The organism is Microbacterium sp. EB106-03-03-XG65 (genome assembly GCF_058791955.1).
Map to the genome: position 1 here is coordinate 421,408 of NZ_JBYTEB010000001.1, position 57,057 is coordinate 478,464.

53 protein-coding genes and 2 tRNA genes (2 of these 55 cut by a window edge) are annotated in these 57,057 nt (G+C 66.1%); 33 read left to right on the forward strand and 22 right to left on the reverse strand.

Features of this window, described 5'->3' with window-relative positions:
* The 4 genes in view from AC3WS6_RS02020 to AC3WS6_RS02035 are tightly spaced (each overlapping or abutting the next) and all read left to right on the forward strand, a layout consistent with a single transcriptional unit that may run on beyond the window.
* Positions 1–312 carry the final stretch of an ABC transporter permease gene (locus AC3WS6_RS02020; RefSeq protein ID WP_492499406.1) on the forward strand. The gene continues 651 nt to the left of window position 1, outside the view, so the window shows 312 of its 963 coding nt (coding positions 652–963); its start codon lies beyond the left edge, outside the window; it ends in the stop codon at positions 310–312.
* On the forward strand, positions 309–1,169 hold the full coding sequence (locus tag AC3WS6_RS02025) for an ABC transporter permease (RefSeq protein ID WP_492499407.1): 861 nt from the start codon (positions 309–311) through the stop codon (positions 1,167–1,169). Before AC3WS6_RS02020 ends, AC3WS6_RS02025 begins: the two co-directional genes overlap by 4 nt.
* Positions 1,166–1,963 (forward strand): ABC transporter ATP-binding protein, encoded by a 798-nt coding sequence (locus tag AC3WS6_RS02030; protein ID WP_492499408.1) that lies wholly within the window; start codon positions 1,166–1,168, stop codon positions 1,961–1,963. Before AC3WS6_RS02025 ends, AC3WS6_RS02030 begins: the two co-directional genes overlap by 4 nt.
* Complete coding sequence (locus tag AC3WS6_RS02035; RefSeq protein WP_492499409.1) at positions 1,960–2,715, forward strand: ABC transporter ATP-binding protein; 756 nt, start codon at positions 1,960–1,962, stop codon at positions 2,713–2,715. Before AC3WS6_RS02030 ends, AC3WS6_RS02035 begins: the two co-directional genes overlap by 4 nt.
* A gap of 84 nt (positions 2,716–2,799) precedes the next feature.
* Here AC3WS6_RS02035 and AC3WS6_RS02040 read toward each other — a convergent pair whose 3' ends face one another.
* From AC3WS6_RS02040 to AC3WS6_RS02050, 3 genes are all read right to left on the reverse strand, one after another.
* Positions 2,800–3,216, reverse strand: coding sequence for a DUF779 domain-containing protein (locus AC3WS6_RS02040; protein ID WP_492501437.1), 417 nt, complete (start codon positions 3,214–3,216; stop codon positions 2,800–2,802).
* Positions 3,217–3,396: 180 nt separating this feature from the next.
* Complete coding sequence (gene exaC / locus AC3WS6_RS02045) at positions 3,397–4,962, reverse strand: acetaldehyde dehydrogenase ExaC (protein ID WP_492499410.1); 1,566 nt, start codon at positions 4,960–4,962, stop codon at positions 3,397–3,399.
* 107 nt (positions 4,963–5,069) lie between these two features.
* On the reverse strand, positions 5,070–6,407 hold the full coding sequence (locus AC3WS6_RS02050; RefSeq protein WP_492499411.1) for an AfsR/SARP family transcriptional regulator: 1,338 nt from the start codon (positions 6,405–6,407) through the stop codon (positions 5,070–5,072).
* 155 nt (positions 6,408–6,562) lie between these two features.
* On the opposite strand from AC3WS6_RS02050, the gene AC3WS6_RS02055 reads away from it, so the two are divergent.
* Together AC3WS6_RS02055 and AC3WS6_RS02060 are read left to right on the forward strand one after the other, a co-directional pair.
* Complete coding sequence (locus AC3WS6_RS02055) at positions 6,563–6,916, forward strand: PadR family transcriptional regulator (RefSeq protein WP_492499412.1); 354 nt, start codon at positions 6,563–6,565, stop codon at positions 6,914–6,916.
* A complete protein-coding gene (locus AC3WS6_RS02060) occupies positions 6,913–8,004 on the forward strand; it encodes a DUF1700 domain-containing protein (protein ID WP_492499413.1) in 1,092 nt (363 codons plus the stop codon). Before AC3WS6_RS02055 ends, AC3WS6_RS02060 begins: the two co-directional genes overlap by 4 nt.
* 61 nt (positions 8,005–8,065) lie before the next feature.
* Here AC3WS6_RS02060 and AC3WS6_RS02065 read toward each other — a convergent pair whose 3' ends face one another.
* The gene (locus AC3WS6_RS02065; protein WP_492499414.1) at positions 8,066–8,659 is read right to left on the reverse strand and encodes a TetR/AcrR family transcriptional regulator; all 594 of its coding nucleotides are present in this window, start codon (positions 8,657–8,659) and stop codon (positions 8,066–8,068) included.
* 67 nt (positions 8,660–8,726) lie between these two features.
* On the opposite strand from AC3WS6_RS02065, the gene AC3WS6_RS02070 reads away from it, so the two are divergent.
* On the forward strand, positions 8,727–9,296 hold the full coding sequence (locus tag AC3WS6_RS02070; RefSeq protein ID WP_492499415.1) for a dihydrofolate reductase family protein: 570 nt from the start codon (positions 8,727–8,729) through the stop codon (positions 9,294–9,296).
* Between the two features lie 145 nt (positions 9,297–9,441).
* Here the strand turns inward: AC3WS6_RS02070 and AC3WS6_RS02075 are convergent, their stop codons facing one another.
* Positions 9,442–10,869: a CCA tRNA nucleotidyltransferase gene (locus AC3WS6_RS02075; RefSeq protein ID WP_492499416.1), complete on the reverse strand. Its 1,428-nt coding sequence runs from the start codon at positions 10,867–10,869 to the stop codon at positions 9,442–9,444.
* 82 nt (positions 10,870–10,951) lie between these two features.
* Between AC3WS6_RS02075 and AC3WS6_RS02080 the strand changes: the two genes are divergently transcribed.
* Positions 10,952–12,694 carry an alkaline phosphatase family protein gene (locus AC3WS6_RS02080; RefSeq protein ID WP_492499417.1) on the forward strand — a complete coding sequence of 581 codons (1,743 nt, stop codon included), beginning with the start codon at positions 10,952–10,954 and terminating at the stop codon, positions 12,692–12,694.
* A 141-nt stretch (positions 12,695–12,835) separates the two neighbouring features.
* Here AC3WS6_RS02080 and AC3WS6_RS02085 read toward each other — a convergent pair whose 3' ends face one another.
* Both AC3WS6_RS02085 and AC3WS6_RS02090 read right to left on the reverse strand, forming a co-directional pair.
* Positions 12,836–14,818 (reverse strand): MSCRAMM family protein, encoded by a 1,983-nt coding sequence (locus AC3WS6_RS02085; RefSeq protein ID WP_492499418.1) that lies wholly within the window; start codon positions 14,816–14,818, stop codon positions 12,836–12,838.
* Positions 14,819–14,907: 89 nt separating this feature from the next.
* Complete coding sequence (locus tag AC3WS6_RS02090) at positions 14,908–15,903, reverse strand: hypothetical protein (protein WP_492499419.1); 996 nt, start codon at positions 15,901–15,903, stop codon at positions 14,908–14,910.
* 151 nt (positions 15,904–16,054) lie between these two features.
* Here AC3WS6_RS02090 and AC3WS6_RS02095 point away from each other — a divergent pair, with 151 nt between their 5' ends.
* The 3 genes from AC3WS6_RS02095 (at position 16,055) to AC3WS6_RS02105 (ending at position 19,486) form a co-directional block, all read left to right on the forward strand.
* Positions 16,055–17,065: a hypothetical protein gene (locus AC3WS6_RS02095; protein WP_492499420.1), complete on the forward strand. Its 1,011-nt coding sequence runs from the start codon at positions 16,055–16,057 to the stop codon at positions 17,063–17,065.
* Positions 17,066–17,285: 220 nt separating this feature from the next.
* Positions 17,286–18,437, forward strand: a complete 1,152-nt coding sequence (locus AC3WS6_RS02100) for a hypothetical protein (protein ID WP_492499421.1) — start codon at positions 17,286–17,288, stop codon at positions 18,435–18,437.
* A 29-nt stretch (positions 18,438–18,466) separates the two neighbouring features.
* A complete protein-coding gene (locus tag AC3WS6_RS02105; RefSeq protein WP_492499422.1) occupies positions 18,467–19,486 on the forward strand; it encodes a hypothetical protein in 1,020 nt (339 codons plus the stop codon).
* Between the two features lie 25 nt (positions 19,487–19,511).
* On the opposite strand, the gene AC3WS6_RS02110 is transcribed toward AC3WS6_RS02105, so the two are convergent.
* Both AC3WS6_RS02110 and AC3WS6_RS02115 read right to left on the reverse strand, forming a co-directional pair.
* A complete protein-coding gene (locus tag AC3WS6_RS02110) occupies positions 19,512–20,567 on the reverse strand; it encodes an LLM class flavin-dependent oxidoreductase (protein ID WP_492499423.1) in 1,056 nt (351 codons plus the stop codon).
* A 29-nt stretch (positions 20,568–20,596) separates the two neighbouring features.
* The gene (locus AC3WS6_RS02115; RefSeq protein ID WP_492499424.1) at positions 20,597–22,138 is read right to left on the reverse strand and encodes a class I SAM-dependent methyltransferase; all 1,542 of its coding nucleotides are present in this window, start codon (positions 22,136–22,138) and stop codon (positions 20,597–20,599) included.
* Positions 22,139–22,236: 98 nt separating this feature from the next.
* On the opposite strand from AC3WS6_RS02115, the gene AC3WS6_RS02120 reads away from it, so the two are divergent.
* From AC3WS6_RS02120 to trxA, 4 genes are all read left to right on the forward strand, one after another.
* Complete coding sequence (locus tag AC3WS6_RS02120; protein WP_492499425.1) at positions 22,237–24,384, forward strand: DUF6049 family protein; 2,148 nt, start codon at positions 22,237–22,239, stop codon at positions 24,382–24,384.
* The gene (gene murJ / locus AC3WS6_RS02125; RefSeq protein WP_492499426.1) at positions 24,377–25,996 is read left to right on the forward strand and encodes a murein biosynthesis integral membrane protein MurJ; all 1,620 of its coding nucleotides are present in this window, start codon (positions 24,377–24,379) and stop codon (positions 25,994–25,996) included. Before AC3WS6_RS02120 ends, murJ begins: the two co-directional genes overlap by 8 nt.
* Positions 25,997–26,089: 93 nt before the next feature.
* Entirely contained in the window at positions 26,090–27,064 is a 975-nt protein-coding gene (gene trxB / locus AC3WS6_RS02130) for a thioredoxin-disulfide reductase (protein ID WP_492499427.1), read from the forward strand.
* A 66-nt stretch (positions 27,065–27,130) separates the two neighbouring features.
* Positions 27,131–27,454, forward strand: a complete 324-nt coding sequence (trxA, locus tag AC3WS6_RS02135) for a thioredoxin (RefSeq protein WP_201470557.1) — start codon at positions 27,131–27,133, stop codon at positions 27,452–27,454.
* A gap of 88 nt (positions 27,455–27,542) precedes the next feature.
* On the opposite strand, the gene AC3WS6_RS02140 is transcribed toward trxA, so the two are convergent.
* From AC3WS6_RS02140 to rpmH, 12 genes are all read right to left on the reverse strand, one after another.
* The gene (locus tag AC3WS6_RS02140) at positions 27,543–28,064 is read right to left on the reverse strand and encodes a GrpB family protein (RefSeq protein ID WP_492499428.1); all 522 of its coding nucleotides are present in this window, start codon (positions 28,062–28,064) and stop codon (positions 27,543–27,545) included.
* Between the two features lie 14 nt (positions 28,065–28,078).
* Positions 28,079–28,414, reverse strand: coding sequence for a hypothetical protein (locus tag AC3WS6_RS02145; RefSeq protein ID WP_042541545.1), 336 nt, complete (start codon positions 28,412–28,414; stop codon positions 28,079–28,081).
* Positions 28,415–28,423: 9 nt separating this feature from the next.
* On the reverse strand, positions 28,424–29,872 hold the full coding sequence (locus AC3WS6_RS02150) for a sugar porter family MFS transporter (RefSeq protein ID WP_492499429.1): 1,449 nt from the start codon (positions 29,870–29,872) through the stop codon (positions 28,424–28,426).
* A gap of 61 nt (positions 29,873–29,933) precedes the next feature.
* The gene (locus AC3WS6_RS02155; RefSeq protein WP_492499430.1) at positions 29,934–30,902 is read right to left on the reverse strand and encodes a ParB/RepB/Spo0J family partition protein; all 969 of its coding nucleotides are present in this window, start codon (positions 30,900–30,902) and stop codon (positions 29,934–29,936) included.
* Entirely contained in the window at positions 30,902–31,777 is an 876-nt protein-coding gene (locus AC3WS6_RS02160) for a ParA family protein (protein ID WP_492499431.1), read from the reverse strand. The genes AC3WS6_RS02155 and AC3WS6_RS02160 overlap by 1 nt, the downstream gene beginning before the upstream one ends.
* A gap of 1,083 nt (positions 31,778–32,860) precedes the next feature.
* Positions 32,861–33,283: a hypothetical protein gene (locus AC3WS6_RS02165; RefSeq protein ID WP_492499432.1), complete on the reverse strand. Its 423-nt coding sequence runs from the start codon at positions 33,281–33,283 to the stop codon at positions 32,861–32,863.
* A 2,271-nt stretch (positions 33,284–35,554) separates the two neighbouring features.
* A complete protein-coding gene (gene rsmG / locus AC3WS6_RS02170; RefSeq protein WP_492499433.1) occupies positions 35,555–36,181 on the reverse strand; it encodes a 16S rRNA (guanine(527)-N(7))-methyltransferase RsmG in 627 nt (208 codons plus the stop codon).
* A 34-nt stretch (positions 36,182–36,215) separates the two neighbouring features.
* Positions 36,216–36,707 (reverse strand): Jag family protein, encoded by a 492-nt coding sequence (locus AC3WS6_RS02175; RefSeq protein ID WP_492499434.1) that lies wholly within the window; start codon positions 36,705–36,707, stop codon positions 36,216–36,218.
* Positions 36,704–37,774, reverse strand: a complete 1,071-nt coding sequence (gene yidC / locus AC3WS6_RS02180) for a membrane protein insertase YidC (RefSeq protein ID WP_492499435.1) — start codon at positions 37,772–37,774, stop codon at positions 36,704–36,706. Before yidC ends, AC3WS6_RS02175 begins: the two co-directional genes overlap by 4 nt.
* 3 nt (positions 37,775–37,777) lie before the next feature.
* Positions 37,778–38,128, reverse strand: coding sequence for a membrane protein insertion efficiency factor YidD (yidD, locus tag AC3WS6_RS02185; RefSeq protein WP_492499436.1), 351 nt, complete (start codon positions 38,126–38,128; stop codon positions 37,778–37,780).
* Positions 38,125–38,469, reverse strand: coding sequence for a ribonuclease P protein component (rnpA, locus tag AC3WS6_RS02190; RefSeq protein ID WP_492499437.1), 345 nt, complete (start codon positions 38,467–38,469; stop codon positions 38,125–38,127). Before rnpA ends, yidD begins: the two co-directional genes overlap by 4 nt.
* Positions 38,470–38,475: 6 nt before the next feature.
* A complete protein-coding gene (rpmH, locus tag AC3WS6_RS02195; protein ID WP_022889115.1) occupies positions 38,476–38,613 on the reverse strand; it encodes a 50S ribosomal protein L34 in 138 nt (45 codons plus the stop codon).
* Positions 38,614–38,929: 316 nt separating this feature from the next.
* Here rpmH and dnaA point away from each other — a divergent pair, with 316 nt between their 5' ends.
* The 17 genes from dnaA to AC3WS6_RS02280 all read left to right on the forward strand — a co-directional run bounded on the left by dnaA (position 38,930) and on the right by AC3WS6_RS02280 (position 55,255).
* Entirely contained in the window at positions 38,930–40,321 is a 1,392-nt protein-coding gene (gene dnaA / locus AC3WS6_RS02200) for a chromosomal replication initiator protein DnaA (RefSeq protein ID WP_492499438.1), read from the forward strand.
* Positions 40,322–40,816: 495 nt separating this feature from the next.
* Positions 40,817–41,959, forward strand: coding sequence for a DNA polymerase III subunit beta (dnaN, locus tag AC3WS6_RS02205; protein WP_492499439.1), 1,143 nt, complete (start codon positions 40,817–40,819; stop codon positions 41,957–41,959).
* Positions 41,960–42,021: 62 nt separating this feature from the next.
* On the forward strand, positions 42,022–43,272 hold the full coding sequence (gene recF / locus AC3WS6_RS02210) for a DNA replication/repair protein RecF (RefSeq protein ID WP_492499440.1): 1,251 nt from the start codon (positions 42,022–42,024) through the stop codon (positions 43,270–43,272).
* Positions 43,265–43,768: a DciA family protein gene (locus tag AC3WS6_RS02215; RefSeq protein WP_201470545.1), complete on the forward strand. Its 504-nt coding sequence runs from the start codon at positions 43,265–43,267 to the stop codon at positions 43,766–43,768. Before recF ends, AC3WS6_RS02215 begins: the two co-directional genes overlap by 8 nt.
* Positions 43,769–43,886: 118 nt before the next feature.
* Positions 43,887–45,968: a DNA topoisomerase (ATP-hydrolyzing) subunit B gene (gene gyrB / locus AC3WS6_RS02220; RefSeq protein WP_492499441.1), complete on the forward strand. Its 2,082-nt coding sequence runs from the start codon at positions 43,887–43,889 to the stop codon at positions 45,966–45,968.
* A gap of 95 nt (positions 45,969–46,063) precedes the next feature.
* Positions 46,064–48,625 (forward strand): DNA gyrase subunit A, encoded by a 2,562-nt coding sequence (gyrA, locus tag AC3WS6_RS02225; RefSeq protein ID WP_492499442.1) that lies wholly within the window; start codon positions 46,064–46,066, stop codon positions 48,623–48,625.
* Positions 48,622–49,026, forward strand: a complete 405-nt coding sequence (locus AC3WS6_RS02230) for a DUF3566 domain-containing protein (RefSeq protein WP_201470543.1) — start codon at positions 48,622–48,624, stop codon at positions 49,024–49,026. Before gyrA ends, AC3WS6_RS02230 begins: the two co-directional genes overlap by 4 nt.
* Before the next feature lie 140 nt (positions 49,027–49,166).
* Positions 49,167–50,435 (forward strand): sensor histidine kinase, encoded by a 1,269-nt coding sequence (locus AC3WS6_RS02235; RefSeq protein WP_492499443.1) that lies wholly within the window; start codon positions 49,167–49,169, stop codon positions 50,433–50,435.
* The gene (locus tag AC3WS6_RS02240; RefSeq protein ID WP_492499444.1) at positions 50,423–51,109 is read left to right on the forward strand and encodes a LuxR C-terminal-related transcriptional regulator; all 687 of its coding nucleotides are present in this window, start codon (positions 50,423–50,425) and stop codon (positions 51,107–51,109) included. The genes AC3WS6_RS02235 and AC3WS6_RS02240 overlap by 13 nt, the downstream gene beginning before the upstream one ends.
* The gene (locus tag AC3WS6_RS02245) at positions 51,106–52,044 is read left to right on the forward strand and encodes a DUF4097 family beta strand repeat-containing protein (RefSeq protein WP_492499445.1); all 939 of its coding nucleotides are present in this window, start codon (positions 51,106–51,108) and stop codon (positions 52,042–52,044) included. Before AC3WS6_RS02240 ends, AC3WS6_RS02245 begins: the two co-directional genes overlap by 4 nt.
* 85 nt (positions 52,045–52,129) lie before the next feature.
* A tRNA-Ile gene (locus tag AC3WS6_RS02250) sits at positions 52,130–52,203 on the forward strand.
* Between the two features lie 26 nt (positions 52,204–52,229).
* Positions 52,230–52,302, forward strand: a tRNA-Ala gene (locus tag AC3WS6_RS02255).
* A 283-nt stretch (positions 52,303–52,585) separates the two neighbouring features.
* The gene (locus tag AC3WS6_RS02260) at positions 52,586–53,110 is read left to right on the forward strand and encodes a hypothetical protein (protein WP_492499446.1); all 525 of its coding nucleotides are present in this window, start codon (positions 52,586–52,588) and stop codon (positions 53,108–53,110) included.
* An 86-nt stretch (positions 53,111–53,196) separates the two neighbouring features.
* Complete coding sequence (locus tag AC3WS6_RS02265) at positions 53,197–54,324, forward strand: hypothetical protein (protein WP_492499447.1); 1,128 nt, start codon at positions 53,197–53,199, stop codon at positions 54,322–54,324.
* Positions 54,321–54,623 carry a hypothetical protein gene (locus AC3WS6_RS02270; protein WP_492499448.1) on the forward strand — a complete coding sequence of 101 codons (303 nt, stop codon included), beginning with the start codon at positions 54,321–54,323 and terminating at the stop codon, positions 54,621–54,623. Before AC3WS6_RS02265 ends, AC3WS6_RS02270 begins: the two co-directional genes overlap by 4 nt.
* Positions 54,620–54,901 (forward strand): WXG100 family type VII secretion target, encoded by a 282-nt coding sequence (locus AC3WS6_RS02275; RefSeq protein WP_492499449.1) that lies wholly within the window; start codon positions 54,620–54,622, stop codon positions 54,899–54,901. Before AC3WS6_RS02270 ends, AC3WS6_RS02275 begins: the two co-directional genes overlap by 4 nt.
* 72 nt (positions 54,902–54,973) lie before the next feature.
* The gene (locus tag AC3WS6_RS02280; RefSeq protein WP_492499450.1) at positions 54,974–55,255 is read left to right on the forward strand and encodes a hypothetical protein; all 282 of its coding nucleotides are present in this window, start codon (positions 54,974–54,976) and stop codon (positions 55,253–55,255) included.
* Here AC3WS6_RS02280 and AC3WS6_RS02285 read toward each other — a convergent pair.
* The gene (locus AC3WS6_RS02285; protein ID WP_492499451.1) at positions 55,240–56,190 is read right to left on the reverse strand and encodes a LysR family transcriptional regulator; all 951 of its coding nucleotides are present in this window, start codon (positions 56,188–56,190) and stop codon (positions 55,240–55,242) included. The two genes, AC3WS6_RS02280 and AC3WS6_RS02285, sit on opposite strands and share 16 nt — an antisense overlap.
* Positions 56,191–56,406: 216 nt before the next feature.
* Between AC3WS6_RS02285 and AC3WS6_RS02290 the strand changes: the two genes are divergently transcribed.
* On the forward strand, positions 56,407–57,057 hold the 5' portion of the coding sequence (locus tag AC3WS6_RS02290; protein ID WP_492499452.1) for a gamma-glutamyl-gamma-aminobutyrate hydrolase family protein. The gene runs 90 nt beyond the window's last position; only the first 651 of its 741 coding nucleotides appear in the window; the start codon lies at positions 56,407–56,409; its stop codon lies off the right edge, out of view.

Genomic DNA, 57,057 nt, shown 5'->3' on the forward strand with positions numbered 1-57,057 from the left:
CGGGCCGGGGGTTCGGGCGTGGCCGAGGCGCTGCTGCGTCATGGTGTGCGCAACGGCTCGGTACCGGTCGTCGCGATCCTCGGCATCGAGCTGTCGACCACGCTGCTCGGCGCCGTCGTCGTCGAGAGCGTCTTCACTCTTCCCGGCCTCGGCAGCCTGCTGCTGTCGGCCATCGAGCAGCACGACTTCCAGGTCATCCAGGGGGTGCTCGTCGTCAGCACGCTTTTCGTGCTGCTCGTCGGGTTCGCCGCCGACATCGTGCAGCGCCTGATCGATCCGCGCCTGCGCACGAGCGTCTCGGGCAACCGATGAGCCGCGTCGCCGAGCAGCTGATCACCGGCTCCGTCCCCGTGCGGAGGCGGCCGAAGGCGACCCTGCTCATCGGGCTCGTGCTCACCGGCGTCATCGTGCTCATCGCGCTGGTGTCGCTGTTCTGGCTGCCCTATCCGCTCGCCGACACCAGCGGCAGCCGCCTCGAAGGACCGAGCGCCCTGCACCTGCTCGGCACCGACCGACTCGGTCGCGACCTGCTGTCGCAGCTCATGTGGGGTGCGCGCATCGCCCTGATCGTCGGCACCTGCTCGGTGGCGATCGCGGCGGTGCTCGGCACGATCATCGGTCTCATCGCCGCGTTCTCACGACCCTGGGTCGACGACACTCTCTCGGCGGGACTCGACGTCGTGATCGCCTTCCCCGTGCTGCTGCTCGCGATGCTGGTCGTCGCGGTACAGGGGGCGTCGCTGTGGTCGGCGGTGCTCGCGATCGGCCTGGCGATGTCGGCGGTCGTCGCGCGGCTCACCCGCATCCTGTCGCGTCGCGTGCTGCAGGAACAGTTCGTGACCGCCGCGCGCACCAGCGGCACGGGCGTGTTCGGCATCGTGTTCCAGCACGTGCTGCCCAACATCGCACCGACCCTCGCGGTCAGCCTCGCGCTGCAGTTCGGTGCAGCCGTGCTCGCGGAGGCGAGCCTGTCGTACCTCGGGCTCGGCGCTCCGCCGCCCAACGCGTCATGGGGTCGGATGCTGCAGGAGGCCCAGGGAACCGTGCTCACCGCTCCTGTCGGAGCGATCGCCCCCGGCATCGCCATCATCGCGCTCGTGCTCGGCGTCAACTTCCTCGCCGACGGCCTGCGCGACCTGGCGGACCCGACCCGCAGGAGGAGCCGATGAGCATTCTCGAGGTCGCAGGACTCACGGTGCGCTCGGCATCCGGCAACCTGGTGCGCGATGTCTCCTTCTCGCTGCAGGCCGGCCAGCGCCTGGGCCTGATCGGTGAGTCCGGGTCGGGCAAGTCGCTCACGTCGCTCGCGGTGACCGGCCTGCTGCCTGACTCACTCCTCGCGTCCGGGTCGGTGCTGCTCGACGGCCACCAGGTCGTCGGCGCGCGGGACGTCGACCTGCGCCCGCTCCGGGGACCCGTCGCCCAAATCGTGTTCCAGGAGCCGCTCACCGCACTCGATCCTCTGATGAGGGTCGGGCGCCAGATCGCCGAGCCGCTGCGTCGTCATCTCGGACTCCGCGGCGCCGAGCTGCGTTCGGCCGTGGCCGCGGCGCTCGACGAGGTCGCTCTCGCCGATCCGCGCATCGCCCGCGCCTACCCGCACGAGCTGTCGGGCGGTCAGCGCCAGCGCGTCGCGATCGCGATCGCACTCGCCGCCCGGCCGCAGCTGCTCATCGCGGATGAGCCGACCACTGCCCTCGACGTGACCGTGCAGGATGCCGTTCTCGGCCTGCTCGAGCGTCTCGTCGCCGAACGCGGCATGGCGCTGCTGTTCATCAGCCACGATCTGGCGGTCGTGTCACGCATGGTCGACCGCATCGTCGTGCTGCGCGACGGGCTGGTCGTCGAAGAGGGTGCGGTCGCAGAAGTGCTGCAGCATCCGACCGAGCCGTATACGCGGATGCTGGTCGACAGCGCTCGCGCGCTCGATGCGTTCCTCGATACGAAGGAGGCCGGTGCATGAGCCTCCTCGAACTCCGCGGCGCCGGCTTCGCCTATGGAACCCAGCGGGTGCTCGACGACGTGTCGCTGAGCCTCGACGAGGGCGACTCGCTCGGCCTCGTCGGCGAATCCGGTGCGGGCAAGTCGACGATTCTGCGCCTGATGCTCGGGCTGTCGGCACCGCGCGACGGTCAGGTGCTGTTCGACGGCGCCGTGCTGAACCTGCGCGATCGCGCGCAGATGCGACGCTTCCGCGCGAGCGTGCAGCCGGTGTTCCAGGATCCGTATTCGTCGCTCGATCCGCGTCAGCGCATCGACCGCATCATCGGCGAGCCGCTGCGTTCACTGCGCCTCGCTTCGGGATCAGATGCGCAGCGCCGCATCGCCGAGGCCCTCGAGTCGGTCGGACTCCCGGCCGACACCGCCGGCCGGTATCCGCACGAGTTCTCGGGCGGCCAGCGCCAGCGCATCGCGATCGCGCGGGCGGTGGTCTCCCGCCCGCGGGTGCTGCTCGCGGATGAGCCGGTGAGCGCTCTCGACGTCACCACTCGCGTGCAGGTGCTCGAACTGCTCGACCGCCTGCGACGAGAGAACGGACTGTCGCTGGTGATGGTGTCGCACGATCTCACCGCGATCGCCTCGGCCTGCGACCGCACCGTGGTGCTGCAGAACGGTCGCGTCGTCGAGCAGGGCACCACGGCATCCGTGCTGCACGCCCCGCAGGACCCCTACACCCGGGCGCTGGTCGACGCGGTTCCTCGCCTGCCCCGGTGAGTCGCACCGTCTCCACCGTCCCGGATGACTGACCGTTCCCCGGATGACTGACCGATCGACGGCGTGTCTTCCGCCACCCGGGCATCAGCCAGCCGAGTGGCCGCCCGACTCACCCGACAGCCCGAAGTACGCAAGCTCCGCATCGTTCAGCATCCGCGAGCGGATCAGGAACCGCATGCCCGTCGGCCCCTCGACCGAGAACCCCGCGCCGCGCCCCGGCACGACGTCGATGGTCAGGTGCGTGTACTTCCAGTACTCGAACTGCGATTCCGACATGAAGACCTCGACCGGGGCATCGAGCCCCACGTCGAGCGCGCCGAGCAGCACGTCGCTCGGGCCGGTGATGAACATCCCGACGGGGTAGCACATGGGCGAGGAGCCGTCGCAGCATCCGCCCGATTGATGGAACATCAGAGGTCCGTGCTGCGCGGTGAGATCGCGGATGAGGGATGCCGCGGCATCCGTCACGTCGACCCGCTGGTAGGTGCCGATGCTGACCATCATGGTGTCCTTTCTCCCGATACCCGGTCGTTGAGCCCCCCCGGTCGTTGAGCGGGGACGGCGGAGCCGACCGAGACGAAACGCAGTGAGGCTTCACGGGGCGTTTCGTCTCGGGGCTCCGCTCCTCGCTCGACGACCGGGGTGGGGCTCCGCTCCTCGCTCAACGTCCTGGGGTGGGGCTCAGAAGAAGCCCATCGGGCCTTCCGCGTACGAGACGAGCAGGTTCTTGGTCTGCTGGTAGTGGTCGAGCATCATCTTGTGGTTCTCGCGCCCCACACCCGACTGCTTGTATCCGCCGAACGCCGCGTGCGCGGGGTACTGGTGATACGTGTTGGTCCACACTCGCCCCGCCTCGATCGCCCGTCCTGCGCGATATGCCGTGTCGCCGCTGCGGCTCCACACTCCCGCGCCGAGTCCGTACAGCGTGTCGTTCGCGATCGAGATCGCGTCGTCGAAGCCGTCGAACGAGGTGACCGAGAGCACGGGGCCGAAGATCTCCTCCTGGAAGATCCGCATGTCGTTCGTGCCCTCGAACACGGTCGGCGCGACGTAGAACCCTTCGCTGAGGTCGCCGCCGAGGTCGACGCGCTCCCCACCCGTGAGCAGCCGCGCACCGCCCTGCTTTCCGATGTCGATGTAACTGAGGATCTTCTCGAGCTGATCGTTCGACGCCTGCGCGCCGATCATCGTGGCCGGGTCGAGCGGGTTGCCCTGCACGACCTTGCCGACACGCTCGAGGCCGTCGGCGAGGAAGCCGTCGTAGATGGACCGCTGGATGAGCGCGCGCGACGGGCAGGTGCAGACCTCTCCCTGGTTCAACGCGAACATCGTGAAGCCTTCGAGCGCCTTGTCATAGAACGGGTCGGCGGTGTCGCGGGCCACGTCCTCGAAGAACACGTTCGGGCTCTTGCCTCCGAGCTCCAGCGTCACCGGGATCAGGTTCTGCGAGGCGTACTGCATGATCAGACGACCCGTCGTCGTCTCACCCGTGAAGGCCACCTTGCGGATGCGCTTGTGCTGCGCGAGCGGTGCCCCCGCCTCGATGCCGAAGCCGTTCACGATGTTCACGACGCCCGCGGGCAGCAGATCACCGATGATGTCGAAGAGGAACAGCAGTGATGCCGGTGTCTGCTCGGCCGGCTTGATGACCACGCAGTTGCCCGCCGCGAGCGCCGGCGCGAGCTTCCACACGGCCATGAGGATCGGGAAGTTCCACGGGATGATCTGGCCGACCACTCCGAGCGGCTCATGGAAGTGATACGCCACGGTGTTCTCGTCGAGCTGGCTGATGCCGCCCTCCTGCGCCCGCAGAACCCCGGCGAAATAGCGGAAGTGATCGACCGCGAGAGGGATGTCGGCGGCGAGCGTCTCGCGCACCGGCTTGCCGTTCTCCCACGTCTCGGCGACGGCGATCTCTTCGAGATGCTGCTCGATGCGGTCGGCGATGCGGTTGAGGACGACCGAGCGCTCCGCCGGGCTGGTCTTGCCCCAGGTCGCGAACGCCTTCCACGCGACGTCGACCGCGCGGTCGATGTCTTCGACGGTGCCGCGGCCCACCTCGGTGAACGGCTTGCCGTTGACGGGGCTCACGTTCTCGAAGAACTGGCCCTTGACGGGATCCACGAACTCGCCGCCGATGTAGTGACCGTATCGGGGCCGATAGCTCGCGATCGCGCCCTGCTGGCCGGGTGCAGCGTACGCAGACGATGCGGATGCTGTGGAGACGTCTTCTTCGACGATGGTCATCGGTGACTCCTTCGACGGGCCGCGGCTCCGATGCCGTGCGGCTGTGCTCCGACGGTAGGTCGCCGCACGTTGCGTCCCGGTGCGCAACGTTGCGAGGAGTTGCGAGCTCAGCCGGCCTCGATGCGCTCGATCCGAGCGACCAGGCCGGCGCGCTTCGGCGAGCGCGCAGGCAGCATCTCGAGTGCGAGGCGCAGCGCCTCGGCATCCCCTTGTCCCTCCGGGATCTCTCCGTAGGCGAGCAGCACATCGAGACTGGCCTCCGACAGCATCGCCTCGCGCAGCGCCGCGCGCACGCCGTCGCGGAACTCCTCGACGCCGGGCGACACCGACTCGGGCAGCACCGGACCCCGGTATGACGTCAGCGCCACGCGATGCGCGCCGCGGTCGAGCAGGGACAGCACGTCGTGGGCATCGGTCTCGAGCGGCACCGGCAGGCGATACGGCCGCGAGTCGGGCACGAGGGTGGGAGCGTGCTTCTCGAGCACCTTGCGCAGACGCACCATCTCGGGCCGGAGCGTGTCGGGGGATCCTTCGTCTCCGTAGACCAGCTCGGCGAGGCGCTCGGCCGACAGGCCCTGCCTGTGCACGGCGAGCATCAGCAGGATCGCCGCGTGCCGAGCGCTGAGTTCGATCATCGACTCCTCGAGCTCCGTCTCGACCTCGAGTCGCGCCCGGTCGCGGCCCAGCACGTGCAGGGTCGCGCGGGTCGTGGGCTTGGCTCGCGAGGTGATCGTGGTCGTGCGTCGGGTGTCGCTGCGCGCGCGCAGCCGGGCGACGAGCATCTCGGATTCGACAGCGCGTGCGGTCGCGTCGACGAGAAGACGCGCCTGCGTCGAGACGGCGTCTTCGCCACCCGTGATATCGATCACGCCGAGCACTCGGCGGGTCTCGGGGTCGTGAACCGGAGCCGCCGTGCATGACCACGGATGCACGAGGCGGTTGTAATGCTCGGCTTCGCGGATCTGCACCGACTGCCCCAGGGTCAGCGCGGTTCCCGGAGCGGTGGTGCCGACGGCATCCTCCGCCCAGTTGGCGCCGGCGACGAAGCCCATCCCCTCCGTCAGCGAGCGCAGCTGACGGTCGCCTTCGATCCACAGCAGCCGCCCCGCGTGATCGCCCACGGCGATGACCACGCCCGAGTCGTCACTCTCGCCGGGCAGCAGAAGGGTGCGGATCATGTCCATCGCGGAGGCCAGCGGATGCGCGCGACGATAGGCCTCGAGCTCCTGGCTGTCGAGTTCGACCTGCGGCGCTCCCTCAGGACCCACGCGGCCACGCCACGAGCGCACCCAGGATTCGCGCACGAGGGGACGCACCTGCATCAGCCTCTGGTCATCGAGGTTGCCGGCGATGAGCTCTTCGTGCGCGCGCTCTATGAGCAACCGGGACACCCCGGGGGATCCTGCGCGCGACTCCTGCCACGACCCGACCACGGCCTCTCCCATCGTCGCCGGCGGAACGTGGTCTCAGCATACGAGCCGGATGCCGCGCATGACAGTCCCTCTGTGCGCGCCGTGGCAGGTGTCGACGCGCCGCAGATGAACACCACGCACACTACTGCGCACTGCGTGGTAGTGTGCAGTGCATCGAAGGAGGTCGGATGGACACCACCCAACTGCTCAAGGGCGTGCTCGACGTCGCCGTGCTCGCCGTGCTGCGTGCCGAAGACGGCTACGGGTACGACATCGTGCGCAGACTCCGCGATGCGGGGCTCGGCGATGTCGGCGATGCCTCGGTCTATGGAACCCTGCGTCGTCTGTATGCCGCAGGCAGTCTGTCGAGCTACGTGGTTCCGTCTGACGGCGGACCGCACCGCAAGTACTACGCGATCAACACCCAGGGCCGCGCGGCGCTGGAATCTCAGACCGTCACCTGGCTGGACTTCGCCGGCGCGATGTCTTCGCTGCTCACCACCGACGCCGCCGGGCCCACTCCGATCGGAGAGAACCGATGAACGACACCGCAGTCTCGATCGACGAGCAGATCCGCTCCTTCGCCCTCGCTGTGCGCGAGCATCTCGACGATCTGCCGGCCGATGAGCTCGACGAGATCGTCGGGGGCCTCACGGCAGACCTCGCCGATCAGGCCGCAGACAACGACGGCGTGCTCGACGTCGGAGACCCTGCGGTGTACGCGGAAGAGCTGCGATCGGCAGCGGGCCTTCCTCCGCGGTCCGAAGCGCGACGGCGCGTACGGCTCGGTGCGCGGCTGACTGCCTGGCGCACGCGCACGGCAGCGAGCATCCGTCGCAGTCCCTTCGGGGCGTGGCTTCTCGATCTGCTGCTCGTGCTGCGCCCGGTGTGGTGGGTGCTGCGCGGGTACGGACTCTACGTCGTCGTGCTGTTCTTCGTGCAGTTCGGCCAGGGTCGTCTCGATCACTGGATGGTGCCGGACACCCTGATCGAATGGGCCATCGTCGCGGTGTTCGCGATCGTGAGTGTGCAGTGGGGTCGCGGGCAGTGGCTGCCGCAGAACGCCCTGCGTCACATCCGCACGGTGGCGAGCATCGTGGCGCTCATCGCCCTCTTCGGGGCTCTGCCCGCCTCCTTCACGCCTCGCGTCGAATACGTCGGCGACGAGTACGGCCTGCAGAGCGGCCTGCGCCTCGACGGGGTGCAGATCAACAACATCTTCGCGTTCGACGCCGAGGGCAATCCGGTCGATCAGGTGCAGCTCTTCACCGGCAAAGGCACCCCGATCGATCTCTACGGTCAGAACGGCGCGCAGACAGTGCTGACATCCGACGGGCAGATCGTCGAGTCCGAGAACGGCGGCGACCAGCAGTTCGGGATGCAGGACGACGGTCTGCGGGCGACGATTCCTGGCGATGACTACCGCGGCCGCCCCGTCTGGAACGTGTATCCGCTCGACGAGGCCGATCTCGACCCCTTCTCGCTGATGCCGGAGCTCGAGACGATCAAGCGCCCCCAGCCTCCGTTCCAGAAGGCTCCGAGCGTCACCGCGGCTCCCCCGACGCCCTCGCCGACGCCGTCACCTGACGACGGAACCGCTCCGGCGCCGACCGAGACTCCCGCCCCGTGAGCACCAGGGAGGAGAGGATCATCTCGATCGACATCACACACCTCGTGCGAGAGGCTCTCGGTCAATCCGCAGAGCCAGACGCGTCGGTCGGTCGGAGCAGTCCCGCCACGAGTGCGTCGATAGCGTCATCCGTCGACGAATCCGGGTCGATCGGCGTGGTCAGGCGGTCGAGCAGCAGCCCGTCGATCGCGTAGTGGAACAGAGCGATCTCCCGTCGACCGCCGGGTAGCCCCGCCCCTGTGTTGAACGCGACGTCCGCCTCGAAACCGGCCCGCTGCCACGCCCCGAGCACGGCGGCCACCTCGGGGCGGCGCGCGGCCTCGAGGCGCAGTTCGAACAGGGCGATGGTGACGTCGCGATCGGTCGTCAGCCGTCGGACGATGTCACGCACATAGTCGGCGAACAGCGCCAGCCCGGGCTGCTCCCCCTCCCGTCGACGCAGATCCTCATCGGTGGGCGCCAGACGTTCGCCGATGCGCTCGACGAGACCCTCGATCAGGGCCTGCCTGCTGCGGAAGTAGTTCGACGTGGTGCCGGTCGGAACAGCGGCAGCGGCGTCGACCGCGCGATGCGTGAGTCCACGCGACCCTTCCTGTGCGAGCACGCTCAGGCCCGCATCCGCGATGTGCCGTCGCCGGGAGTCATTCTTCGCCATGGTCACACCCTAGCGCGATCACTACGCCTGTTGTATGTTAACTGCGACACATGTAGTGAATGGAGAGATGATGCGAGAACTCGTCTATTACGTCGCCGTCACGCTCGACGGGTACATCGCCGGTCCACACGGCGAGTACGACGGCTTCTTGATGGAAGGCGACCACATGGAGGCGATCAACCGGCGCTACGCCGCGACGATCCCGACCGACCTCGCGGCCTCCCTCGGTCTCGCGCAGGACACCTCGATGTTCGACACGGTGTTGATGGGCTGGAACACGTACGCGATCGGCGGACTGCCGAGTCCCTATCGGCACCTGCGCCAGTTCGTCTTCAGCCGCACGCACACGGCCGTCGGCGACAACCTCGAGGTCACCTCCGATGACCCGGTGGCGGTGGTGCGCGACCTGAAGCAGGAGGAGGGTCCCGCGATATGGCTGTGCGGCGGCGGAGCTCTCGCCGCGACGCTCGCCGACGAGATCGACCGGCTCGTGCTCAAGCGACAGCCAGTACTGTTCGGATCCGGCATCCCGCTGTTCGGCGATCGCGCCTATCGTCCGCAGCGCTTCGACCTCATCGAGGCGACGACCTATGAGTCAGGCGTCGCATTCGCGGAGTTCGCCCGCCCACCGAAGTGAACGACACGCGAATGTGGTCGATCTACGACCACATGCATGCCGAGATCACGGATGGATGCCCGGAAACCGTGTTCTGGGCAGCCATCCGTGATCCGAGCAGCCATCCGGACCGCGAGAGAGCACCGGGACGGGGCGGCGCCAAGGCTCAGCCCCGGGCGGCCCACCACTCGCGCAGGCGCTGCTCGGCGGCATCCGGGCCGATGACGCCCTCGTCGAGACGCAGCTCGAGCAGGAACCGGTACGCCTCGCCGACCTCGCGACCGGGCGCGATGCCGAGGATCGCCTGGATCTGGTTTCCGTCGAGCTCAGGGCGGATGCTGTCGAGCTCCTCCTGCTCGCGCAGCGTCGCGATGCGCGATTCGATGTCGTCGTAGGCCCCGGCGAGGCGGGAGGCCTTGCGCTTGTTGCGCGTGGTGACATCGGCGCGAGTGAGGATGTGCAGGCGCTCGAGCTGGTCGCCCGCGTCGCGCACGTAACGACGCACCGCTGCATCCGTCCACGCACCCTCGGCGTACCCGAAGAACCGCAGGTGCAGCTCGATGAGCTTCGACACAGAGTCCGTTGTCTCGGTGTCGAAGCGCAGAGCCTGCAGACGCTTGCGTGCCATGCGCGACCCGACCACGTCGTGGTGATGGAACGTCACCGCTCCACCGTCTTCGAGCTTGCGGGTACGGGGCTTGCCGATGTCGTGCAGCAGCGACGCGATGCGCAGCGCCACGTCAGGGGCTGCGCCGGGGTGACGCGCGTGCTCGAGCTCGATCGCCTGGCTGAGCACCGTGAGCGAGTGCTCGTAGACGTCTTTGTGGTGGTGATGCTCGTCGACCTCGAGACGGAGCGCGCTCACCTCGGGAAGGAACTCCTCGATCAGGCCCGTGTCCACCAGCACGCGGATGCCGCGCACGGGGTCGTCCGTCTGCATCAGTCGCACCAGCTCTGACTGGATGCGCTCGGGGCTCACGATCTCGAGCGTCCCGCGAAGCTGCGTGATCGCGTCGGTCGTCGCCTCATCGATGCGGAAACCGAGCTGGGCGCTGAAACGTGCGGCGCGCAGCATGCGCAGAGGGTCGTCACCGAACGACACCTGCGGATCCGCCGGTGTGCGCAGGACTCGGCCGACGAGGTCTTCGACTCCCCCGGTCGGATCGACCAGCTTCACGTCGGGCACGAGCAGCGCCATCGCGTTGACCGTGAAGTCACGGCGATGCAGGTCGGCGTCGATCGTGTCGCCGAACTCGACGGTCGGCTTGCGGGTCACGCCGTCGTAGCTGTCGGCGCGGTAGGTCGTGATCTCGACCTGCTCGCCCTGCACCCGCGCACCGATTGTGCCGAACGCGCGACCGATGTCCCACCGCGCGGTCGAGATCGGCGTGACGATGCGGAGGATGTCGTCGGGCCGCGCGTTCGTCGTGAAATCGAGGTCGTGGGTCGGGCGCCCGAGCAGCGCGTCGCGCACCGGACCGCCGACGACGGCGAGGTCGAACCCGGCGGCGGAGAACGCCTCACCGAGGGTGCGGACGACCGGATTCTCGGCGAGCGCGCCGAGGCGGGTGAGGCCGTCGGCCATGTTGAGCATGGGTTCCAGCGTACCGGGGTGAGCGTGATCCTCGGCTGGCCGGGGGTGCCGCCTCGGGCGTGCCGGTCCTAGGATCGGCTCCATGACCGACGACACGTCCTCCCCGAGAACCGACCGCAGGGGGTTCCTGAAGATGGGTGGGGCAGCCCTCGCAGGTGCCGTGGTCGGTGGCGCCGGTGGGGCGGCGATCGGTGCGAGCATCGCGAATCAGAGAAGCGGCTTCGCCTCCGAACCCGATCCGTTCGCCGCGCTGACTCCACGCAGCGAGCCCGGCTTCGACCACCTCGTCGTGGTGATGGGCGAGAACCGCTCATTCGACAACCTGCTCGGGTATCTGTACTCGAAAGCGACACTGCCTGCGGGCGAGAAGTTCGAGGGTCTCGCGTTCGGCACGCACAGCAACACCGCATCCGACGGCACGGTCGTCGACGCCCACGTCTACACGGGCGACACCGACCGCATCATGAGCCTGCCCGACCCGGATCCCGGCGAAGAGTACCCGCACGTCAACACGCAGATCTTCGGCACGGTCGACCCCAAGGACAACGCCGACCTGTTCGTCGATCAGATGACCGCACCCTTCAACGCCCCGACGCACGGCGAGAAGGCCACGATGTCAGGGTTCCTCGACGACTACATCATCAACTTCCGCCGCCTCCGCAAGGGCGTCGAGCCGAAGCCCGAAGAAGCCGCGCACATCATGGGCTCGTTCTCGCCCGAGATGCTGCCCGTGCTGTCGACGCTCGCCTCGGAATTCGCGGTGTTCGACCACTGGTACGCCGGTGTTCCCTCGCAGACCTTCTGCAATCGGTCGTTCTTCCACGCGTCCACGTCGCACGGCTTCGTCACGAATCAGGCGGGTGGCGGGTACCGCAAGTGGCTCGACGCTCCCGCAGCCCCGACGGTGTTCAACCGGCTGGAAGACGAGAAGGTCACCTGGAAGGTCTATATCGACAAGCTCCAGCTGGTGTCATTCACCGGGATGCTGCATGCAGCCGTGCTCGAGAAGTACTGGCGCACCGAGCACTTCGGCACGATGGAGGACTTCTACTCCGACGCCGCGAACGGCACCCTCCCGGCCTACGCGTTCATCGAGCCGCGCATGGTGTACGACCACAACGATTTCCACCCGCCGTTCGGATCACCGCGTGAGAGCGAGGTCGACGGTGAAGCGGTCTACGACAGCGCGATCTCCGACGTCCGTGCCGGCGACCGGCTCATCCACGACATCTATGAAGCGGTGCGCACGAGCGCATCGCCGAAGGGGTCGAATGCGGTCAACACCCTGCTGCTCATCACTTTCGACGAACACGGCGGATGCTACGACCACGTGCCGCCGCCCGCGGCGACGAAACCCACGAAAGGCACCGAGGCGGGAGAGATGGGTTTCACCTTCGACCGTCTCGGCTGCCGCGTGCCGGCGATCGCGGTCTCGGCGTACACGAAGCGCGGCACGATCGTGCACGACGAGATGCACCACGGATCGGTGACCGCGACGCTGTCGCGCCTGCACGGCCTGAAGCCGCTCAACGACCGCGATCAGTCGGCCAACACGCTGTTCACCGCCGTCAACCTCGATCAGCCGCGGCATCCCGCCGATTGGCCGGTCACCACCCCGGCGTACACGCCCCCGAACCCCGAGAGCGCCGAGCCGAAGCCCGGCGACCCCGCCGAGATGAAGCCGCTGACCCCGCCCGCCCGCGGATTGCTCGGTCTGCTGATCGCCAAGTACGGAAAGCCCGGCGAACCCGAACCGCAGACCTTCGCCGACGCCTACCGCCTGCTGCACGAGCACGGCGAGGAGCTGTTCGGCCCGCCCGGATGAGGCTGATCACCGGGGCTGTCAGAGGTCGAGGAAAGCAGTCGGTCACTCACCGTGATCGAGAACCCCCGCGGCTTCGCCCGGGACATGCCCGTGATGTGCGAGGGGTTCCGCGTCATCCACCCCCGCTGACGGGGCGCACGATCACTCGCGTTCCGACTCCCCGGTTCCGCGGTTCGTGCGGCGGCGCGAGAAGGCGAACAGTCCCGCTCCGAGAACCAGCACGCCGGCACCGATCGCGCCCCAGATGACGGTCTCGGGGCCGAGACCCGTCGCCGGCAACGCTCCGTTCCCGGCACCCGGAGGAGTCGCGGGGCCGGCCGACGGGTCGGTCGGAGGGACCGTCGGTGTCGGAGTCGCCACCGACTCTGCAGCCAACGTGAAGTCTTGATCGATGAACGCCTCACCGGCAGCCGTGATCACCACGGTGCGCGCGGATGAACCCACGACCACGCTTCCTGACGGCACGGTGATCGTGATCGTGTAGGTGCCCGGAGGCAGTCCACCGAGGCCGTAGTTGCCTTCGGCATCCGTCGTGAGCAGCAGGGATCCGTCCGGACCGTCGATCGCGATGCCGACCCCGCCGACCGGTGCGCCGCCATCGGTCTCGACGGTGCCGTCGATCGCGCCGGGCCGAGCGAGCGCGAAGTCGATGTCTGCCTCGACATCGCCCGTGACGTTCTGCACGACCGATGTCGGGCCTGTCGCGATGTATCCCTCAGGAACGGTGATCGAGATCGTGTACTCGCCCGTCGGGATGCGCGGGAACGTGTAGACACCGTCGGCGTCGGTCACGGCGGTGACGGGAGGAACGTCAGGATTCTCGGCCGTCACGATCACCCCGGGGAGTCCTTGACCACCGGTCTGCACCGACCCGGTCAGGGTCGGGTTCTCGATGAGCACGAAGTCGGGGACGACGATCGGCTCCTCGCTGTTCTCAGGCACCACCACCGGTGCCACCGGGAGGTCGATCGAGAAGCCGGGCGGCGGCGTGACGACGACCGTGCGCTCGCCCGCCGGCACCTCGTCGAACCCGTACGCGCCGTCTTCGTCTGTGGTCGTCTCGCCCACTCCGGCGATCTCGACCACCACACCCGGAACGGGCAGGCCCTCGTCGTCGACGACTCGGCCGGACACTTCAGCCGCGACGATGTCGCGCACGGTGAAGTCGGCGACACCGTCTGCCTCCGAGAGATCGACCTCGATCTCGGCGGCACCCACCGCCGCCTTGCCGTCGGGAGTGGTCACTCGCACCGTGTATCCAGCACTGGCCACGAAGCCCGGGAATCCGTACGAGCCATCGGCTGCGGTCGTGGTCGTCCCGACGACGATGCCGTTCGCGTCGACCAGGGTCAACTCCACCCCCTCGAGCGGGCCCGCGGTCTGATCGACGACCGATCCGGTGATGTCTCGCGCGATCGACGCGAACCACGTCTGGTACACCGGGAAGCCGCCCCGCCGGATGAAGACGAAAGAGAGGCTGCTGATCGGCGCCGCAGGCTCGAACCATGCGGCGGATCCGCTCGTGTCCAGTGCTCCCGCGTTGCCGGTAAGGGTCAAGGTGCTGGGGTCCCACCCCGGGAAGTCGCCCGCGTTTCCCGTGCACGAGGGCTTTCCGACGATTCCGGGAGCGCAGTAGTTGAACCCGCCACGGAATCCGATCTGCTCAGCGGTCAGGGCCTCCCCGTTCGGACCGATGGCCTCGATGCGCACGGCATCCGCGTCGATGTCGCCGAGCACGAAGGTCCATCCCGCTGTCGGTGTCGGCGTGTCGAACGAGTAGGTGGTCGTCGACGGGCTCGTGGCGTTATCGGCTTTGGGACGCAGGTTGACGTACGGCTGGTCACGACTGCTGCCGTACTTGGCGCCGACCGGGGTTCCCTCCGCGAGCCAGGTGCTGGCACCCGAGATCACACCGACACCGCCTGCGCGCGAATCGCTCGATACGGATGCCGTGATGGCCGGGTTCGCGGCGATCTGCACACTCCCGGAGTAGGCGCCGGCGCCGCCTGTGAACGGCTGCCAGCTCGCCCATGCCGTCGTTGTGGCCGCCGCCGCGGGTATGGCACCCACCAACACTGCGAACACGATGACTGCTGTCAGAACTCCGGTTCTCTGCACACGCACGCGGTCAGAGTATCGGCATACTGCGTTGGAGGCGAGGGTGGGTTGCCGAAAGCACGTCGCCGAGGTGTGGTCCTCTCGAAGCGCGGTGCTTACTCGGTCTCGGCCTCGAACCAGCTCCTGAAGACCTCCGCCGTGATCGCCGCAAGCTCGTCCAGCTCGCCGATCGGCACCGCGGTGGTCTTCGGCCCGATGGCCCACCCGTCGGTGTACCCCTTGGCCAGGTGCACGGCTGCACCCAGGTGCTTCAGCGCGAGGGCCGTCTTCCATCTGCCCAGTTCGCGCCCGCTGACACCGGGCACGCGCGTGCTGATCCGGTACTTCGACTCCTCGCCGCTGAGCACCGCTCGGTGCAGGGTTCGCAAGTGCTCTATCCACCCGGGCACCGCGTCCGTCGATTCCGGGTCGAAATAGTTCTCTTCATCCTCCGGAACCGATATCCCGAAGTGAGTTGTGAACCGCACGTCTTCAGTGCGATCCGGCATACGACGGCCTGCGACCTCGAGTTGTCCGCGGATCGTACGTGCATCTGCCAGCATCGGCGATTCGAAGATGAGCGAGGGCATCCCGCTGCCTCCGCGGGCCGTCCGGATGCTCCATCCCTCCAACCCGTCAAACCGCAACGAGTTGAGCCGCGCCTCGACGGCGACTTTCAGCAGGCGGATCGAGGCGATGTCCTGAGGACCGATGCGAGAGTCGGGGAAGCAGCGCAATGTCTCCGTCCAGGAGATGACATCCACGGATGGGAACTCCGATGCGAGCCACCCCGGCACGCTGTCGAGGTCGGCCACCAGCACGAAGAGGTGATCCATCACCGCGGCCTCACGCCGCACCTGCTCGGGCGTGATCTCATGGTCGAACTTGGCTTCGATCCCCACCACTCGGGTTCCACCGACGCCGTCGTCGAACTCGAGCTGCACGTCGATGTTCTCGCTGGCTTCGCACGAGATACCGACCAGTTCCCCGAAACTTCGCGTACCACTGCGGTCCAGAAGCAGGCGCACGAGATCGGCGTGGTGATGACGGATCTCAGCGGCAAGTGCCCGAGTGACCATCGGCTCGGTCGTGTAGATCGGCGAGTTGAACATGGTTCGAGAATGCTGCGCAATCGAGGAGACTGCGCCTCACAAGCTCGCGGGTTCGCTGTTTCCGCACAGATCTGAACAGGGGCAGGACGTTCGATACCCTGAGCTTCGGCCCGCGACAGCGGCATGCCTATCGTCACAGGAGGGGGACGCGTTGGATCAGAACGGATCCGCAGCTGCAGAGCTGCCCGACTCTCTGGATCGAATCGCTCTCGATCTGCAGGATCTGCGGGAGAAAGCCGGGCCTGTCTCTTACGCAGAACTGGTGCGTCGCATCACGGAGCTCCGCGTGGAGCGCGGCGTGCGCGCCGCGGCCGCCATGCCCGCGCGTTCGACGGTATACAACGCCTTCCGCACAGCCCGCTCTCGTATGGACCCCGACCTGCTGCGCGACATCGTGATGGCGTTGGAAGGTGACAGCGATGTCGCTGAAGCGTGGGTGCAACGCTACAGGGATGCGCGCCGAGGAGCAGCGCCCCGTCCGCGTCCTGAACTGTCTGATTCGTCCATGCCGCCATCCCCCGCCGCCAGCCGTCTTCGCGTGCCGCTCATGATCGGCATCCTGTTCGCGTGCGTGATCGTCAACCTGGTGGGGTTGTCTGCGACAGCTCTCTTCGACCTGTCTCTGTATCTCGACATGATCGGCACCGCGATCGCCGCATTCGCTTTCGGCCCGTGGTACGGCGTGGCTGTGGCAGCGTCGTCGAGCGGCCTCGGTTTCGTGACGGGAGATGTGCACACGGTCGATTTCATGGCGGTCAATGTCGTCGGTGCCCTCGTCTGGGGCTACGGCCTCCGCCGGTTCCAGATGGGCACGACTCTGGGGCGGTTCACATCACTGAACCTTCTCACCGCGCTCGCATGCTCGATCGTGGCCGCGCCTCTCGTCGCGATGTTCTTCCACGGAGGCGCAGGACACGCATCCGAACGCTCGATGCTGGCTCTCGAGGCGATGCATCTCCCCTTCATCGCCTCGGTCTTCTCCGCGAACATCGTGACATCGGCGACCGACAAGCTGCTCACGGGATTCCTAGCTCTGATCGTGTTGACCCTGCTCCATCGCACGTCAGGAGTTCCCGTCCGGCACATGCCCCTCGTTGAGAAGCTCGCGGCCCTCCGCGCCAGCGCACAACCCGCCACGGCCTCCATGGGCTCCGCGCTGTGATCCGGACGATCATTCGGGGGATCTGACCCTCGCTCGTGCGATCGGCTGTTCCGAACTGTTCGAAAACCGCCGATCTCGACTTCCTGGTGATCTCCGCCACCTACCGTGGCGGAGGAGAAGGAAGACTGCCTTCTCGGTGAGATGACGAGAGGACCGAGCCGGTGGATCCGTGGAGCCTCATTCATGCTGCCGAGCGGTGCGGGGTAGCTCGGATGTCTCGATGACCAGGGTGCTCCGATTCGTCAAGGTCGCTCTCATGCTCGGTTGGCGCACCCTTCTCCTCAGCGCGCTTCTCTTCACGATGGCTCCCAGCTGGAACGGCTACGGCGCTCTGATCCTAGGAGTTCCGGTTCTGGGTTCGGCCCTGCTGGTCTTCGTTCTGGGGCGGACTCTGCTGGTGTTCCCGCTCGTCAAGCTCATCGGACGCTCGAATCCCTGTCCCACCGAGGAGGAGCTCGATCGGCTGCGCGAGAGCGCCCGCACTAGAGCAATCGAGCTTTCGACCGAGCAGAGACTCAAGAACCCGATCGTGCGCGATCCGAGCTCCCTCTTCGATCGGAGACACCGTGACTCGCCCCTGCCCAAAGCCGATCTCGATGCCGACCAGCTGGCGGAGCTGCGCGTGGCCTTCGCAGAGATCTTCGCGGCTCTCTTCAGCACGATGGAGGCAGACCGGCGGCGTGCTCTTCACGAACGCGAGATCGAGGCGGGACAGAACTACATCCGCCTGCTCGACGTGCGCACGCAGCATCGAGACAGGCTCTATCACGACGCCGCCGCCACGACCAGCCGGCGGATCGAGGCGCGATTCGGAGTAGCGCAAGAAGGGTGGTTCTCCTTTCGCGACGAGGCGCTCGCTTCGCACCGTGACGAACGCGACCGACAGAGGAGGAGCTCGGCGCGCCGCCCGGAGGACGTGCGGAGCGCCGCTGAACGCCGAGCGATCTTCGATGCCTACCGCGACTTCACTCGATCGCGCCTGTCGGCGTCCACCCTTCCGCAGCAGAAACGTCTCGACGCCTACATCGCCAAGGCCCTGACCGGCCGGGGGTCGGTCTCCTGGTTGCGATCCGATCCCCTGAGCGACACCGGCGTCACCGAGGTCGAACTGCAGGCAGAAGAACTGGTCCGAGTGATAGAGACCAAGCGGCGTTCGGCGAGCATCGAACAGATCGGCTCGCTCCTCTCCGATTATGAGATCGACAGGCTCGACTCGATGTCCGACGGGTGGAGGTTCCTGCGCGACCTCCACGAGATGCAGCCCATGACGCCCGAGACGGCTCACATCCTCGCTCTGGATGCTCTGGCGGAGCAGTTCCGGCTGGTGGATTCCACAGCGGCGGAGCAGATCATCTCCCGCTTCAAGTATTGACTCCCCGCCCGTCGATCGGAATCGCTCCCATGCTTCTCCTGCAGTTCGCCAAGCTCAGCTGGATGTTCCTCTGGCGACTCCTGCTGATCTCGTTCCTCACGCGCATGGATCTCAACGTCGGAGTCATAGCGGCGATCTCCCTCGGGGCGGCGGCTTCGCTGGTGTTCGGGCTGAACAGGACAGTCATCGCATGGCCTCTGCTCCGAGGAATCTTCAGACGTACTTCCGTCATCATTCCGGCTTCTCCGACGGGGCGCGGTCTCTTCGCCCGAGCGCGCGACATGAGCAGCGCATCGTCGGGTGGCCACGTCGTCGCCGACGCGCTCGTGAGTTCCGAGACCCGAGCATGGCTCGAGATCCTCGACACCCGCGAGGTGATCGAACGCGCAAGTGCCGAGGGCACCGTCACCGGGTATGAGCCGCGCACGCTGCGGGCTCTCCCCGTTCCACGCGGGCCTTTCATGGTCGGTGTGCCGGGTGAGGGCCTCCGCTCTGCGAAGGGACTCGGCGATCAGCAAGTCAGAGCCGGAGTGAAAGGGGAAGAGAACTTCGCCAAGGCTCTTGCGCTCTTCGGGCTTCTCGACAGGTTCCAGACGATCTGGTCGATGCGCGTCATGGATGCAGAAGAGCTGAAGATCGCTCGCTACGCCGCAGACATCGACTGCGTCATCCCGACCGCAGTCGGTCTGTTACTCATAGATCTCAAGCTGTACACGTCGGGGGCGGTCCGCTATCGCAGCGGTGATCGCCTGCTCTATGTCGAGGACATCGCCACAGGAGATCTCGTCGGAGAACCCGTACCGCTGTCACCCAACATGAGAGATGCTGCACAGGCAATCCGAAACCATTTCCCGGAGATCGCAGTCGTGCCCATCGTCGTATTCATGCCATCGGACCGAGGACAGGGCCAACTCATCGATGTCCACTGGCCCGGTGCCGTTCCTGCCCGATCCATCACGGATTTCCTGAGTTGGTTGGCTACCCTCTCTGCCCCCGATCCCACCCACCCGGTAGCGCGCGCAGCCGACCGTCTGATCCGGCTCCCGTGACTGCCCGCGAGGGAGCAGTGCCCACTCACACGGGGTCGCCCTGCACCGGTCCCTCCGTGTTCGGCTTCCAGCCCAGTTCCGGCGCCACGTACTTCGCGAACGACTCCAGAACGTGCAGGTTGTACTCGGGTCCCAATTGGTTCGGAATCGTCAGCATGAGGGTGTCCGCAGCCATGACGGCTTCGTCGTCGAGAAGTTGCCTGACGAGCACATCGGGTTCGGCGGCGTACGTCTTGCCGAAGGTCGAGCGGAAGCCGTCGATGATGCCGATCTGGTCTCCGTTCTCTTCGCTCCGCAGACCGAAGTAGGCGCGGTCCATGTCGGAGACGAGTGGGAAGACGCTACGGCTGACCGACACCCGGGGCGTGCCGGTGTGCCCGGCATCCTTGTAGGCCGCTCGGTAGAGGTCGATCTGCTCACGCTGCAACTGGTGGAAGGGAACGCCCGTCGCCTCGGTGAGCAGAGTGGAACTCATCATGTTGAGTCCCTTGCGTCCGGTCTCCTCGGCGGTCGATCGTGACCCGGAACCCCACCAGACGTGGTCGCGCAGGGTCGGCGACTGCGGCTCGATGGCGAGGTAGCGTCCGGCGCCCACCATCCTGGGGTCGCCCGGGGCGATGCCCTCGCCGTCGATCGCGCGCAGGAAGAGATCGAACTTCTCCCTCGCGATCACGCCGCCGCGCTCAGGATCCTCCTCGTCGTGGAAGCCGAAGGTCTCGTATCCGCGCAGCGCCGTCTCGGGTGACCCGCGGCTCACACCGAGCGCGATGCGTCCGTCGGCGATCAGATCGAGGGCCGCTGCCTCCTCCGCGAACTGGAACGGGTTCTCGTATCGCATGTCGATCACACCCGTGCCGACCTCGATGCGCTTCGTGCGTGCAGCCATGGCCGAGAGCAGTGGCATCGGCGAGGCTGCCTGGCGGGCCCAGTGATGCACGCGCACGTATGCGCCGTTGACGCCGATCTCGTCGGCCCCTTCAGCGATCTCGATGGTCTGCTTCAGCATGTCGCCGGCGGTGCGGGTCGCCGATCCGTTGACGTCGGCATAGTGACCGAAAGAGAGGAATCCGAAAGCCTTCATGGTGTATTCGAACGCATGGATGCCGTCGGCTATTCCGCCGGCGCGAGCAGTCCGTCCACGATGAGCTGGCGAATGCGCGGTTCGAGGCTCCCCCACAGGTCTGCGAAAGGGACCTCGAACAGGTCGGCGAGAGCCGCAGCGATCTGCATCACGGTCAGCTCGCCGTCGCACGCACCCACGAAGGCGGCGAGCGCTGGATCGACCGTGATCGTGCGGGCGAAGCCACCGCCCTGGCGCAACTCGATGATGCTCGGGTCGTCGTTGCCGGGCAGAAGATGTCTGGCTTCGGTGATATCGGCCGCCGTGATGAGCGTGCCAGGCAGGCCATGAGCGAGAACGTCGTGCGCCGACAGGCCTGCGCGCAGCGCCGCGCCGACGTTCGACACGGGCTGGGTCAGCCGTTCGATCCGGCGAAGGGGGGCCGACCCGGCTGTCTCCTGCGGCGGACGCCGCACCAGGATGTATCCGAATCCGACCGCGGTGACGCCTCGGGCGTCGAAATCGTCGAGCCAGGCGGTGAGCAGCGGCGTGAAAGCGGCGTCTCGCGGCGTGGTGCCGCCGTCACGGATCCAGAGCTCTGCATAACCGAGAGGCGACAGCTCCTCGCGCTGCACGACCCACAGGTCGAGGTCGGCGGGCACCCACGACGAGAGTCGATCGAGGCCGGCCCGCCCCTCGAGCGCCGCCTGCCCACCGCGCGACTCCCAGTTTCCGAGCAGCTGGGCAGCTCCCCCGGGTGCGAGGAACTCGGGGACGTCACGCAAGAACTGCTCGACGAGGGCATCACCGACGAGCCCACCGTCTCGGTACTCGTATTCGGGCACCCCGTCGACGCGTGGGGTGATCACGAAAGGCGGATTCGACACGATCAGATCGAACGCCTCGCCGGCGACCGGCTCGAACATGCTGCCCAGGCGGAAGTCGATGTTCGAGACTCCGTTGAGCTGCGCGTTGAGCTCCGCGTAGGCGAGAGCGCGCGCCGAGATGTCGGTCGCGACGACGGTGCCCGCGTGCCGCGCGACGAGCAACGCCTGGATTCCGCATCCGGTGCCGAGGTCGAGAGCCCGCCCGACCTCGACCGGCATGATGATCTCGGCCAGGGTGCGCGAGGCGCCACCGACGCCGAGCACGTGATCGGCGGGTAGAGCGCCCTCGAGCGCCACCTCGTCGAGGTCGCTCGCGATCCACCATTCGCCGATCCCCTCGGCATCGACGAACGACTGCGGGCGCAGCAGAGCCACCGGCACCACAGAGTCGCCATGGAGCCGAGCGAGACCCAGGGCCACGAGGCCCGGCACTCCGAGTCGCGGCAGCGAGGCAGCGACGAGGTCGGCCGGCTGCGGCATTCCGATGACCAGCAGCCGACCGAGGGTCGCCAGCACACCGTGATCATCGGCGACCGCACGCAGGATCGGCTCGCGCATGCCTCGAGCGAGGGCATCGTCCGCCTCGTCGCCCCAGAGTCGCCGGAGCGGTTCGGAGCGGAGGTCCGCCGCATCGAGATCGGCGGCGAGCGCCGCGCTGAGGATCGGGTCGGGTCGGGGTGCGGGGGTGTCGGACACGGCCGTCACTCTACGCGCCTTCAGCGTTCTCTCGCGGCCGCACGCCTAGAATCACAAGGTCAGCACTCACGAGCAGCCTGCACATCCGGCGTTCGAGGAAGACTTCCATGACCGCGACCACCCACGACAACGGCCTCCGCGCGCGCCTGCATCGCCTGGCACGCGGTTCCGTCGTCCTCGCGATCGCTCTCGCCTCGTGCGGCGTCGCCGCGACCAGCGCCTCCGCGGCCACTGACCCCGACGACGAGGGCACCGTCGAACTCCATGTCTCGGCGGGAGTGCACGGCACCGTCGCCCCCGGCAGTGCGACCACCGCCGCCCTGACGGTGCAGAACGATTCGACGGCGCGGCTGTCATCGGGTCGGGTCGTGCTCGAGGTCAGCCGCACGCCTCTCACGGATGACGCCGCTGTCGACTCGTGGCTCTCCGATGAGACGGCCGCAGGCTCGTTCGATGAGATCGGCGCCGACACCACGTCGCCGGTGGATCCCGACGGCACCGTGACCGCGAGCCTTTTCGTCCCGCCCGAAGCCCTCGCCGATCTGGCTCCCGGCGTGTATCCGCTGCGCGCGAGTCTCACGGGTGCGCAGAGCGAGGGTGCGGATGCTGTCACCTCGACCTCCGTGCTCATCGTCACCGACGTCGCCGCCTCGCCCGTGGCGGTCCTGGTGCCCATCACCGCCACTCCCGCGGGCGGCGCCCTGCTCACGACCGAGGAGCTCACGGCCCTCACGTCTGACGACGGCGACCTCACCGCGGTGCTCGAAGGCGTCTCAGGCACCTCCGCGATCCTCGCGATCGATCCGTCGATCCCGGCAGCCATCAGGGGTCTCGGCTCGTCTGCGCCCGAGAGTGCACGCGACTGGCTCCAGCAGCTCGAGGAGCTTCCCAACGAGCGGTTCGCCCTGCAGTTCGGCGATGCGGATGCACAGGCACAGGCGCAGGCCGGCATGCCGGAGCTCCTCGAGCCGACGACGCTGTCACCGTTCCTCACCGCGAGCAACTTCACCGCCGCTCCCCCGGTCTCGGGCTCGCCCGATCCTGCGGTGACCCCGGACGACACGGCGAGTCCGAGTCCTGCGCCCTCCGACGGACCGGTGCTGCCGACCGACGAAGAGCTGACCACGATCGACAAGGCGGCTCCTGGCATCCTCTGGCCGCGCAGCGACGTCTCGACCGACAACCTCGCGACCTTCTCGACCTACCTCGACGGAGAGTCCACGACCGTCCTCTCCTCGACGTCACTCGCCACCGATGTGGGAGCGCGGGCCTCGGTCGACGGTCACAGCATCCTGGTCACCGCTGCCGCCGTGTCAGAGGCTCTCTCCGACGCCGCCGCCGAAGCAGATCAGGCCGCACGGCAGCGTTCACTCGCCGAAGCGAACGCACACCTCTACATGGCTGGCCACTCCAATGGGTTCGCTCCGCTGCTCGTCGCGCTCGACCGTGACGAGAACCGATCCGACGAGGGGCTCGCCGAGAGCATCACCGCCGTCGACTCGCCCGGCTTCGGTCTCGGTGCCCTCGAGGCGACACCCGCCGCGCCGACGACCCTGACGAGCACGGCCGACGAGTCGCGTGCCGCCTCGCTGCGCACCATGCTCGACAGCGAGCCCGCTCTCACTCAGTTCGCCACGATCCTCGACGACCCTCAGCTGCTGCTGAGCCCGAAGCGCATCCAGATCATGCGGGCGACCGGGGTGGGTCTCAGCGACAACGCCTTCGCCAAGGGCGTCGCCGCCGTGCACGGGGCGACGCAAGACACCCTCGACGCGGTCGACATCCCACCCGCGAGCACCATCCAGCTCCTCTCCGCGAACGCGGATCTGCCGTTCTCAGTGCGGAACGACCTGCCGTGGCCCGTCAACATCGTTCTCTCGGTGTATCCGAGCGATGCCCGTCTCGATGTCGAGCCGGTCACCCCCTGGGTCGTTCAGGCGGGCACCACGGCGCGCGTCAAGGTGCCCGTGTCGGCCCGCGTGGGCAGCGGCGAAGTGAGTCTGCGCCTCGAGCTCTCCAGCCCCACCGGCGTGCCGATCAGCCAGCCCGAGACCGTGCGCGTCGCGGTGCGCGCCGAGTGGGAGACGATCGGCCTCGCCGTGTTCGGCGGCCTCATCGTGCTGCTGCTCGGCCTCGGCATCATCCGCACCGTGACCCGCAAGCGACGTGAGGCCGCCGCGGCCTCCGACGCCGACGCCGAGCCCGAGACGGATGCCGAGGCACCCGCCACCCCGCGCAAGGAGTCGCATGAGTAGTCTCGGGCGCGCCAGCGCACTCATCGGTGCCGGAACGCTCATCTCCCGCGTCACGGGGCTGCTGCGTACCATCGTCCTCGTCGGCGTGATCGGCTCGGTCGGAGCGGGCGCGGCCGACGCGTTCGCGATCGCGAACCAGCTGCCCAACAACGTCTTCTCGCTGATCTCGGTCGGTGTGCTGACCGCGGTCATCATCCCTCAGATCATCAAGGCCGCAGCCGACGCCGACGGCGGCAACGCATTCATCTCCAAGCTCTTCACCCTCGGCACGGTCGTCCTCGTGGTCATCACGGGTGCGGCGACCGTCGCCTCGCCCTGGCTGGTGAGTCTGTATGCGGGCTCCGAGGGGTCTCCGGAGTTCCTCGCCCTCGCCACGGCGTTCGCCTACTGGTGCATGCCGCAGATCCTCTTCTACGGCCTCTACGCCCTGCTCGGCGAATCGTTGAACGCCCGCCGCATCTTCGGTCCCTTCACGTGGGCGCCCGTGGTCAACAACATCGTCTCGATCATCGGCTTCCTGATCGTCGGCGCTCTCTTCGGCGGCCCGCTCACACGGGTGTCCGACTGGACTCCCGAGATGATCGCAGCGCTGGCGGGCACGGCGACTCTCGGGATCGTGATCCAGGCGGCGATCCTGCTTCTCTTCTGGCGTCGCACCGGACTCGCCCTGCGACCGGACTTCCGGTGGCGAGGAGTGGGTCTCGGCAACGTCGGCAAGCTCGCCGGATGGACCTTCCTCATGGCGTTGGCGAGCCTCATCGCGGGACTCGTGCAGACGCAGATCCTGACCGCGGCGTCCGAGGTCGGCGCTTCTGTCGCGACGTTCCAGTACGCGTGGCTGATCTTCATGCTGCCCTACTCGGTCATCGTGCTGTCGATCGGCACCCCGTACTTCACACAGATCAGCGAGCACGCGGCCGCCGGTCGCGACGCCGAGGTCCGCTCCGACATCGCGCAGAGCATCCGCACGCTGCTGTTCTTCATCGCGGCCGCCGTCGCTGCGGTCGCGGCCGCGGCGATCCCCGCGTCGCGCGTGTTCACGAACTCCGCGTCCGACGCGGTCGAGGCCGCCCTCGTGCTGGTCTGCTTCCTGGTCTGTCTGGTGCCGCTGACGATCCTGTTCATCGTGCAGCGCACCTTCTATGCCTACGGCGACACTCGCACCCCGTTCTGGTTCACGCTCTTCCAGAGTGTGCTCGTCGTGATCAGCGCCCTCGTCGCTCAGTGGCTGCTCGCCGCCGATGTCATCGCGATCACCTCGCTCGCGGCCACGATCGCGCTCGGTCAATCGATCGCCAGCACCATCCAGACCGTCGTCGCTGTCTGGTTGCTGCACCGCAAGGTCGGCGGGTTGAAGATCGGCACGTGGATGTCCGCCGTGCTGCGCTTCGCCCTCGCCGCCGTCCCCGCCGGATTCGCCGGCTGGGGTGTCTTCGTGCTGCTGGGGGGTGCGGACGGGTGGACGACGGCCGACAAGATCCAGGGTGCCGTCGGAACCTGCATCATCGGCGTCGCCGTGGTGATCGTGTATGTCGCGATCCTCGCCCTGCTGCGAGCTCCGGAGCTCAAGGCTGCGGGCTCGATGCTGCGCAGATTCCTGCCCGGTCGGTGACGACCCTGGTGCGGGAATTCCCCACGGTTACCATTGGTTGAAGCACTCGAACGCCGCAGGGATTCTCGGCGTCACCCCGATCACGGAGAGCACATGCGTCAGGTCATCATCATCGGCTCCGGCCCCGCCGGATTCACCGCCGCCATCTACGCGGCGCGCGCGAACCTCAAGCCGCTGCTCATCGCGAGCTCGGTCGAGGTCGGCGGAGAGCTGATGAACACCACCGAGGTCGAGAACTACCCGGGCTTCCCCGAGGGCATCCAGGGTCCCGAGCTCATGGCGAAGTTCCAGGAGCAGGCCGAGAAGTTCGGCACCGAGGTCGTCTACGACGACGTCACCGAGCTCGACCTGGCCGGACCCGTCAAGACGGTCACGCTCGGCAGCGGTGCAGTGCACGAGACGCGCGCCCTGATCTACGCGACGGGTTCCGCGTACCGCAAGCTCGGCATCGAGGGCGAAGAGCGCCTCTCGGGATACGGCGTCTCGTGGTGTGCCACATGCGACGGCTTCTTCTTCCGCGAGAAGACGATCGCCGTCGTCGGTGGCGGTGACTCGGCGATGGAAGAGGCGACGTTCCTCACGCGCTTCGCCGACAAGGTCTACGTCATCCACCGCAAGGACACCCTGCGGGCCTCGAAGATCATGCAGGAGCGTGCGTTCGCGAACGAGAAGATCGAGTTCGTGTGGAACAGCGAGGTCGCTGAGATCCTCGGTGGCGACGCGGTGACCGGCGTGCAGCTGCGCAACACGGTCGACGGCACCCTGAGCGATCTGTCCCTCGACGGTCTGTTCATCGCCATCGGCAACGACCCGCGCACGCACCTGGTCCACGAGAAGCTCGACCTGACGGCCGAGGGAACGATCTGGGTCGACGGCCGCTCGTCGAAGACCTCTCAGCCCGGCGTCTTCGCGGCCGGAGACGTGATCGACCCCACCTACCGTCAGGCCATCACGGCTGCCGCCTCCGGAACGGTCGCCGCGCTGGATGCCGAGCACTTCCTCGCGGATTTCGATGACGCCTCGGTCGAGTTCCCCGCCGCTGAGGCCGCCGAGATCATCGTCGGCTGACGTCCGGGAACACATTCCACCCGTCCGCTGTTATAGCAGGCGAACCTCGAACAAGGAGAAACTCTGATGAGTGCAAAGGCTACGAGCCAGGCGACCTGGGAGCAGGACGTTCTGCAGGCCGAAGGTCCCGTCCTCGTGGACTTCTGGGCCGAGTGGTGCGGACCGTGTCGTATGGTCGCCCCGGTGCTGGACCAGATCCAGGCCGACAACCCCGACAAGATCACCATCCTCAAGCTGAACGTCGATGAGAACCCGCAGCTGGCGATGCAGTACCAGATCACCTCGATCCCCGCGATGAAGGTGTTCCAGGGCGGTGAGGTCAAGACGACCATCATCGGCGCGAAGCCGAAGCCGGCCCTCGAGAAGGACCTCGCCGCGTTCATCGGCTGATCACGCAGTTCTCAGGGCCGTCACCCCTCGGGGTGGCGGCCCTTTCTGCATTCCACCGCCGAACCCGCGGTCCCCACTGCGTTCCCGCTCAGGCTTTGTCCGACACGGCGACAGACGGGAGCCCGCGTGCCGCCCTCGCGCGATCGACGATCTCCTGGATCACTGCGGTCTTCGCGGCGTTGTACGCCGAACAGCCGTGTGCGGCAGCGACCACCGCAGCGCGTTTGGCACGGGCGTAGAGGTCGGCGTCTTCCGGATTCTCCCGCAGCCAGTCCCTCAGGATCCGCTGGTTCACGGCATCCCATTCCGCCGCGGTGAAGAAGTGAGCGATCGCCGTGCGGATGCCGCCAGCCTCGCGAATCATCACCGGATGCGTGCGCACTGCACTTCCGCGCATCCACCCCGCCGCCTCCAGCGAGGCACGGTGATCGTCGAAGTCGTCCAGGTCGCTGATCCTGATGGCGACGTCGATGATCGGTTTCGCCGCCAAGCCCGGGATCGCCGTCGATCCGATGTGCTCGATCACCCAGTCAGCGTCTCCGGCTTCGTGGAGCTGTGCCGCGATGCTCCGGTACTCCCGCGGCCACGAAGGGTCGTAGTCGACGAGCATCGGGGAGGCCTTCGTCAGGACGCGTCTGCGACGGAGGGGTCCCAGCGCCTGTGACGCTGCTTCTCGTCCAGAAGCCCCCAGACGGCCGGTGTGAGCTCGGGATACTCCAGCGCGATCTGACGCAGCACCCGGTAGTGTCGCGCCGCGTTCGGACGCACACCGTCATTCGCGGTGATGTTGTCGGCTCGCAGCAGATAGACGACCAGCTCGTCGACGCTCGGCAGCTCCTCCATGAACTCCCACGGGTCTTCTCCGCTGAGAAGACGCTCCTGGATGAGCACGGCGAGCTCGTCCGACGCTTCGGCTCGCAGCACTTCGAGGCTGGCGCGGCGTGGAACGGACTCGGTCATGCTTCCAGCCTACGTCGCCTTGCGGGTACCCCGGCGCTCCACCTTCAGTTCGTCGGACATCTCCTCGAGTTCTCTTCCCTTGGTCTCCGGAACCTTGAAGTACACGAAGAAGAACGACACCAGAGCGAAGAACGCGTAGAAACCGTAGGCGAAGGTGAGCCCGATCTCCGCGAAGAACGGGAACGTGGTCGAGATGAAGAAGTTCGCCACCCATTGCGCTGCCGCTGCGACGGCGAGCGCTCCGGCACGGATCGAGTTCGGGAAGATCTCGCCCAGAAGCACCCACACGAGCGGACCCCATGTGGCTCCGAAGAAGACCACGAATCCGTTGGCGCAGATCAGAGCGATCGTGGCCCACGGGTCAGGCAGTGTCGCCGTGCCTTCGGCATTCAGCTCGCCGAACGAGAAGGCCACGGCCATCAGCCCCAGGGTGACGGTCATGCCCACCGAGCCGACCAGCAGCATGATGCGACGCCCGACCTTGTCGACGAGCAGGATCGCGATGATCGTCACGACGATGTTCGTCACAGAGGTGATCACCGACGTGAGCAGCGCGCTCGACTCGTCGAAGCCCACCGACTGCCACAGCGTCGTCGAGTAATAGAAGATGACGTTGATGCCGACGAACTGCTGGAACACCGAGAGCAGGATGCCGACCCAGACGATGGGCTTGAGACCCAGCCGGCTCCCCCGCAGGTCGCTCAGCGACTCCTTGCGTTCGGTGTCGATCGTGCTGGTGATCTCCTTGATCTTCGCGTCGACGTCGACCGCACCGGTGACGGTCTCGAGCACTTCCGACGCCCGCTTCAGATCGCCCTTGCGCACGAGATAGCGAGGAGATTCCGGGAGTCGGAGTGACATGATGCCGTAGACGAGCGCAGGCACAGCCTCGACGATGAACATCCAGCGCCAGGCCGTGAGACCCCACAGAGGCTGGTCGGCGGCGCCGGCGAGGTTCGCCAGCCACGCGTCCGACAGCAGCGCCGCGAAGATACCTGTCACGATCGCGAGTTGTTGCAGGGAGCCGAGTCGCCCGCGGATCTTGGCGGGCGAGACCTCGGCGATATAGGCAGGAGCGATGACCGATGCCGCGCCGACGCCGAGTCCGCCGACGACGCGCCAGATGATCAGGTCGACCACGCTGAATGCGAGGCCCGATCCGATTGCGGAGATGAAGAACATGACCGCCGCGAAGACCATGACCGGAATCCGCCCGCGTTTGTTCGCGATCGGACCCGCGAACCATGCGCCGACGGCACAGCCGATCAGAGCCGACGAGACGGCGAAGCCTTTGAGGCCGACACCCAGATCGAAGCCTGAGACGTCACCGGCCAGAGCATCGACCGCGCCGTTGATCACCGCCGTATCGAAGCCGAAGAGGAAGCCTCCGAGTGCGGCGGCGATACTGACCGCGATCACTTTTCGCTGAAAACCCGCTGCCGACTGTGGCGTGGTCATGATTCCCCCTCATCGTGGTGACCCCGTGAGTCTAGGGGAATACTGGTGTTCTAGGGGGTGATCACGCCGAGCCGAAGCCGGACTCGCCCAGTTCGCCGAGAATGCGGTTCAGGTCCTGAATCGATGCGAAATCGATGATCACCTGTCCCTTGCGAGCTCCCAGCGACACCTTGACCCTCGTGTTCAGCCGGTCACCCAGGTTGCCGGCGACCTCATCGAGGTATGCGCGCCGCGAGCCGGGTGTGGGCTGCGCCGAGCGTGACGACGAAGACGACTGGTTCTTCGCAGCCACTTCCGTCGCACGCACCGAAAGATCCTCGTTGACGACCTTGTCAGCGAGGCGCTGCATCGCCTCCGGAGTCTCGAGGCTCAGGATCGCCCTCGCGTGGCCCGCTGTCAGCACGCCTGCCGCCACGCGCTGCTGCACGGGAACCGGCAGTTTGAGCAGACGGATCGTGTTGCTGATCTGAGGACGCGAGCGACCGATCCGAGTCGCCAGCTCCTCCTGCGTGATCCCGAAGTCCTCGAGCAGCTGCTGGTAGGCAGAAGCCTCCTCCAGGGGATTCAGCTCAGAGCGGTGCAGGTTCTCGAGCAGAGCATCGCGGAGCAGATCCTCATCGGCCGTTTCACGCACCACTGCCGGGATCGCGTCGAGACCCGCCTCACGTGCCGCACGCGTGCGGCGCTCGCCCATGATGAGCTCGTACTCGCCCTCCGAGTTCTTGCGCACGACCACGGGCTGCAGCACACCGAACTCGCGCACACTGTGCACGAGCTCCGCGAGGTCTTCGGGATTGAAGTGCGTGCGCGGCTGACGGGGGTTCGGCACGATCTTCTGAGGATCGACCTGGATGAGGTGGATGCCGGGAACGGTCTCGAGCTCGGGAACGTCTTCGGCCACCGTGGCGGTCTCGTCCGTCGAGGGCCGAAGGCTCGCGCCGGGGAAGAACACATCGACCGGACGTTCTGCCTGGTCAGCGGTGGGGATGAGGGCTCCGATCCCCCGGCCCAGTCCAGTGCGCTTCGCCATCATCTCTCCTTGCTCTGCGTCGCTGTGCGCGACGCGATCTCGACGGCTGCCTCGCGGTACGCGACGGCGCCGGCCGATTGCCCATCGTAGGCGATCACGGTCTGTCCGAAACTCGGTGCCTCCGAAACCCGCACCGAACGCGGGATGACGGTGTCGAGCACCTGGTCGGGAAAGTGTGTGCGCACCTCATCAGCCACCTGCTGGGCGAGGCGAGTGCGCCCGTCGAACATGGTCAGCAGGATCGTCGAGAGGTGCAGGTCGGGGTTCAGATGCTTCTGGATCATCTGGATGCTGCCGAGCAGCTGGCTCAGCCCCTCGAGTGCGTAGTACTCGCACTGGATCGGAATGAAGACCTCATCTGCCGCCGTGAAGGCGTTGATCGTCAGGAGCCCCAAAGACGGCGGGCAGTCGATGATGACGAAGTCCATCGGGTGTGCGGCGAGGTACTCGTGCAGCGCCCGGCGCAGACGGTGTTCACGCGCGACCTGTGCGACCAGTTCGATCTCGGCGCCGGCCAGATGGATCGTGCTCGGTGCGCAGAAGAGCTTCTCATCCTCAGGACTCGCCTGCACGATGTCAGCGAGTGGAGCCTCATCAATGAGGACGTCGTAGACGCTCGGGACGTCGCCGCTGTGCGGGACCCCCAGCGCGGTGGATGCGTTGCCCTGCGGATCGAGGTCGATCACGAGCACCTTCGCGCCGAGCCCGGAGAGCGCTGCGGCGATGTTCACGGCGCTCGTCGTCTTACCGACGCCACCCTTCTGGTTCGACACCGTGAGAACCCTGGTCTCCCCCGTGAACTCGACTTTCACCGAGTCCAGCACTCGTCGGCGCGCCGAGAGGTCGGCGATTTCTCGCGCGAGTGGCGTATCCATCCCGAAGGAGTCCTTCGGTGTTGCCTTTTCGGACTGTTTCACGTGAAACATCCACTCCTTTCGGGGCCGTGTTCTACTCTAATCGCTGCGGCCGACCTTGCCCTCTCGGAGGTCTTCCTGTCTGTGGAGTGTGTGGGGGGCTGGCCGGATGCAGCGCGCGATCGGATTGTTCGACGACCGAAGCGCGCGCTGCAGAACGCGTCCTTCCGCTGCGGACCCGGCTCTTCGCGTGACTCTCACCACCCCGCGTCGGTCGGGCTCGCGCCGATCGACACCCGAGACGGCCCATGAGAGCGCTCGTTGTTTCACGTGAAACGTCTGTGTGGAGGTGGCAAAGTGGTGTGCCCGTAGGCGCCATCGATCCGCATCGTCATTTGCCTCACCGTGGTCACGTCAGCGTGGACATCCTCATACCCGGACGCCCGCGACCGGAGGGGCTCCACCACAGCGACGATCCCTACCCTCGCCACGGCGCAGCACTACGACAGCTATGTGCCACTTCCCGTCACAACCACATCCCCACTCACCATGGCATCGTGGATCGTCCACTCCCCCGCCGGCGGCTGTCCCACGAACCAGGCACGACGCACACCGACTCCATGCGCCTGACTTCTTCGCCCGACGTCTTTGCGCTGCCCGCGACAGATCGTGGGGCACCTCGCCGAACTGCATCGTCGCCGATATCGATCTCTGTCTGGGTTGAGGTGGGTCACCGCGGGATCGTGGACCGCACCATGACGCCTGTGCCGGAGCCGCCGACCGTTTTCGCACCGAGCACCGCGCGGTAAGCACAGGTCACTGACGGCGGTGCGTCGTGGACTGCTGTCACCGATCAAGCTCGTCGCGCGGGCGCGCGCGTCCCCTTGCAGAAGTGTCCACCCCGAGTCCTGCCACCACCATGACGCCGAGTCAAAACCCGCGCACCGCTCGCGACGCGGGCATAACCGGCGATGCACCGTGAAGCGTCTTCACCGGCTATGCACGGCGACCGAACTCTTGCGTCCCATCCCCACCCCGCACGCCGAATGCACATCGACCCTCCACGCGTGGCCGGCGGCTTCACATCGATGCCGGCCGTCATCATCACCCTTCGCTCAACTCGGCGGCCGTTCTTGCAGCGAGCACAGCCGACGATGCGTCGCAAAGCGCCGACTCCGGGCAGGCACGGCGACCGAACTCTTTGCTCGAACCATCGAGATCATCATCTCTCCCGCCGACGTCGTGAACCATCGCGGCTTCCTCACGAAGGGCGACGCCCCGATACCCCGCAACTCGCGCTTTGCCGCAAATCGCATGATTCCCGTGGACCCCGGTGACCCACATCACTGAAACTCGAGAGGATCGATCTGGGAGGATTCTCGGCTCGTGAACACGATCTCCTCCCCCAAAACCGGTCGGAACCTCGAAAACTCGCAAAGAGCGCACCTGAAGAACATGCATCACCGCGCGACCGAGCTCTTGCACCGTTTCACGTGGAACACTGCCGAACCGCGTGACGACGGTCACGATCCGAAGATCACGACAGCGATCTCAAGCCTGTGGCGACCGGCTCTCCTGACCGCGCTACCGGTTCCTCACCATGAAGTCGATCAACCTCCGCTGCGATCAATAATGCGCATCAGCTTCCCGCCAACGACGACAGACACTTCTGACACCCGCGAAGACAGACCATCCCCGACCACATGCGATCGGGATCCGCCCAGGATCAGAGCCCCCCCCACCAAGTGGCGGGAGCACCGTTCCCTGGGACACACGGGACATCACATTCAGCGGTCACCATCCGTCCCAAGCCCGATCCCCTACCGATCACCACTCACCCTCACCATGTCCGCCAGCACGCGGATACCCCGGCGCTCGCACTGTTCGCGCGCGTTCACCCTTCCCCGATCGCGGATAGAGGTCGCGTTTCACGTGAAGCATGCGCTGTAGTGAGGAAGCTTGGGTCCCTGGGGGACTCAGAGCGACGCTCATCGATGTGGTTGTGGCCAGCCGGGACGAGTGCGGGTGCGCTCTCGCGAAACAACGCTCGCGACCTGCAAGCGAAGACGTGCAAGACGCGACGGTCGTCGCGAGATTCTTACTGTGATGTGTAGTTCTGGTTGATCCGACAGCCGGTTTGCACGACACTAATCTCACAGTACCCAGCCACGACGAAGTCACTGGCCTAGGCCCCGTCGCCGTCATCACGACTGGTCTACTGCGGGATTCCGGGAGACGGCGTTTCACGTGAAACATGGGGAAGGTGGAACCGCGAGTTCGTGGAACCCTCGGCGAGTTGTCACCTGACGTCGCACAGACGGCCACGACAACAGGCCGTCGTCACATCCCCATCATCGTGAGGACCCATTGCCGCCCACCAGAGGTGGCGTTTCACGTGAAACATGCGCGGTGACGAACTTCCCAGGTCACTGTGCCACCCAAAGGGCGCGCTTGGCAGCGCGATCTCCACAACCACGCACCACGGAGGTGCATGCCCAAATACCCATCTCAGGGTGTGGACCACCTGAAGCCGCACGGAACGCCGTGTTTCTCGTGCAACACGCGCTGCGAGGAGCACGGCCTGTCACATCGGCTCCGACGGGCATTCCTATAGGACTTGTTTCTAGCTGGCCATCACTGAACAGCGCGCTCCACTTCCTCATCTTCATGAGGAACCCGCCGCGACTCCACCACATGTTGTTTCACGTGAAACAACATGTGGTGGCGGGCCAGGAGATTCAATCCTGGGCCCGAAATGGACTCACACTGGAGTTCCCTCTGGCCGGGTAGCGATGGGGCGCCTGCGCCAAGCCGTCATCCTCGCCCGCGACCTGCCGAGACCGCCCTGAACCGTGTTTCACGTGAAACATCCGGAATGACGAGAAATCCCGACCGCTGAGACGACTGGAAGTCCACTCCCCCGCCGTGTACACAGCGAACCACCACATGCGCGTTATCCAGTCCTCGCAGCCTACGGCGCACCATGTTCAGCCTGTGCACGTTCGAGGCGTGGTGTACGTCAGGACGACCACCAGCGACCCGTCCTGACTTACTGCAACATGGCGTTTCACGTGAAACAGACACCGCGGAATGCGTGGCTGTTCACGCGGGTCTACTCGGATCGATCATCATCCGCTCAATGCAGTGATCGATGATCCGTCGCAATCAGTATGGACAGGAGCGTCGATCGTTTGGGTCACGGTGAGCGGGATCACACCACTCGCGACATTGCTGACGAGCCAGGCGTCGTCACTCAGTGGTCTCCCTCACTCGACCTGGTCCATCCGTTTCGCGTGAAACGCAGCGCGGGTCGCGACAGTCCTCCAGCGAAAAGCGGGCCGAGCACGTGCTGGAGCCCGATGTATCGTACGACGATGCATGCCAGTCGCCCGCGCTGAGATCATCAGCGTCGTGGGTGCAGTCTTTCACCGGACCCCGCGGTGTCCTGCGGCTCTCACTCATCCGGCACCGAACTAGAACACGGAGCCATGTGCAGCCGACCGAAACTCGGAAGCACACGGCTACGAGTACGCCGGTGACGCACGATACGCGTAAGTACGCTCGCTTACCGACCGCAAATCCCCAGCCCCCGGCTCACCATCCCGCGGCAAGCGGCTTCACGTGAAACGCCACACCGAACCCAGATAGAGCGACCTGGATGCCACACCCGGTTGGTGGGCATTCGAACCCGGGCCAAGACCACGCAGATCAAGAAGCTCGACCCTCACCCAGCACCACATGTTTCACGTGAAACATGTCACGGCGCGAACGAAGCATCACTGTGCTTCGGATGCCGTCTCAGCGAACGCGCGCCCTCAGCACTCGAGTGCTCTCCGGAAGCAGCCCTTCACCGAGGACCTCGACCCGCACATCAGACAACCGGAACTTCTTGATCTGTTTCTGAGCGGCGTCGATCTCGTTGCCCACGTTCATCCCCTTGAGCAGCACGAGTTCTCCCCCGTCGCGCACGAGCGGGGCCGTGAGCGGGATCAGAGTGCGCAGCGCGCTGACGGCACGAGCGGTGACAGCGTCGAAGCCGTCACTGACCGGCACCTCCTCTGCACGCGCGCGCACGATCTCGACGTTGGACAGCCCCAACGCAGAAACCTGCTCGCCCAGCCAGGCGACCCGGCGCTCCATCGGTTCGATCAGCGTGAACTGCACATCCGGTCGTGCGATGGCGAGCACGACGCCCGGAAGCCCTGCGCCCGATCCGATGTCAGCGACGGTGCCCGAGAAGATCGGCGCAGCGATGGCGCTGTTGAGGATGTGTCGTGTCCACAGTCGCGGAAGCTCCAATGGTCCGATCAGCCCCCGACGCTCACCCTCGTCAGCGAGAGCGGCCGTGAATCGGCGCGCCAGATCGAGCCGGTCGCCGAACAAATGCTCTGCGACCGCGGGCTCAATCTCGACCGTTCCCGTCATGACGTCGCGCGTGCCCGGTAGTGCGTGAGAGGCATCAACGACGGCGGAGAACCGTGTGGCGGTCGGCGCCCTCGCCGTATGATTCAGAGACAAGTCCCTGATCAGCGGCAATATCGTGCACCAGCTTGCGCTCATAGCTCGACATCGCGGGCAGTGACGCCTGTGACGCGCCCTCGTCGAGCTTCGCGGCGGCCGCATTGACCAGAGTCTCCAGCTCTCGACGACGCGCATCGCGTGATCCACCGACATCGAGGATCAGACGCGAGAACGAGCCGGTCTTGTTCTGCACTGCGAGTCGGGTGAGCTCCTGCAGCGCCTGCACCGTGTCAGGAGCCGAGAGAAGAGCGAGCCCGTCACCCTCAGCCTCGACCGACACGTAGGCACGCCCCTGACGCACATCGAGGTTGAGGTCACCATCGATGTCTGCGATATCGAGCAGCTCCTCGAGGTAATCCGCGGCGACGTCGCCCTCGTTCTCGAGCTGAGCCACCGTAGGCTCCTCGGTCTCGATCAGGTTCCCGCTCATGCTGCGCCGCCCTTCTTCTTTGCACGCTTCTTGCCCACCGGCTGCTGACGCTTCGGAGCCGCGGCCTTGGCCTTCTCGGCCTCCTCGAGCAAACGCTGCTGCTCTGCCTCATAGGCAGCCATCGGCACGACCTTGCCCGAAGAATCCAGCGCCTTGCCCTTGCGAGCCAGACGCTCTTCCCGCGCCTTCGCTGCCTCAGACCCCGGCGTGGGCATCTCGCGGATCACAAGGAACTGCTGTCCCATGGTCCACAGGTTCGAGATGAACCAGTACACGACGACACCGAGCGGGAAGAAGATGCCCGAGAAGATGAAGCCCAGCGGAAGGATGTAGAGCATGATCTTCTGCATCTGGTACGCCTGGCCGGTCTTGGCTTCAGGCGACAGGTTCTTCGAGATGATCTGCAGCTGGGTGAAGAACTGCGACGCGATCATGAGCACGACGAGAACGACGAGGATGACGATCGCCACCGTGTTGCCCGCGTCGACCGCGTTGCCGAGCGTCTCATGCAGCGACGCCACTCCGAACAGCTGAGCGTCGTAGAACTGCTCGGTGAGCTCTGCGTTGAGGAGCCCCACGCCACCGATCCCGGCAGCGTGATGCTTGGTGACGTCGTTGAGCACGCTGAAGAGCGCGAAGAAGATCGGCATCTGCACGAGCAGCGGAAGACAGCTCGACATCGGCGTCGTGCCGTGCTTCTTATACAGAGCCATCGTCTCGCGGCTCATCGCCTCACGAGACAGCTGATCCTTCTTGCCGCGGTACTTCTCCTGAACTTTCCGCAGCTCAGGAGCGATTTCCATCATCTTTCGCTGGCTCTTGATCTGCTTCACGAAGAGCGGGATCAGAGCTGCGCGAACCACGATCACGAGGCCGACGATCGACAGCACCCAGGTCAGACCGGATGCCGCAGGAAGCCCCACCGCCGTGAACAGCCAGTGCCATGCCACGAGCACGAGTTCGACGAGCCACTTCAGCGGCCAGAGGATGGTCCCCAGCAGGTCGAAACCGCCGGCGGCAGGCGCCGGCGACGGGGTGGTGCTGGCGAACAGAAGGTCAAGACCCACCGATCAATCCTTTCGGGCAGGGACGACGAAACCGTGAGCGGTCAGGTCATAGCGGAAGTGTTCGTGCGGACGGACGTCATCGACGCCGCCGTGGCTCCAGGGATTGCAACGGAGGATGCGCCATGCCGAGAGCAGCGCTCCCCGCATGGCACCGTGCTGTTGCACCGCACCTACAGCGTAAGCCGAACACGAGGGGTAATAGGCACAGACATCGCCATAGAGCGGAGAGATCACCTTGCGGTACCCGGCGAGAAAACCGAGTACGAGGTTTCGGGGGACCAGCGGGATGCTGCGAACGAGATCCCGGGGGTGAAACTCTGCGCTGCCCGACGACGACGCGGGAAGAGCCGTCATGCTTGCTCCGGGGTCAGACGGCCGAGACAGCGGTTGACGTCTGCGCTGAGCTCGGCGTATGAAGCTGTCGCAGACGCAGGAAGGGCACGGATGACAACATCCGTGCCCTCGGGCACACGCGTGATCGCCTCCGCGCACACCGCTTTCAAGCGTCTGCGAACGGAGTTGCGCACCACGGCGGTGCCTACCTGCTTGCTGATGATGAAACCGAACCTCGCGGCTCTGCTCTCGCCCGTCGTCAGCATCGAGGTGACGACGCGCGCCCCGCCACAACGTGATCCACGTCGAACGACCAGTCGATAGTCGCTCCCGCGGGTCAGGCGAAACGGGCGGGCGAGCACAGCGGTCTACGCGGAGAGCTCGGTACGGCCCTTCGCGCGACGAGCCGACAGGATCGCGCGGCCGGCACGGGTGCGCATGCGAAGACGGAAACCGTGCTTCTTGGCGCGACGACGGTTGTTGGGCTGGAAGGTGCGCTTGCTCATGGAATCACTCCGGGAATGCTGCCACCGGGATCATTTTGACCGGAGACATAGGGATCTGCCGTTCAGGCATAAGTCAACCGATTAAGGGTACGTCTTGACGGCGCGCAGAGCAAATCTGCGCGCTTCGGCACGGGACCCGATGAACGATCCGCACAGCCATTATCCACAGCCTTGCGCTGCACGGATGCGCAACACGCGCGCGTATTCACAGGGCAGGTTGCCGATCACAGCCGCGGTGACTACCGTGGCATCCGAAGTTATCCACAGGGAGACGCCCGTCGCCGAACCCTCCCCGATCCCCCAGCTCCGGAGCGTCATGTCATCACCTGCCCAGCCCGACGTTCCCATCTGGACCACGGTGCAGGAGCTGCTCGAAGCCGATGACCGCGTGACGCCGCAGCTCCAAGGTTTCCTCAGTCTCGCTGTTCCCGCGGGAGTGATGGCCGCGACCCTCTATCTCGAGGTTCCGAACGATCTGACCGCCGCGCAGATCAACAAGCGTCTGCGTCTGCCGATCATGGAAGCCCTCTCCCACATCGGCGACGAGGTCACCTCGTATCGGGTGGTCGTGAATCACGAGCTCGCCGAGCAGCCGACCGCTCCCATTGCGGTGGCCGACTTCGGGCGGCAGGAGAACGTGCGCATCGAGTCGCCGATGGAACAGCCGACACCACTGCGGCACGAATCCAGGCTGAACCCGAAGTACACGTTCGACAACTTCGTGATCGGCCAGTCCAACCGCTTCGCGCATGCCGCCGCGGTCGCCGTGGCCGAGGCGCCCGCAAAGGCGTACAACCCTCTCTTCATCTACGGGGACTCAGGCCTCGGCAAGACCCACCTCCTGCACGCGATCGGCGACTACGCCCAGTCGCTCTATGCGGGAGTGAAGGTGCGCTACGTCTCGAGCGAGGAATTCACCAACGACTTCATCAACTCGATCGCGAACAACCGCGGAGCGGCATTCCAGGCTCGATATCGCGAAGTCGACATCCTCCTGATCGATGACATCCAGTTCCTGCAGGGTCGTGCCGAGACGCAGGAGGCGTTCTTCCACACCTTCAACACACTTCACGACCACAACAAGCAGGTGGTGATCACCAGCGACGTCGCACCGAAGCACCTGACGGGTTTCGAGGATCGGATGCGCAGCCGCTTCGAGTGGGGCCTCATCACCGATGTGCAGGCGCCCGACCTCGAGACGCGCATCGCGATCCTGCGCAAGAAGGCGCAGAGCGAGGCACTGCACATCCCCGACGAGGTGCTCGAATACATCGCCACCGTCGTCTCGTCGAACATCCGGGAACTCGAGGGCGCGCTGATCCGTGTGTCCGCCTTCGCCAGCCTCAATCGCTCGGCGCTCGACATCTCTCTGGCCCAGACCGTGCTGCGTGACATCATCGACACGGCCGAAGACAACATCATCTCACCGACCGACATCATCACGGCGACCGCGCAGTACTTCAAGCTGACCGTCGACGACCTCTACGGCTCGAGTCGATCGCAGCAGATCGCCACGGCACGGCAGATCGCGATGTATCTGTGCCGAGAACGCACCAGCCTCTCGTTGCCCAAGATCGGTCAGCTCTTCGGCAACCGCGATCACACGACCGTCATGTACGCCTATAAGAAGATCAGCGAGCTCATGAAAGAACGCCGGTCGATCTACAACCAGGTGACGGAGATCACCACGCAGCTCGGTCGTCGCTGATCAGAGCACGTCTCTCGAGAAGGGGGTCACAGCGTCCGCAAGGATGCTGTGACCCCCTTCTCGTGCGTGCGACGCGCCGTTGCGGAAACGGATCGATGCTGTTTTGCACATGTGGATAACTTGTGGATGGATGGGGATGACCTCGGGAGGAACATGGGAGAAATCGACTGACCTGTGGATAACTCCTGCATGCCCCGAAGCGCATCGGAGGCTCCCCACCCGCGTAATCCTCAGGGATTCCACAAGTGACAACCGTGTAGTTCCCTACTCGCGTCTGCTTTCCACCGAGTTATCCACAGTATCCACAGGTGTTAACACCGTTAAGGAGTTAATTCAATTCAGGGGCGATCCGATCACCAGACGGTGTGGAAACCCGACGGCGCCGCCGGAAACACAGAGACGTAGGGATCGGTGCGACTCTGGGGCTAGCATGGGAAGCCCTGCACCGGCAGGAACGATGACGACGCGTCTCAGAACGACGACAAGGGAGCACCCGTGAGGTTTCAGGTCAACCGCGATGTCTTCAGCGAGGCTGTGTCCTTCGTCGTCAAGCTGCTTCCTCAGCGCAATCCGCAGCCGATCCTCGCCGGTGTCCTGATCGAGGCGGACGGTGCCGGCCTCACGCTGTCGGCATTCGACTACGAGGCATCCGCACGCACGACCATCGAAGCGACGGTCGAGACTCCGGGCACGATCCTGGTGCACGGCCGCCTTCTGTCGGACATCGCGAACCGCCTGCCGAACGCTCCCATCGAGATCGCCGTCGAAGACGACGGAAGCATCTCGGTCACCTGTGGCTCGGCGCGCTTCACTCTGGCCGCCATGCCCGTCGAGGAATATCCCTCGATCCCCGAGGTCTCGGGCTCGTCGGGCGTCGTTCCCGCCGATGACTTCGGAACCGCGATCGCACAGGTCGGATTCGCAGCCTCTCGCGACGACGTGACGCCCGTCCTCACCGGCGTGCAGCTCGAAGTCTCGGGTCAGACGCTCAGCCTGGTCGCCACCGACCGCTACCGGGTGTCACTGCGCGATGTGCCGTGGGACGGCGAGGCCGTCGAGGCCACCGCACTCGTGCCGGCACGTACTCTGCTCGAAGTCGGCAAGACCTTCGGGCATGCGGGCACGATCCAGATCGCGTTCTCGGGCGCCGGCGACCGCGAGATCATCGCCTTCACCGCGGGCAACAAGACCGTCACCTCGCTGCTGATCAAGGGGAACTTCCCGCCGGTTCGTCGGCTGTTCCCCGAGCAGACCGATCACTACGCGGTCGTGAACACCGCCGACCTCGTCGAGGCCGTGCGTCGTGTGTCGCTCGTGCTCGATCGTGCCGCGCCTCTGCGTTTCACCTTCGCGAGTGACGGCGTGACGATGGATGCATCGGGCAGCGAGCACGCTCGTGCCTCGGAATCCGTCGACGCGATCCTCTCGGGCGGCGACGAGGTGACTCTCGGACTCAACCCCCAGTACCTGATCGAGGCACTCGGCGCGGTGAAGAGCGAGTTCGTGCGAGTCACGTTCACCTCGAGCGACAATGCGAACAAGCTCAGCCCCGTGCTGATCACGAGCCAGACCTCGGTCGATCAGGCCGGGCTCGACTCCTTCAAGTACCTGCTGCAGCCGAACCTCCTGCTGCGCTGAGCGGTCGGCGGCGCGGCACACCCGCAGCATCCTGTGTCTGAGGCCGAAGGTAGGCTGACTCCGTGATTGTGGAGCACCTGAGTCTGGTCGATTTCCGCAATTACGCGACCGCCGAGCTGGCTCTTCACCGCGGGCCCAACGTGCTGGTGGGCAGAAACGGTCAAGGCAAGACCAACCTCGCCGAGGCCGTCGTCTTCCTCGCCACGCTCGGATCCCACCGTGTGTCGTCCGACGCCCCTCTGGTCCGCGACGGCCAGGAGTACGCGATCATCCGCGCCCGCCTCTCACATGGCGAACGGCGCGTACTCGTCGAGCTTCAGCTGAACAAGCAGGGTGCGAACAAGGCTCGTATCAACGGATCGCCATCGAAGACGAACGAATTGCCTCGCTATGCGCATGTCGTGCTGTTCGCGCCGGAAGACCTGCAGATCGTGCGCGGAGATCCGTCGGCCCGCCGCCGATTCGTCGATCAGCTGCTGATCCAGCGCACTCCGCGCATGGCGTCGGTGCTCTCCGACTACGACCGGGTGCTCAAGCAACGCAACGCCCTGCTCAAATCGGCGCGAGCTCGCGGCATCAAGAGTGAAGGACTCAGCACGCTCGATGTCTGGGACGACAAGCTCGTCTCTCTCGGCGCCGAGATCATCGGAGCGCGGCAGCGTCTCGCGGCTGATCTCCAACAGCCGGTCGCCGACGCGTACGCAGCGATCGCCGGTGAGGATCACCGCCCGCGACTCGATTGGGCTCTCTCGGTCCGGGGCGCGGATCCCGAAGAGGGGGAGTCGCCGGAGGGTGAGGCCGAGGGCGCGCTGAGTACGACGACGCTGGCCGAGATGTTCCACGCGGCGCTGCTGGCGAAGCGGTCGAACGAGCTCGAACGCGGGCTCACCCTCACAGGACCTCACCGAGACGACCTCGTGCTCCGAGTTCGCGATCTTCCGGTCAAGGGCTATGCATCGCACGGTGAGTCGTGGTCTGTGGCCCTCGCTCTGCGACTCGCGTCGGCCGAACTCCTTCGCAGCGAATCACCCGCGGGCGACCCGGTGCTGATCCTCGATGACGTGTTCGCCGAGCTCGACGCCGACCGCCGTCAGCGGCTGGCATCGCTGACGGCGGGCTACGAGCAGGTGGTGGTCACGGCCGCCGTGGAGGAGGATATTCCCGAGGTCCTGCACGCGCACGTCGTCAGGATCACCGCGGGCACCATCAGCGATGAGCGGTCTGTTCGAGACGAGAGTTCGTCCGAGCAGACACGACCGAGCAATGCGGATCCGACGGATCCCGTGACGGAGGAGGCGGAGACCGATGTCTGACATCGCAGCGGTTCCGGCTGTCGAGACTCCTGAGACGGTGGCGACGTATCTTCGCCTGAGGGGTCTGAAGCCCAGTTCGAAGAACTGGAAGCGCAAGCGTCGCATCGTCGACGACGATGACAATGCTCCTTTCACCCCCGGCCGTGATCCGGGCACTCTCGGAGCAGTGCTCGACAGACTGACCCGGGATGCGGGGTGGGAGACGACGCTCGCTCGGGAGGACCTCGTCCGGCAGTGGGCCGACCTTGCGGGAGCAGACACCGCGAAGCACTCTGAGCCGGTGTCTCTCGAGCGCGGGGTGCTGACGGTGAAATGCGATTCGACCGCCTGGGCGAAGAACCTCCAGTTCATGCGCGGGACCATCCTGACGGAGATCGGCCGACGGTATCCGTCAGCGGGCGTCGAGAACCTCCGCTTCATAGGACCGGACGTTCCCTCCTGGAAATGGGGTCCGAGAGTCGTTCCAGGGCGTGGCCCACGCGATACCTACGGGTAGGACACCACGCAAGGGGTCCGACACGCTCAGAGGGCCACAGGTGGCCGCTGAGCCGCATCTCGACACGAAAGACCGCTAGACTGGGAGTTCGTGATATCGATGTGGAGAATGCTCTCTGATGACGCCTGAATCCCCCGCTGACGAGACGGAATCGACCGACGGAGACGTCTCGACGGCCTCCGCCTCCGGGTCTTCCGAACTCTCACCCAAGGTGAAGCAGCCCGGCGAGTACGGTGCCGACTCTATTCAGATCCTCGAAGGTCTCGAAGCGGTCCGCAAACGACCCGGTATGTACATCGGATCCACGGGTCCCCGCGGCCTCCACCACCTGGTCTACGAGATCGTCGACAACTCGGTCGACGAAGCCCTCGCCGGCTACGCCGACACGATCTTCGTCACGCTGCTCGAAGACGGCGGTGTGCGTGTGATCGACAACGGTCGCGGCATCCCCGTCGACCCGCACTCCTCCGACCCGTCGAAGTCGACGGTCGAGGTCGTCCTGACGATCCTGCACGCCGGCGGAAAGTTCGGCGGCGGCGCCTACGCCGTGTCCGGCGGTCTGCACGGTGTCGGATCCTCTGTGGTGAACGCGCTGTCGACCAGGTTCGACGTCGAGGTGAAGCAGAAGGGCTTCGTCTGGCACCACAGCTTCGCGAACGGCGGTGTGCCCCAGCAGCAGCTCGAGAAGGGAGAGCCCACCGACGAGACCGGTACGGCGATCACCTTCTGGCCGGACGCCGAGATCTTCCAGGAGACGACGGACTTCGACTACGACACCCTGCGCACGCGCTTCCAGCAGATGGCGTTCCTCAACAAGGGACTCCGCATCGAGCTGTCGGACGAACGACCGGGCTCCGCGATCGAGACCGAGGTCGAGGGACAGCTCGTCGTCTCGCAGCCCCGCGACGTCTTCTTCTACGAGCGCGGCCTGGTCGACTATGTCGAATACCTCAACAAGGTGCGCCACGCCGAGGTGGTCAACGACGAGATCATCGCGTTCGAGTCAGAGGACACCGAGCGCAAGATCTCGCTCGAGGTCGCGATGCAGTGGACCACCTCGTACACCGAGAACGTCTTCACCTACGCGAACACGATCAACACGCATGAGGGTGGGACGCACGAAGAGGGCTTCCGTGCTGCGCTCACGACGCTGGTGAACAAGTACGCCCGTGCGAACGGCCTTCTGAAGGAGAAAGACGACAATCTTTCGGGCGACGACGTGCGCGAGGGACTGACCGCAGTCATCTCGATCAAGCTCGGAGAGCCGCAGTTCGAGGGGCAGACCAAGACCAAGCTGGGCAACACCGAAGCCAAGGCCTTCGTGCAGAAGGTGGTCGGGGACCAGCTCGGCGATTGGTTCGGCCGCAACCCGGTGCAGGCCAAGAACGTGATCCGCAAGGCGATCGACGCGGCGACCGCTCGTCTGGCTGCGCGCAAGGCCCGCGAGACCGCGCGCCGCAAGAGCGTGTTCGAGTCGGCGGCGATGCCCGACAAACTCAAGGACTGCACCAGCAAGGATCCTTCGATCAGCGAGATCTTCCTCGTCGAGGGTGACTCGGCCGGCGGTTCGGCGGTGCAGGGTCGTGACCCGCACACGCAGGCGATCCTCGCGCTGCGAGGCAAGATCCTCAACGTCGAGCGCGCGCGCCTCGACAAGGCTCTCGGCAACAAGGAAGTCCAGGCGATGATCCAGGCCTTCGGCACGGGAATCGGCGAGGAATTCGATATCGAGAAGGCTCGGTATCACAAGATCGTGCTGATGGCGGATGCCGATGTCGACGGCCAGCACATCACGACGCTGCTGCTGACGCTGCTCTTCCGCTACATGCGCGGGCTCATCGAGGCCGGGTTCGTGTATCTCGCGATGCCGCCGCTCTACCGGCTCAAGTGGACCAACCAGCCCCATGAGTACGTCTTCAGCGACGCCGAGCGCGATGCGCTGCTGAAGTTCGGACTCGACAACGGCAAGCGGATCCCGAAGGACGCCGGCATCCAGCGTTACAAGGGTCTGGGCGAGATGAACGCCAAGGAGCTGTGGGAGACCACGATGGACCACACCACCAGGACCCTGCGCCAGGTGACCATCGAGGATGCCGCAGCCGCCGACGAGATCTTCAGCGTGCTGATGGGTGAGGACGTCGAGTCGCGCCGCAGCTTCATCCAGCGCAATGCCAAGGATGTCCGCTTCCTCGACATCTAGAACAGGCGAGCGCAGCGAGCAACCCTGGTCGTTGAGCGAGCGAAGCGAGTCGGAACGTCGCGAGCCGCTCTCGGAAACCAACGAAGAGAACACACATGACTGACGAAGTACGCCCCGAGCCGGAACACGAGCACGGCAAGATCGACCAGGTCGACCTGCAGTCCGAGATGCAGCGCAGCTATCTCGACTACGCGATGGCCGTGATCGTCGGCCGTGCGCTGCCCGACGTGCGCGACGGACTCAAGCCCGTGCACCGCCGCGTGATCTACGGCATGTACGACGGCGGATTCCGCCCCGACAAGTCGTTCTCCAAGTGCGCTCGTGTCGTCGGCGAGGTCATGGGTCAGTACCACCCGCACGGTGACTCGGCGATCTACGACGCTCTCGTGCGCCTCGTGCAGCCCTGGTCTCTGCGCTACCCGCTGGCTCTGGGACAGGGCAACTTCGGCTCGCCCGGAAACATGGGTGCCGCGGCCCCTCGATACACCGAGACCAAGATGGCTCCGCTCGCGCTCGAGATGGTGCGCGACATCGAAGAGGACACGGTCGACTTCACCGACAACTACGACGGTCAGACGCAGGAGCCGACGGTCCTGCCGGCGCGTTTCCCGAACCTGCTCGTCAACGGCTCGGTCGGCATCGCGGTCGGCATGGCGACCAACATCCCCCCGCACAACCTTCGTGAGGTCTCGGCTGCGGCACTGTGGGCGCTCGAGAACCCGGGTCTCCCGCGCGAGGAGCTGCTCGACGGGCTGATCCAGCGCATCCCCGGCCCTGACTTCCCGACCGGCGCTCAGATCCTCGGCACGAAGGGCGTGCAGGAGGCATATCGCACGGGTCGCGGGTCGATCACGATGCGCGCGGTCGTCAACGTCGAAGAGATCCAGGGCCGCACCTGCCTCGTCATCACCGAGCTCCCGTATCAGGTGAACCCCGACAACGTAGCGGTCAAGATCGGCGATCTGGCTCGCGACGGCAAGATCACCGGCATCGCCGACATCCGCGACGAGTCGTCCGACCGCACGGGTCAGCGTCTCGTCGTCGTGCTCAAGCGCGACGCCGTCGCGAAGGTCGTGCTCAACAACCTGTACAAGCACACGCAGCTGCAGGAGAACTTCGGCGCGAACATGCTCGCGATCGTCGACGGCGTGCCCCGCACCCTCGCGATCGACGGGTTCGTGACCTACTGGATCACCCACCAGCTCGAAGTCATCGTCCGCCGCACGCGCTTCCGCCTCGCGAAGGCCGAGCGTCGTATGCACATCCTGCGCGGATACCTGAAGGCGCTGGATGCGCTCGACGAGGTCATCGCCCTGATCCGTCGCTCGGCGACGGTCGAGGATGCTCGCGACGGTCTGAAGACGCTCCTCGACATCGACGACGACCAGGCCCAGGCCATCCTCGACATGCAGCTGCGTCGCCTCGCAGCTCTCGAGCGGCAGAAGATCCTCGACGAGGCAGCCGAGCTCGAGCGACTGATCGCCGAGTACCAGGCGATCCTGGCCGATGAGGCGCTGCAGCGCGACATCATCCGCGAAGAGCTCACCGGCATCGTCGACCGCTTCGGCGACGACCGTCGCACGCACATCCTGCACGGATTCGACGGCGACGTGTCGATGGAAGACCTCATCGCCGAAGAGGAGATGGTCGTCACCATCACGCGCGCCGGCTACATCAAGCGCACGCGCAGCGACAACTACCGGTCGCAGCACCGCGGAGGCAAGGGCATCAAGGGCGCCCAGCTGCGTGCCGATGACATCGTCGAGCACTTCTTCGTGACCACGACGCACCACTGGCTGCTGTTCTTCACCGACAAGGGTCGTGTCTACCGCGCGAAGACCTATGAGGTGCCCGAGGCCGGACGTGACGCGAAGGGCACGCACGTCGCGAACCTGCTGGCGCTGCAGCCCGACGAGAACATCGCTCAGGTGCTCGACATCCGCGACTACGAGGTGGCCGACTACCTGGTGCTCGCGACCCGCGACGGCCTCGTCAAGAAGACGAGCCTCTCGAGCTATGACACGAACCGCCAGGGCGGCGTCATCGCTATCCGTCTGAACGACGACGACGAGCTCGTCTCGGCGCTGATGGTGAACGCCGAGGACGACATCCTGCTGATCAGCCGCAAGGGGATGTCGGTGCGGTTCAGCGCCACCGACGAGGCTCTGCGTCCCATGGGGCGTGCGACCGCCGGTGTGAAGGGCATGAAGTTCCGCGATGGCGACAGCCTGCTCTCGGCGTCGGTCGCGGCGCTCGGCCAGTACGTGTTCGTGGTGACCGACGGCGGCTACGCCAAGCGCACCGCGATCGAGGAATACCGCGTCCAGGGACGCGGTGGATTCGGCATCAAGGTCGCCAAGCTGCACGACGATCGAGGCACTCTCGCGGGTGGTCTCATGGTGTCGGAGGACGACGAGGTCTTGGTGGTTCTCTCCAGCGGCAAGGTGGTACGCTCTGCCGTGGCCGAGGTGCCCGCCAAGGGGCGCGACACCATGGGAGTGGTGTTCGCACGGACGACGGAAGCCGACCGGATCCTCGCCATCGCCCGCAACGGTGAGCGGGGCCTCACCGAGGACGATGCATCGGATGAGGCGGAGGCGGACTCCCCCACCACCTCCCCCGACACGACCGAGAACCCTGAGGAAGCAGACGTATGAGCACGGTAGCCGACAAGCTGGCGAAGAAGTCGACCCGTAAGACCGGAGGAAAGCAGGTTCGCCTGCGCCTCGTCTATGTCGACTTCTGGTCGGCCGTGAAGCTCTCCTTCCTGGGGGCCGTCGCGTTGGCGATCGTCACCATGGTGTCGTTCTTCCTGATCTACCTCGTGCTGCAGGCGACGAACGTCATCAGCCAGGCCGACGAGTTCGTCGGCACGATCACCAGCGACTCGGTGCGCATCTCAGAGGTCGCGGGTCTGCCGCAGGTCATGGCCTTCGCAGCCGTCGTCTCGATCCTGAACCTGATCGTCTTCACGGTTCTCGGCGCGGTCGTCGCCGGCATCTACAACGTCGCGGTGAAGGTGACCGGCGGTCTGCTCGTCGGATTCACCTCGAACTGAGCCGACCCACACACGAATCGAAGGGCGGATGCTTCGGCATCCGCCCTTCTTCTGTGTCTGCGTGCGGGTAGGGAAAACCCGAATCAGGGTGTCGGGTTGCCTCGGTGTCGATGAGATCGGCACCGCCGTACCTTGGAGACATGACGACACAGACTGCCACGCCACCACCGGCGACGGCCACGAAACCGCCGCTGCGCATCGTGCTCACGATCCTGCATCTGGCCGGTATCGGGGTCATCGGTGGATTCATCTTCGCGACCCTCTCGGGTCTGCTCGGCACGGGCCTCGGCCTGCTCTTCGCCGCCGGCGTGGGAGTCGTGCTCCTCGTGGGACTCGTCTACGCGATCTTCGGTGTCGGCTGGTTCGAGGTCGCCCGAATCGGCGCTCTGTACAAGACGTCGATCGCACCGCTGCGGTGGCGTCCGCGTGACCGGCCCGGATTCGTCGGGTGGCTGCGGTCACTCGGACGTCAGGCGATCGACGGTCGCATGTGGCGGGCGGTCGCCAACTTCGCCATCACGGCCGTTCTCGGCTGGATCGTGCTGCGGCTGGCATGGAGCGTCGTCTGGTCGATCGTGATCTGCTTCGCTCCACTGGCCGGCACGGACACCGTGATGGGGCCGTTCGGAGGCGGAGGTATCGACGCCGCCTGGGCGCCGCTGATCGGCATCCTCGGAATCGCCGCCTCGATAGCCGGCATGATCGGTTTGGCGCTGCTGCACCGCGTGATCTCACTCGCGGTCGTGATCCGCAGCCGTGAGACCGAGCTCACCGAGCGTGTGCGCACCAGCAGTGCGCAGCGGGAGGGAGCCGTGCGCGCCGCCGACCTGGAGCGCACTCGCATCGAGCGCGATCTGCACGACGGCGTCCAGCCGAGGCTCGTGTCGGTCGGGATGACCCTCGGCCTCGCCCAGCAGAAGATCGACAGCGACCCCGCTGCCGCCAAGGAGCTCATCTCAGAGGCGCACACCTCGACCAAAGCGGCGATCACCGAGCTGCGACAGCTCGCCCGCGGCATCCATGCGTCGGTGCTCGATGACCGAGGACTCGATGCGGCGCTGTCGGCGCTCGCCAGCCGCTCCCACATACCGGTGAGCCTCGATGTGCGCATGGACGGCCGCTGCAGTCGGGAGGCGGAGGCCGCGGTGTACTTCTCGATCGCCGAGTCGCTCACCAATGCGGCGAAGCACTCCCGTGCCAGTGAGACGCGGGTGACGGTGCGTCTGCGCGAAGGCGGAGTGCTCTGGGCACGCGTCGAAGACAACGGCATGGGCGGCGCACAGGTGCAGCCCGGCGGCGGTCTCGACGGCATCGCGAACCGGATCCTCGCCGCGGGCGGAACATTCCGTCTCGAGAGCCCGCTCGGCGGGCCGACCAGCCTGGAGGTGAACGTGCCATGCGCATCGTGATCTGCGAGGACTCCGTCCTGCTTCGCGAAGGTCTCGTGCGGCTGCTCGAAGACGCCGGTCACAGCGTCGTCGCGGCCCTGCCCGACATCGAGGGTCTCGACCAGGCGGTCGCCGAGACGGCCCCGGAGCTCTGCATCCTCGACGTGCGGTTGCCTCCGACCTTCACGGACGAGGGAATCCGTGCCGCACTGCACCTTCGTGACACGAACCCCTCTCTGCCGCTGCTCGTGCTCTCGCAGTACGTCGAGGAGCGGTACGCGTCGGACCTGATCGCCGCGCAGGGCGGCCCGCTGGGCTACCTGCTCAAGGACCGGGTGGCTGACGTCTCGGAGTTCCTCGCCTCGGTGCAGCGCATCTCGGAGGGGGCGACGGTGCTCGATCCGGAGGTGGTCGCGCAGCTGCTCACGCGGCGCAACCGAGACGACCGGATGCTGCGGCTCACCGAGCGCGAGCGCACCGTGCTGGCGCTGATCGCGGAAGGCAAGTCGAATCAGGCGATCGCTGCACTGCTCTTCCTCTCGGAGGCGAGCGTCGAGAAGCACATCACCGCGATCTTCCAGAAGCTGGGCCTGGAGCAGGGCGAGTCGGGAAACCGCCGTGTGCTCGCGGCACTGGCGCATATCGAGAACACGGGCGGCACGCCGCCGACCGCACAGACAGGAATGGGACGATGACCACGAGCAACGACGACCACCAGGGCGGCCACACGCCGTTCACGCCGCCGCCGGCATCCGATCCGGCTGAGCCGGCCCAGTCCCCGCCACAGCCGTCGACACAGCCCTCGAACCGACCGTCGTCGGGTCAGGGCGGAGCGAGGGCGGTCATGATCGTCACCGCGATCGTGGGAGGCATCGCTCTGCTCGGATCCGGCGCGACCGCGGCCGTCGCGGCCACCGGCGGGCTGGTCTCGTCGTCGACGGAGGGCAGCGGATCGCTGCAGACCGAAGACGTCTCCGGCATTCAGGGCATCGATCTCGACGTCGATGCAGGGAACATGCGCATCGAGTTCGGTGACGTCGAAGAAGCGGAGCTGTCGGTCGCCAATCGCCGAGGACAGGAATGGTCGATCGAGCGAGAGGGTGACGACCTCGTCGTACGCAGCCCCGAGTTCCGATTCGGGTGGTGGTTCGGCAGCTGGGTGGGCGATGAGGAGTCGGCGGTGCTCACGCTGCCGCAGAAGCTGCAGGATGCGGCGCTCGACGCCGACCTGACGCTGGATGCGGGAAGCCTGGATGTGATCGGCGACTTCGGCGCCCTCGACATCACCGTGAACGCCGGAGCACTCGACATCGAGGGTGCAGCGAGCAGCCTCAGTATCGACATGAGCGCGGGCCGCGCCGATGCGGTGCTCGACGGTGTCGGCGAGGCCGACCTGACCGTCGCAGCGGGCGATCTCAACGTCGAGTTGGCGGGACGAGCGCCGACGCAGACGACGATCGACGTCAGCGCCGGCTCCCTCGACCTCACGGTTCCCGACGAGTCCTACTCGATCGTTCGGGAGGTCGAGGCGGGGTCGCTCGATGCGCGCGTCGATCAGTCCGCAGGCGCCCGGAACACGATCGAGGTGTCACTCTCTGCGGGCAGCGCCACGATCCGCCCGGGCAGCTGATGCGCATCGAGGGCGGGGGTCCGTTCGGGTCCCCGCCCTCGATTGGGATTTTCGCCAGAACTCCGGTAAAGTTCTGGAGGTTGACGGGCCCATAGCTCAGGCGGTTAGAGCGCTTCACTGATAATGAAGAGGTCCCAGGTTCAAGTCCTGGTGGGCCCACTCATCAACTAAATGAATACCCTCACGGGGCCTTAGCTCAGTTGGTAGAGCGCCTGCTTTGCAAGCAGGATGTCAGGAGTTCGAATCTCCTAGGCTCCACACTGTGTTGAGACAGTTCGAGAAGGCCCCGCCATTGTGCGGGGCCTTCTCGTTTCTGTCGATCGATGTCGTCGCTCCCCCCTCCACAGGTGTTAACAACCCTGTTAACAACTGTGCGCACCTCTGAACCCATCATGTCGAGGAAGCGAGGATGCTCGGTGTGACCAGGGAAATTCATCCACAGCTGTGGATGAATCTGTTAACAACTCGGATATCCATGTATCTGGTCGGTGTTCCTCAGATCGATCGAGGCTGTGTCACGGCAGATGCGTAGGATTGACCGATGTCCTCTGTTCGAACTGCGTGCGGCACCGTCGCGCTCGTCGCCACGCTGCTCCTCGCATCGTGCGCTTCCGGGCCGATCGCGGAGACCCCGACGCCCTCTGCGGCGCCGACGCCCGCATTCTCGGATCCGACCGTCTCGATCACCTACGAGAAGGACGGTGAGACGCATGAGCTGGTCGGACACCCGAACAAGCCCCTCTGCGATTGGGACGGCATCATCAACGTGATCGGCGAGGATCTCATGGTTCCGAACGGCGTGACCCTGCAGTTCGACGAGGGCGCCGAGTCGAGCGTCTCGGCGTGGGTAGGAGACGACGGAGTCGCGGCGATGTTCCAATCCCGTGGAGAGGTGTCGATCGTGCGGGGCGACGAGACGTCGGTGCTGTTCGCCACCGACCTCGAGGGTCACGCCGACATCGCGCCGCGAGAGGTCGGCGTTCCGGCGTCGATCAACACGGTCACGGGCGAATTCGAACGCGTCGATGCGACGCTGACCTTCGCGGTGACCTGCCCGAATGACTGACGCCAGCGCTCGGGCGCACGGGCGCGCGTGCTCGCGTCGAGCCCGAGTCTCGGGATAACCTGAGGACGACAACGATCGGGGGGATCGTGGACGACTTCGACTTCTGGCTCGACCCGGATGGTCTCGACAATCAGGCCGCCGCGCTGGACACCTGGCGCGACGGGATCGCGGAGATCGCGTCGTCGGGCCTCGTGCCCATCGTGATCAGCGGGCTGCCCGGCGCCTCGATCTATTCCAGTGCGACGGCCGTGGCGATGAGCGTTCACCGGGGCCTGCTGCAGTGGACCGCTCACATGCAGAACGTCTTCGAGTCGGTGTCCGTCGAGCTGCGCAGCGTGGCATCCGAGGGGCGCGAGCTCGATCTGAACAGAGCGGCCCGCTTCGACCTCATCGATCCCACCGAGTACAACGGCAACGATCCGACCCCCGGTGACGCGATCAACAAGTCGGCGAAGCCGATCATCACGCCGGAGTGGGATCGCCCAGAGGATTCCGACACCATGCCCGCGCCGAAGTGGCCGGCTGTCAACGGGGCGTCCTTCTACTTCGACGCCGGTTCGAGTGCATACGACGAAGCCGACCTGTTCACCAAGCCGCTGTTCAGCAACATCGTGATCGATCCGGTCGGCGATCTCAAAGAGGCGCTCGGGCAGATGGGCGTCACGCGTGCACGCGACGTGATCATGGAGGGTTTCGGCGGCGGGTGGGGAGCGCTGCGCCAGTACGCGTATGTCCTCAACGGCATGAGCCGTTTCCTCACCGACATGCACTCCAGCCTGCTGCAGGTGTTCGGCGGAGTCGGACTCTACTGGCAGGGATACTCGGCGAACAGCGCGGTCGCATATCTGAACGATGTCCTCGACGTGATCAAGGAAGCGGCCGACGGCTGCACTCGCGTCTCTGAGGAGATCACCACGTTCTGCGACGCCGTGGTCTCGGCGGCGGAGATCATCGGCGGGATCCTCGAGGACCTCGCCATCGACGCCTACATCGCGGCCCTCGCCATCGCAGCGGGCAAGAAGGTGAGCGTCGTCGGCTGGCTGCTCGGGGGCGGCGCTATCGCCTCGGGAGCGAAGAAGTGGCTCGACATCACGGGCAAGATCTCTGACATGCAGACTCTGGTCGACGCGATGACGACAGCCAAGGACCTCGGTACGACGTTCAGCGACATCACCGCTTCCCTGCACATTCCCGAGATGGCGGAGACATCATGAGCGTCGACGACGATGCCGCGGAGTATCGCGAGCGACTTCGGCCGCGGAGCGGATTCGACGTCCGCGAGCCCGAGCTGATCCCGGGGCTCCCCACTACGTCTGAGGCGCACGTCGCCGTGCGGGATCTGCTGCGCGAGGTGGCGCGGTCGTCGGCGATGACCGACGACATGCGCGAGGCTGCAGACCGCGTGCTGAGCGGGCGGATGAGCGCTGACCAGTTGATGAGACTCGGCGGCCTGAGCGAATACCGTTCGCAGAGGTCGAGCACGACGGAGAGCGAGGGCATCGTATGGCGATGAGAGTGAACAGTGCGCCGCTGAACGAGATGTGTCGCAGGATCGATGACCAGTTCGACGCGATGGAGCGATCTCTCGAGCGCCTGCGCACCGAGGCTGCCGCCCTCGAATCGCAATGGAACGGTGAGGCTCGCGAGGCCTTCCACCGGTCGTACGCCGCCGCACAGTCGTCGCTCTCGGCGATGCGTGCCCTGGGCTCCGGCATCACCGTTCAGGTGCGCGAGCACGTCGAGGACATCGGTGCGGTCGATCGCCGGAGGGCGACCGCCTGGCGGCGCTGACGCTCCTGCCACGTCGGCGTCTCCGCCACAACCCCCCTTTCGGGTTCGGCAGACCGGGCGTACCGTGCCCGTATGGCAGACGCGAAGACCATGGTCCAGACAGAGGCGATCCTCGACTCGGTGAGCTACCTGCTCGCTCAGGATCAAGACGTCGCAGACCTCCGTCGCCACGTAGAAGAGGCCGTGCAGACCGCAGGAACATTCGTCAATTTCGTGGTCGTAGGCAATCGCGAGGTCAGCGTCCTGATCACCCCGCACAGTCGGGTCACGCTCAGCACGGCGACTGTGGCGTTCGACGAGCGCGACACCGGCGACCTCGAGTTCCCCTACGGCGGGTACTACGACCTCGTCTGACGCCGGTCGTGATCGCGGGACGCGGGCTGGAGGGCCCGGAGACCGGCTGCGGCATCGTGCAGGCACTCGATGAACGCGGCACATGACGCGTTGCGATCGTCGTTCGCTCGTCGTGCGGCGAGCAGCCGGGTCGTCGGCGATCCGGCGATCGGGACCACCGCGATCGAGGGTGGGACGAGCTGTCGCACCGACTCGGGCAGGATGCTGGCGCCGACGCCCGCTGCGACGAAGCCCAGTGCCGTCTCTTGATGCACGACTTCTTCGACGACCCGCATCGCCCCGGCCGAGAGGCCGAGCACCTGATCGACCCGACTGACGAAGCCCGGCATGAGCGAGCGCGGGTACGTGATCATCGGCACATCGAGGATCTCCTCTGCCGCGATCTCGGCCCGGCCGGCGAGCGGGTGTGCCACGGGCAGGCACATCACCAGTCTCTCCTCGTAGACGAGCTCGGTCGTCAGGGCGGCAGACGCGTGCCCGGTGGGGACCTCGTCGCGCACGATGCCGACGTCGAGAGTCCCCTCGCGAAGGCGGTCGAACTGCTCGCCGGATGTCAAGGGCACGAGCGTCAAGGACACGCGCTCGCGGCGGGCACGGAACAGCTGCACCACCTCAGGGAGCACCGTGTAGTTCGCTGAACTCACGAAGCCCGCAATGAGCTCACCGGCGAGACCGTCGACGTAGTCGCGCATCTCTCCCCGCACCGAGTCGACCTCGTCGAGTATCGTCCTGGCACGCTCCTTCAGATGCAGGCCGGCAGCAGTGAGCGTCACCCGCCGGGTGCTCCTCTCGAAGAGTGCGACGCCGATCTCGCGCTCGAGTCGACTCACCTGCACACTCAGCGGAGGCTGCGACATGTGCAGCCGCTGGGCGGCACGGCCGAAGTGAAGCTCTTCCGCGACGGCCATGAAGTACCGCAGCTGACGGAGTTCCATGTCCGCACGATACGGGTCTCGTATTACCGCGTCGTTACGGATGCATTGCGAGCGAAACGCTCTCAATCCACATTGAAAATCGTATTTGACCTGGGGTTGTGTTCGCGGTTCAACTTGACGGGACGCACCCGACGGAAGGACCGGCACGATGACCGCAGAGACCCCGCTGCTGCGGCTCCGGCGGACATCCCGATCGCCCCACGCGGGGTGCCGGACATGAGCACGCACGTGGCGCTCTTCCATGTGCGCACCCGTCGCCGGCCGTCCGACTCCCGCTACCAGTCGATTCTCGACGCCCTGAACACATCGGCCGTCACCGCCGTCGAGCAGCTGGGCTGGTCGGCGTCGCTGCACGCGGCGGGCGAGGAGTCGGAGCAGCAGCTGCAGCGTGCATCGCGCGAGGCCGACATGGTCGTGATCCTCGGGGGAGATGACGTCGAGCCCGCACTGTACGGTCAGCCCGACCGGCGGCCGCGCCGCACCGACTACCAGCGTCGGGCGGACCGCACTCAGATCGCGGTCGTGATGGAGGCCGTGCGCGCGCGTCGGCCGCTGCTCGGTGTATGCCGCGGGATGCAGGTGATGAACGTCGCTCTCGGTGGCACCCTGCACCAGCACGTCGGCGGCCACCGCGGACCCGACAGCGCCCCGTTCGTCGAGAGTCGCGTCCCCGGACTCGCCTCGCTCTCGGCAGGGCTGCGTCCGCCGCTCCTGTGCGCCCATCATCAGGCGGTCGATCAGCTCGGCCAGGGATTCCGCGTCGCCCTGCAGGCGGCCGACGGGGTGATCGAGGCGATCAGTCATGACTCGCTGCCGTTCCTCGGCGTGCAGTGGCATCCCGAGCATCCCTCGACCTCTTCGCAGCAC

Bases quoted from the DNA above. Each gene is read 5' to 3' on its own strand.
- AC3WS6_RS02240 (WP_492499444.1), top strand. From the start codon at position 50,423: ATGCGCATCGTGATCTGCGAGGACTCCGTCCTGCTTCGCGAAGGTCTC.
- AC3WS6_RS02105 (WP_492499422.1), top strand. From the start codon at position 18,467: ATGCTTCTCCTGCAGTTCGCCAAGCTCAGCTGGATGTTCCTCTGGCGA.
- trxA (WP_201470557.1), top strand. From the start codon at position 27,131: ATGAGTGCAAAGGCTACGAGCCAGGCGACCTGGGAGCAGGACGTTCTG.
- AC3WS6_RS02120 (WP_492499425.1), top strand. From the start codon at position 22,237: ATGACCGCGACCACCCACGACAACGGCCTCCGCGCGCGCCTGCATCGC.
- AC3WS6_RS02040 (WP_492501437.1), bottom strand. From the start codon at position 3,216: ATGGTCAGCATCGGCACCTACCAGCGGGTCGACGTGACGGATGCCGCG.
- AC3WS6_RS02260 (WP_492499446.1), top strand. From the start codon at position 52,586: ATGTCCTCTGTTCGAACTGCGTGCGGCACCGTCGCGCTCGTCGCCACG.
- AC3WS6_RS02065 (WP_492499414.1), bottom strand. From the start codon at position 8,659: ATGGCGAAGAATGACTCCCGGCGACGGCACATCGCGGATGCGGGCCTG.
- dnaA (WP_492499438.1), top strand. From the start codon at position 38,930: ATGTCATCACCTGCCCAGCCCGACGTTCCCATCTGGACCACGGTGCAG.
- AC3WS6_RS02070 (WP_492499415.1), top strand. From the start codon at position 8,727: ATGATGCGAGAACTCGTCTATTACGTCGCCGTCACGCTCGACGGGTAC.
- AC3WS6_RS02275 (WP_492499449.1), top strand. From the start codon at position 54,620: ATGAGAGTGAACAGTGCGCCGCTGAACGAGATGTGTCGCAGGATCGAT.
- AC3WS6_RS02215 (WP_201470545.1), top strand. From the start codon at position 43,265: ATGTCTGACATCGCAGCGGTTCCGGCTGTCGAGACTCCTGAGACGGTG.
- AC3WS6_RS02145 (WP_042541545.1), bottom strand. From the start codon at position 28,414: ATGACCGAGTCCGTTCCACGCCGCGCCAGCCTCGAAGTGCTGCGAGCC.
- AC3WS6_RS02025 (WP_492499407.1), top strand. From the start codon at position 309: ATGAGCCGCGTCGCCGAGCAGCTGATCACCGGCTCCGTCCCCGTGCGG.
- AC3WS6_RS02080 (WP_492499417.1), top strand. From the start codon at position 10,952: ATGACCGACGACACGTCCTCCCCGAGAACCGACCGCAGGGGGTTCCTG.
- AC3WS6_RS02100 (WP_492499421.1), top strand. From the start codon at position 17,286: ATGACCAGGGTGCTCCGATTCGTCAAGGTCGCTCTCATGCTCGGTTGG.
- AC3WS6_RS02270 (WP_492499448.1), top strand. From the start codon at position 54,321: ATGAGCGTCGACGACGATGCCGCGGAGTATCGCGAGCGACTTCGGCCG.
- murJ (WP_492499426.1), top strand. From the start codon at position 24,377: ATGAGTAGTCTCGGGCGCGCCAGCGCACTCATCGGTGCCGGAACGCTC.
- AC3WS6_RS02035 (WP_492499409.1), top strand. From the start codon at position 1,960: ATGAGCCTCCTCGAACTCCGCGGCGCCGGCTTCGCCTATGGAACCCAG.
- trxB (WP_492499427.1), top strand. From the start codon at position 26,090: ATGCGTCAGGTCATCATCATCGGCTCCGGCCCCGCCGGATTCACCGCC.
- AC3WS6_RS02030 (WP_492499408.1), top strand. From the start codon at position 1,166: ATGAGCATTCTCGAGGTCGCAGGACTCACGGTGCGCTCGGCATCCGGC.
- AC3WS6_RS02150 (WP_492499429.1), bottom strand. From the start codon at position 29,872: ATGACCACGCCACAGTCGGCAGCGGGTTTTCAGCGAAAAGTGATCGCG.
- rsmG (WP_492499433.1), bottom strand. From the start codon at position 36,181: ATGACGGGAACGGTCGAGATTGAGCCCGCGGTCGCAGAGCATTTGTTC.
- rpmH (WP_022889115.1), bottom strand. From the start codon at position 38,613: ATGAGCAAGCGCACCTTCCAGCCCAACAACCGTCGTCGCGCCAAGAAG.
- AC3WS6_RS02155 (WP_492499430.1), bottom strand. From the start codon at position 30,902: ATGGCGAAGCGCACTGGACTGGGCCGGGGGATCGGAGCCCTCATCCCC.
- AC3WS6_RS02280 (WP_492499450.1), top strand. From the start codon at position 54,974: ATGGCAGACGCGAAGACCATGGTCCAGACAGAGGCGATCCTCGACTCG.
- AC3WS6_RS02090 (WP_492499419.1), bottom strand. From the start codon at position 15,903: ATGTTCAACTCGCCGATCTACACGACCGAGCCGATGGTCACTCGGGCA.
- AC3WS6_RS02060 (WP_492499413.1), top strand. From the start codon at position 6,913: ATGAACGACACCGCAGTCTCGATCGACGAGCAGATCCGCTCCTTCGCC.
- AC3WS6_RS02160 (WP_492499431.1), bottom strand. From the start codon at position 31,777: ATGGATACGCCACTCGCGCGAGAAATCGCCGACCTCTCGGCGCGCCGA.
- AC3WS6_RS02050 (WP_492499411.1), bottom strand. From the start codon at position 6,407: ATGGGAGAGGCCGTGGTCGGGTCGTGGCAGGAGTCGCGCGCAGGATCC.
- AC3WS6_RS02055 (WP_492499412.1), top strand. From the start codon at position 6,563: ATGGACACCACCCAACTGCTCAAGGGCGTGCTCGACGTCGCCGTGCTC.
- AC3WS6_RS02285 (WP_492499451.1), bottom strand. From the start codon at position 56,190: ATGGAACTCCGTCAGCTGCGGTACTTCATGGCCGTCGCGGAAGAGCTT.
- gyrA (WP_492499442.1), top strand. From the start codon at position 46,064: ATGACTGACGAAGTACGCCCCGAGCCGGAACACGAGCACGGCAAGATC.
- exaC (WP_492499410.1), bottom strand. From the start codon at position 4,962: ATGACCATCGTCGAAGAAGACGTCTCCACAGCATCCGCATCGTCTGCG.
- AC3WS6_RS02140 (WP_492499428.1), bottom strand. From the start codon at position 28,064: ATGCTCGTCGACTACGACCCTTCGTGGCCGCGGGAGTACCGGAGCATC.
- gyrB (WP_492499441.1), top strand. From the start codon at position 43,887: ATGACGCCTGAATCCCCCGCTGACGAGACGGAATCGACCGACGGAGAC.
- AC3WS6_RS02075 (WP_492499416.1), bottom strand. From the start codon at position 10,869: ATGCTCAACATGGCCGACGGCCTCACCCGCCTCGGCGCGCTCGCCGAG.
- AC3WS6_RS02245 (WP_492499445.1), top strand. From the start codon at position 51,106: ATGACCACGAGCAACGACGACCACCAGGGCGGCCACACGCCGTTCACG.
- AC3WS6_RS02175 (WP_492499434.1), bottom strand. From the start codon at position 36,707: ATGAGCGGGAACCTGATCGAGACCGAGGAGCCTACGGTGGCTCAGCTC.
- AC3WS6_RS02235 (WP_492499443.1), top strand. From the start codon at position 49,167: ATGACGACACAGACTGCCACGCCACCACCGGCGACGGCCACGAAACCG.
- yidD (WP_492499436.1), bottom strand. From the start codon at position 38,128: ATGACGGCTCTTCCCGCGTCGTCGTCGGGCAGCGCAGAGTTTCACCCC.
- AC3WS6_RS02230 (WP_201470543.1), top strand. From the start codon at position 48,622: ATGAGCACGGTAGCCGACAAGCTGGCGAAGAAGTCGACCCGTAAGACC.
- AC3WS6_RS02110 (WP_492499423.1), bottom strand. From the start codon at position 20,567: ATGAAGGCTTTCGGATTCCTCTCTTTCGGTCACTATGCCGACGTCAAC.